At 45.4% G+C, this 57,671-nt stretch carries 51 protein-coding genes (2 of these 51 cut by a window edge); 37 read left to right on the top strand and 14 right to left on the bottom strand.

The genetic code is table 11. The annotated features are described in order from the left end of the window. From NFI80_RS03125 to NFI80_RS03110, 4 genes are all read left to right on the top strand, one after another. Positions 1-414: the 3' portion of an ATP-binding protein gene (locus tag NFI80_RS03125; protein ID WP_235164934.1), read on the top strand. It extends 324 nt beyond the left edge of the window; 414 of the gene's 738 nt are visible here — the last part of the coding sequence; its start codon lies beyond the left edge, outside the window; it ends in the stop codon at positions 412-414. 28 nt (positions 415-442) lie between these two features. After that, the gene (locus NFI80_RS03120) at positions 443-2,146 is read left to right on the top strand and encodes a GH39 family glycosyl hydrolase (protein ID WP_235164936.1); all 1,704 of its coding nucleotides are present in this window, start codon (positions 443-445) and stop codon (positions 2,144-2,146) included. Positions 2,147-2,251: 105 nt separating this feature from the next. Further along, positions 2,252-3,133 carry a sulfite exporter TauE/SafE family protein gene (locus NFI80_RS03115; protein WP_233797778.1) on the top strand — a complete coding sequence of 294 codons (882 nt, stop codon included), beginning with the start codon at positions 2,252-2,254 and terminating at the stop codon, positions 3,131-3,133. 96 nt (positions 3,134-3,229) lie between these two features. Continuing rightward, positions 3,230-3,700, top strand: a complete 471-nt coding sequence (locus NFI80_RS03110; protein ID WP_235164938.1) for an NADH-quinone oxidoreductase subunit A — start codon at positions 3,230-3,232, stop codon at positions 3,698-3,700. A gap of 307 nt (positions 3,701-4,007) precedes the next feature. On the opposite strand, the gene NFI80_RS03105 is transcribed toward NFI80_RS03110, so the two are convergent. Beyond that, positions 4,008-4,532 (bottom strand): hypothetical protein, encoded by a 525-nt coding sequence (locus tag NFI80_RS03105; RefSeq protein WP_235164940.1) that lies wholly within the window; start codon positions 4,530-4,532, stop codon positions 4,008-4,010. Positions 4,533-4,541: 9 nt separating this feature from the next. Next, positions 4,542-5,882, bottom strand: a complete 1,341-nt coding sequence (locus NFI80_RS03100; protein WP_235164942.1) for a C10 family peptidase — start codon at positions 5,880-5,882, stop codon at positions 4,542-4,544. 239 nt (positions 5,883-6,121) lie between these two features. Between NFI80_RS03100 and NFI80_RS03095 the strand changes: the two genes are divergently transcribed. Then, the gene (locus NFI80_RS03095; RefSeq protein WP_235164943.1) at positions 6,122-6,475 is read left to right on the top strand and encodes a helix-turn-helix domain-containing protein; all 354 of its coding nucleotides are present in this window, start codon (positions 6,122-6,124) and stop codon (positions 6,473-6,475) included. Here NFI80_RS03095 and NFI80_RS03090 read toward each other — a convergent pair. Beyond that, positions 6,469-7,221 (bottom strand): hypothetical protein, encoded by a 753-nt coding sequence (locus NFI80_RS03090; protein ID WP_235164944.1) that lies wholly within the window; start codon positions 7,219-7,221, stop codon positions 6,469-6,471. The two genes, NFI80_RS03095 and NFI80_RS03090, sit on opposite strands and share 7 nt — an antisense overlap. Before the next feature lie 134 nt (positions 7,222-7,355). On the opposite strand from NFI80_RS03090, the gene nuoB reads away from it, so the two are divergent. The 5 genes from nuoB (at position 7,356) to carB (ending at position 15,133) form a co-directional block, all read left to right on the top strand. Beyond that, positions 7,356-7,880, top strand: a complete 525-nt coding sequence (gene nuoB, locus NFI80_RS03085; RefSeq protein WP_026629955.1) for an NADH-quinone oxidoreductase subunit NuoB — start codon at positions 7,356-7,358, stop codon at positions 7,878-7,880. A 13-nt stretch (positions 7,881-7,893) separates the two neighbouring features. Continuing rightward, on the top strand, positions 7,894-8,436 hold the full coding sequence (locus tag NFI80_RS03080) for an NADH-quinone oxidoreductase subunit C (RefSeq protein ID WP_235164945.1): 543 nt from the start codon (positions 7,894-7,896) through the stop codon (positions 8,434-8,436). Positions 8,437-8,463: 27 nt separating this feature from the next. Beyond that, positions 8,464-10,146 (top strand): hypothetical protein, encoded by a 1,683-nt coding sequence (locus NFI80_RS03075; protein WP_235164946.1) that lies wholly within the window; start codon positions 8,464-8,466, stop codon positions 10,144-10,146. Positions 10,147-10,250: 104 nt separating this feature from the next. Then, entirely contained in the window at positions 10,251-12,092 is a 1,842-nt protein-coding gene (locus NFI80_RS03070; protein WP_235164947.1) for a BamA/TamA family outer membrane protein, read from the top strand. A 197-nt stretch (positions 12,093-12,289) separates the two neighbouring features. Then, the gene (gene carB, locus NFI80_RS03065) at positions 12,290-15,133 is read left to right on the top strand and encodes a carbamoyl-phosphate synthase large subunit (protein ID WP_233797768.1); all 2,844 of its coding nucleotides are present in this window, start codon (positions 12,290-12,292) and stop codon (positions 15,131-15,133) included. 156 nt (positions 15,134-15,289) lie between these two features. Here the strand turns inward: carB and NFI80_RS03060 are convergent, their stop codons facing one another. The 4 genes from NFI80_RS03060 to bshA all read right to left on the bottom strand — a co-directional run bounded on the left by NFI80_RS03060 (position 15,290) and on the right by bshA (position 19,537). Further along, positions 15,290-16,405: a phage tail-like protein gene (locus tag NFI80_RS03060; protein WP_235164948.1), complete on the bottom strand. Its 1,116-nt coding sequence runs from the start codon at positions 16,403-16,405 to the stop codon at positions 15,290-15,292. A gap of 239 nt (positions 16,406-16,644) precedes the next feature. After that, a complete protein-coding gene (locus tag NFI80_RS03055; protein WP_235160171.1) occupies positions 16,645-16,893 on the bottom strand; it encodes a DUF4834 family protein in 249 nt (82 codons plus the stop codon). 111 nt (positions 16,894-17,004) lie between these two features. Beyond that, positions 17,005-18,351, bottom strand: a complete 1,347-nt coding sequence (locus tag NFI80_RS03050) for an NAD(P)/FAD-dependent oxidoreductase (RefSeq protein WP_235164949.1) — start codon at positions 18,349-18,351, stop codon at positions 17,005-17,007. A 46-nt stretch (positions 18,352-18,397) separates the two neighbouring features. After that, positions 18,398-19,537 (bottom strand): N-acetyl-alpha-D-glucosaminyl L-malate synthase BshA, encoded by a 1,140-nt coding sequence (gene bshA / locus NFI80_RS03045; protein ID WP_235164950.1) that lies wholly within the window; start codon positions 19,535-19,537, stop codon positions 18,398-18,400. A gap of 182 nt (positions 19,538-19,719) precedes the next feature. Between bshA and NFI80_RS03040 the strand changes: the two genes are divergently transcribed. The 11 genes from NFI80_RS03040 (at position 19,720) to NFI80_RS02990 (ending at position 31,822) form a co-directional block, all read left to right on the top strand. Beyond that, positions 19,720-20,601 (top strand): geranylgeranylglycerol-phosphate geranylgeranyltransferase, encoded by an 882-nt coding sequence (locus NFI80_RS03040; protein WP_235160169.1) that lies wholly within the window; start codon positions 19,720-19,722, stop codon positions 20,599-20,601. Positions 20,602-20,702: 101 nt separating this feature from the next. Continuing rightward, positions 20,703-21,398 (top strand): TapB family protein, encoded by a 696-nt coding sequence (locus NFI80_RS03035; RefSeq protein ID WP_235164951.1) that lies wholly within the window; start codon positions 20,703-20,705, stop codon positions 21,396-21,398. 124 nt (positions 21,399-21,522) lie between these two features. Further along, positions 21,523-22,095 (top strand): phosphoribosylglycinamide formyltransferase, encoded by a 573-nt coding sequence (gene purN / locus NFI80_RS03030; RefSeq protein ID WP_235160167.1) that lies wholly within the window; start codon positions 21,523-21,525, stop codon positions 22,093-22,095. A gap of 9 nt (positions 22,096-22,104) precedes the next feature. Then, positions 22,105-23,034: a hypothetical protein gene (locus tag NFI80_RS03025; RefSeq protein WP_235164952.1), complete on the top strand. Its 930-nt coding sequence runs from the start codon at positions 22,105-22,107 to the stop codon at positions 23,032-23,034. 28 nt (positions 23,035-23,062) lie between these two features. Then, positions 23,063-24,136: a hypothetical protein gene (locus NFI80_RS03020; protein WP_235164953.1), complete on the top strand. Its 1,074-nt coding sequence runs from the start codon at positions 23,063-23,065 to the stop codon at positions 24,134-24,136. 190 nt (positions 24,137-24,326) lie between these two features. Continuing rightward, the gene (locus tag NFI80_RS03015) at positions 24,327-24,968 is read left to right on the top strand and encodes a porin family protein (protein WP_235160164.1); all 642 of its coding nucleotides are present in this window, start codon (positions 24,327-24,329) and stop codon (positions 24,966-24,968) included. A gap of 145 nt (positions 24,969-25,113) precedes the next feature. Continuing rightward, positions 25,114-26,442 carry a DEAD/DEAH box helicase gene (locus NFI80_RS03010; RefSeq protein WP_233797757.1) on the top strand — a complete coding sequence of 443 codons (1,329 nt, stop codon included), beginning with the start codon at positions 25,114-25,116 and terminating at the stop codon, positions 26,440-26,442. Between the two features lie 59 nt (positions 26,443-26,501). Then, positions 26,502-28,286 (top strand): ABC transporter ATP-binding protein, encoded by a 1,785-nt coding sequence (locus NFI80_RS03005; protein ID WP_235164954.1) that lies wholly within the window; start codon positions 26,502-26,504, stop codon positions 28,284-28,286. Positions 28,287-28,426: 140 nt separating this feature from the next. Then, entirely contained in the window at positions 28,427-30,007 is a 1,581-nt protein-coding gene (locus NFI80_RS03000) for a DUF4394 domain-containing protein (protein ID WP_235164955.1), read from the top strand. Positions 30,008-30,284: 277 nt separating this feature from the next. Then, positions 30,285-30,983, top strand: coding sequence for a ferritin-like domain-containing protein (locus NFI80_RS02995; RefSeq protein WP_233797754.1), 699 nt, complete (start codon positions 30,285-30,287; stop codon positions 30,981-30,983). A 20-nt stretch (positions 30,984-31,003) separates the two neighbouring features. Continuing rightward, entirely contained in the window at positions 31,004-31,822 is an 819-nt protein-coding gene (locus NFI80_RS02990; RefSeq protein WP_233797753.1) for a ferritin-like domain-containing protein, read from the top strand. Positions 31,823-31,922: 100 nt separating this feature from the next. Here NFI80_RS02990 and hemA read toward each other — a convergent pair whose 3' ends face one another. Beyond that, entirely contained in the window at positions 31,923-33,185 is a 1,263-nt protein-coding gene (gene hemA, locus NFI80_RS02985; RefSeq protein ID WP_026629936.1) for a glutamyl-tRNA reductase, read from the bottom strand. A 205-nt stretch (positions 33,186-33,390) separates the two neighbouring features. Here hemA and NFI80_RS02980 point away from each other — a divergent pair, with 205 nt between their 5' ends. Beyond that, the gene (locus NFI80_RS02980) at positions 33,391-34,668 is read left to right on the top strand and encodes a sensor histidine kinase (protein ID WP_233797752.1); all 1,278 of its coding nucleotides are present in this window, start codon (positions 33,391-33,393) and stop codon (positions 34,666-34,668) included. 9 nt (positions 34,669-34,677) lie between these two features. Here the strand turns inward: NFI80_RS02980 and NFI80_RS02975 are convergent, their stop codons facing one another. Both NFI80_RS02975 and NFI80_RS02970 read right to left on the bottom strand, forming a co-directional pair. Next, positions 34,678-35,205: a hypothetical protein gene (locus tag NFI80_RS02975; RefSeq protein WP_235160161.1), complete on the bottom strand. Its 528-nt coding sequence runs from the start codon at positions 35,203-35,205 to the stop codon at positions 34,678-34,680. A gap of 30 nt (positions 35,206-35,235) precedes the next feature. Continuing rightward, a complete protein-coding gene (locus NFI80_RS02970; RefSeq protein ID WP_233797750.1) occupies positions 35,236-35,760 on the bottom strand; it encodes a hypothetical protein in 525 nt (174 codons plus the stop codon). Between the two features lie 38 nt (positions 35,761-35,798). On the opposite strand from NFI80_RS02970, the gene NFI80_RS02965 reads away from it, so the two are divergent. The 5 genes from NFI80_RS02965 to gloA2 all read left to right on the top strand — a co-directional run bounded on the left by NFI80_RS02965 (position 35,799) and on the right by gloA2 (position 41,178). Continuing rightward, the gene (locus tag NFI80_RS02965) at positions 35,799-36,854 is read left to right on the top strand and encodes a phenylacetate--CoA ligase family protein (RefSeq protein ID WP_235164956.1); all 1,056 of its coding nucleotides are present in this window, start codon (positions 35,799-35,801) and stop codon (positions 36,852-36,854) included. 238 nt (positions 36,855-37,092) lie between these two features. Continuing rightward, the gene (locus NFI80_RS02960; protein ID WP_233797748.1) at positions 37,093-37,692 is read left to right on the top strand and encodes a gluconate 2-dehydrogenase subunit 3 family protein; all 600 of its coding nucleotides are present in this window, start codon (positions 37,093-37,095) and stop codon (positions 37,690-37,692) included. A 67-nt stretch (positions 37,693-37,759) separates the two neighbouring features. Next, positions 37,760-39,478 carry an FAD-dependent oxidoreductase gene (locus NFI80_RS02955; RefSeq protein WP_233797747.1) on the top strand — a complete coding sequence of 573 codons (1,719 nt, stop codon included), beginning with the start codon at positions 37,760-37,762 and terminating at the stop codon, positions 39,476-39,478. Between the two features lie 84 nt (positions 39,479-39,562). Next, positions 39,563-40,750, top strand: a complete 1,188-nt coding sequence (locus NFI80_RS02950; RefSeq protein ID WP_255703566.1) for an acyltransferase family protein — start codon at positions 39,563-39,565, stop codon at positions 40,748-40,750. A 38-nt stretch (positions 40,751-40,788) separates the two neighbouring features. Continuing rightward, entirely contained in the window at positions 40,789-41,178 is a 390-nt protein-coding gene (gene gloA2 / locus NFI80_RS02945) for an SMU1112c/YaeR family gloxylase I-like metalloprotein (RefSeq protein ID WP_235164957.1), read from the top strand. A gap of 10 nt (positions 41,179-41,188) precedes the next feature. Here the strand turns inward: gloA2 and NFI80_RS02940 are convergent, their stop codons facing one another. Then, complete coding sequence (locus NFI80_RS02940; protein WP_233797745.1) at positions 41,189-41,671, bottom strand: hypothetical protein; 483 nt, start codon at positions 41,669-41,671, stop codon at positions 41,189-41,191. 344 nt (positions 41,672-42,015) lie between these two features. Between NFI80_RS02940 and NFI80_RS02935 the strand changes: the two genes are divergently transcribed. The 4 genes from NFI80_RS02935 (at position 42,016) to NFI80_RS02920 (ending at position 48,388) form a co-directional block, all read left to right on the top strand. After that, the gene (locus NFI80_RS02935; protein ID WP_235164958.1) at positions 42,016-44,313 is read left to right on the top strand and encodes a peptidylprolyl isomerase; all 2,298 of its coding nucleotides are present in this window, start codon (positions 42,016-42,018) and stop codon (positions 44,311-44,313) included. A gap of 80 nt (positions 44,314-44,393) precedes the next feature. Further along, on the top strand, positions 44,394-45,767 hold the full coding sequence (locus tag NFI80_RS02930; protein WP_233797743.1) for a peptidylprolyl isomerase: 1,374 nt from the start codon (positions 44,394-44,396) through the stop codon (positions 45,765-45,767). 51 nt (positions 45,768-45,818) lie between these two features. Next, the gene (locus NFI80_RS02925) at positions 45,819-46,781 is read left to right on the top strand and encodes an AAA family ATPase (RefSeq protein ID WP_026629924.1); all 963 of its coding nucleotides are present in this window, start codon (positions 45,819-45,821) and stop codon (positions 46,779-46,781) included. 14 nt (positions 46,782-46,795) lie between these two features. Beyond that, a complete protein-coding gene (locus NFI80_RS02920; protein ID WP_235164959.1) occupies positions 46,796-48,388 on the top strand; it encodes an aldehyde dehydrogenase (NADP(+)) in 1,593 nt (530 codons plus the stop codon). Here the strand turns inward: NFI80_RS02920 and truA are convergent. Further along, positions 48,381-49,118: a tRNA pseudouridine(38-40) synthase TruA gene (gene truA / locus NFI80_RS02915; RefSeq protein WP_235160156.1), complete on the bottom strand. Its 738-nt coding sequence runs from the start codon at positions 49,116-49,118 to the stop codon at positions 48,381-48,383. The genes NFI80_RS02920 and truA overlap by 8 nt on opposite strands. Positions 49,119-49,226: 108 nt before the next feature. Here truA and NFI80_RS02910 point away from each other — a divergent pair, with 108 nt between their 5' ends. The 3 genes from NFI80_RS02910 to NFI80_RS02900 all read left to right on the top strand — a co-directional run bounded on the left by NFI80_RS02910 (position 49,227) and on the right by NFI80_RS02900 (position 52,021). Continuing rightward, positions 49,227-50,897: a glutamine--tRNA ligase/YqeY domain fusion protein gene (locus tag NFI80_RS02910; RefSeq protein WP_235164960.1), complete on the top strand. Its 1,671-nt coding sequence runs from the start codon at positions 49,227-49,229 to the stop codon at positions 50,895-50,897. Positions 50,898-51,129: 232 nt separating this feature from the next. Beyond that, the gene (locus NFI80_RS02905) at positions 51,130-51,387 is read left to right on the top strand and encodes a hypothetical protein (protein WP_235160153.1); all 258 of its coding nucleotides are present in this window, start codon (positions 51,130-51,132) and stop codon (positions 51,385-51,387) included. A 109-nt stretch (positions 51,388-51,496) separates the two neighbouring features. Continuing rightward, positions 51,497-52,021, top strand: coding sequence for a ferritin (locus NFI80_RS02900; protein ID WP_233797736.1), 525 nt, complete (start codon positions 51,497-51,499; stop codon positions 52,019-52,021). A gap of 58 nt (positions 52,022-52,079) precedes the next feature. Here the strand turns inward: NFI80_RS02900 and NFI80_RS02895 are convergent, their stop codons facing one another. Then, positions 52,080-52,652: a GNAT family N-acetyltransferase gene (locus NFI80_RS02895; RefSeq protein ID WP_235160152.1), complete on the bottom strand. Its 573-nt coding sequence runs from the start codon at positions 52,650-52,652 to the stop codon at positions 52,080-52,082. Positions 52,653-52,837: 185 nt separating this feature from the next. On the opposite strand from NFI80_RS02895, the gene NFI80_RS02890 reads away from it, so the two are divergent. The 3 genes from NFI80_RS02890 (at position 52,838) to NFI80_RS02880 (ending at position 57,115) form a co-directional block, all read left to right on the top strand. After that, positions 52,838-55,075 (top strand): FUSC family protein, encoded by a 2,238-nt coding sequence (locus NFI80_RS02890; protein ID WP_235164961.1) that lies wholly within the window; start codon positions 52,838-52,840, stop codon positions 55,073-55,075. Positions 55,076-55,085: 10 nt separating this feature from the next. Then, a complete protein-coding gene (locus tag NFI80_RS02885) occupies positions 55,086-56,159 on the top strand; it encodes an NADH:flavin oxidoreductase/NADH oxidase (RefSeq protein ID WP_235164962.1) in 1,074 nt (357 codons plus the stop codon). A gap of 80 nt (positions 56,160-56,239) precedes the next feature. Further along, complete coding sequence (locus NFI80_RS02880; RefSeq protein ID WP_235164963.1) at positions 56,240-57,115, top strand: DMT family transporter; 876 nt, start codon at positions 56,240-56,242, stop codon at positions 57,113-57,115. Here the strand turns inward: NFI80_RS02880 and NFI80_RS02875 are convergent, their stop codons facing one another. Next, positions 57,116-57,671 carry the final stretch of a PAS domain-containing sensor histidine kinase gene (locus tag NFI80_RS02875; protein WP_235164964.1) on the bottom strand. It continues 1,439 nt past the right edge of the window, so only the last 556 of its 1,995 coding nucleotides appear in the window; its start codon lies beyond the right edge, outside the window; it ends in the stop codon at positions 57,116-57,118.

Here is a 57,671-nt window from a genome sequence, read left to right as displayed (position 1 = left end):
GTGTTCATCATTTTCCGCATTGGCGGTTACAGCAAAAACCTCAGAAAGGAAGTTACAAAATCTTCCAAGTGGTATTTTTTTGACAATGGGATCAGGAACGGACTCATCAATAATTTTGCCCCTATATCACAACGCCAGGATATAGGCGCGCTTTGGGAAAATTATCTGGCGTCTGAACGCGTAAAATACAACACTTACACGCGCACTTTTCCTTACACTTATTTCTGGCGGACCTATGACCAGCAGGAACTCGATTGGCTCGAACTTAAAAATGAACAGCTTAGTGCATACGAATTTAAATGGAATGACAGTAAAGTAAAGTTTCCCAAGGCTTTCGTTGAAGCGTACCCGGATGCCAAAACCAACTGGATTAACCGGGACAATTACACTGATTTCCTAACCGGCGTCATTTAACAACAAATCCACCTTTATCAAGACTTTCATGATCATCAAAAATATGCTGCGGTGGATTTTGTCAGGCTTTGCTCTTCTTGTTTTCAGCAAACATTGCTCTGCCCAAAAAACCAAACAAAAACCCGTCGCCATCGAAATCAACCTCGCTGTCGAAAAAGGCCTGGCGAAGCCGATTTGGGCTTGGTTTGGGTATGATGAGCCGAATTATACTTATATGAAGGATGGGAAGAAATTGCTAACGGAGATTTCGCAGCTGAGCAAGGTGCCGGTTTATGTTCGGGCGCATAGTATGTTTGTAACGGGTGATGGCGTGGCGGCGTTGAAGTGGGGCTCGACGAATGTTTATACTGAGGATAAAAAGGGAAATCCGGTTTATGATTGGGCCATTGTTGACAAAATCTTTGATACATATATAGAAAGAGGCATGAAACCGATCGCGCAGATTGGCTTCATGCCCGAAGCATTATCGTCCAAACCACAACCTTACCGCCATCATTGGAAGCCGGGCGATGATTATAACGACATTTACACAGGCTGGGCTTATCCGCCCAACAGTTATGAAAAATTTGCGGAGCTGGTGTTCCAATGGGTGAAACATTCGGTGAAGCGATATGGCCAGGCCGAGGTTGAATCCTGGTATTGGGAGCTTTGGAACGAGCCCAACATCAGTTACTGGAAAGGTACGACGGAAGAATACATTAAACTTTACGATTATTCCGCCGACGCGGTGAAGCGTGCATTACCAACTGCGAAAATAGGCGGACCGGAAGTTACGGGCCCAAACTGGGATGTTTCTGCCAAGTTTTTCAGGACTTTTCTGGATCATGTCGTGAGCGGCAAAAATTATGTGACAGGCAAAACAGGCTCGCCGCTCGACGTCATCACCTTTCACGCAAAAGGCAATCCCAAGGTTGTAGACGGCATTGTGCGCATGGATATGGGCACGCAGCTGCGCGACATTAACAAAGGTTTCGAGATCGTGGCCTCCTACCCCAGCCTGAAAAATCTGCCGATTATCATAGGTGAATCCGATCCCGAAGGCTGTGCGGCTTGCTCGGAAGATCTGCATCCCCAAAACGCTTACCGGAACGGCACCATGTATTCGAGTTACACGGCTGCCTCATTTCCCAGAAAGCATGAACTGGCTGATGCGCATGGCGTGAATCTGCTGGGTGCGGTGACGTGGGCCTTTGAATTTGAAGACCAGCCCTGGTTCCGCGGTTTCCGCGATCTGGCGACGAATGGTGTCGATAAGCCTGTTTTGAATGTGTTTAGAATGTTTGGGATGATGGACGGAAACCGTGTGGAGGTGAAGCAAAATTTGGCTTATAATTTTGAAAAACTAAGAAAGGAAAGCGTTCGAGGTGAGCGGGATATCAATGCTTTCGCAACAAAAAATGACCGTGAAGCTGCTGTTATGGTCTGGAATTATCATGACGACAACAAGATTGTCGAAGCTTCTCCGGTAAGTGTGCAGCTCAATGGTGTGAAGGCGAAACGCGTTCAGGTGCAGCATTACCGCATTGATCAGGAGCACAGCAATGCGTATGAAGTCTGGAAAAAAATGGGATCACCGCAAAAGCCGACGGCGGAGCAGATCGCCACATTGGAACACGCCGGTCAGTTACAAACATTGACTTCGCCACAATGGGTTAATGTTGAGAAAGAGCAGATTAAGCTTGATTTCGATTTACCCGCCCAAGGCGTTTCACTTTTAAAAATTATCTGGTAAACCAAAAAACGGATCAAATTTTAATAATCTATTAATTACGTAGATTAAATAGTTTTACTACTTTTGTAACTTCCTGTTTATCGGCGATTCCAAAATCCAACAGTAATGCTTACAAAAGTGCTCTCACTTAAACTGCCCACAATATCCAACTGGTACATTGTTCCCGCGGGCATCGTGGTCATATTATCTGCGCTATTTATTTTCAACGGCTCATTTTCAATCAGCGAAGAGAATGTTAGTGCGTTTATTGGAAGCGATTTTGCATTGTATCTATTGGTAGGTCTGGCCGCACAGCTTGTGGATGGCGCTTTGGGCATGGCTTATGGGGTTACATCCACATCGTTTTTGCTAAGCCTGGGCGTGCCGCCGGCGATCAGCAGCACGAGCGTGCACGTGGCAGAAATGTTTACGACCGGCGCTTCCGCTATCTCGCATTTTCGTTACAAAAATATTAATAAGAAACTCTTCAAAAGTCTGCTGATCCCCGGTGTGCTGGGCGCGGTTACAGGTGCTTATCTGCTCTCAGACGTGATTGATGGCGATTTAGTAAAACCTTACATTGCGGCTTACATGCTTATTTTGGGCCTGATCATCATCAGGAAAGCATTGCAAAAGAATCTGGTTAAAAACAAAACCAAGAAAATAGGCATCCTGGCAGCAGCAGGCGGTTTCCTGGATTCCATCGGCGGCGGCGGCTGGGGACCGATCGTTACTTCAACATTGCTTGGCCAGGGCCGCGATCCACGCTACACCATTGGTTCTGTGAATGCCGCTGAATTCGTAATTGCATTTGCCAGCGGTGTTACATTTCTCATTTTCACGGGAGTTAGCAGCTGGCAAGTTGTTTCGGGTCTTATTATTGGCGGCGTTATTGCGGCTCCCTTTGGTGCAATGCTTGTTGGAAAAATAAAGCGCAAACCTTTGATGCTGATTATCGGAGCGTTGGTAATCGGGCTGAGCGTAAGAACAATCTGGCTAAGTCTTTAAGCTACAAGCCTCTTCTTTGCCACTTCAAACGTTTTAAAGCCTGAATTAACGTCAAAAGCCTAAATTCAGTAGCTTTGTAAAAACGAGTCCCGGACTATGATCTCTGATTTTGGCTACATCCTACTCTTCATCATTGCAGCAATCGCCTTGCTGGGCTTAATGCTTACCATTGCCAAATTCCTGCGACCGCACCGGCCAAATGAGGAAAAGCTGACCACCTATGAGTCAGGCGAAGATCCATTGGGAAATGCCAACATTCAGTTCAATGTGCGTTTTTATGTGATCGCATTAATCTTTGTCTTATTTGAAGTTGAGCTGCTTTTCCTGTTTCCCTGGGCGATAGTTTTCGGAAATGAAGACCTCATCACCCAAACCAACGGACAATGGGGCTGGTTCGCCCTCGCCGAAATGACCGTCTTCATCGGAATCCTCATCCTAGGCCTCGCCTACGCCTGGGGCAAAGGCTACCTCGACTGGGTAAGGCCAAAACCACAAGTTCCTGTGATTGACTCGCCTGTTCCTGCGGATTTGTATGCTAATGTTAATGAAAGGTATAGCAAAAAGTAGGCTTAGTGATCTTAAATTAATACGCCTTCCCTCTCAGACAGAATTTCAAGAGCCTACCAAATCTATATCATTAAAGAAGCATTGCATTGGTATAGAAAACCCTGACCGTATTAGCAGCACCTCGTATTTCAGGCATAAAATCAGAGCGTCAAGCTTGTCCTGCTTTCCACTTTGCTTCATTATTTTATAGAACCTTTTTAGCCCACCACTATAACAAAATGACTCCAAATTTTGTCAGATGTTTCATGAGGAAAGTTAGTGTTGATAAGAACAGGTTCGCAAATCAATGACAAAATGACGCTCAACTTCATTCAAATTTAGCTGTCGGCTCATAGGTATATCCCAATGTATCCAGTTCGGGTTTGTATACGGTGCTTTTCATTAAATTACTCAACTTAATCTTGGTAGTCAGTCCCGCAGTTACATCCTGATCAATGACTGCCAAGAATCCGTTCGTTTCATCCATTCTGTAATAGAATGCACTCTGCTTCGTCTTCTTGTTGTACCAGTAATCGTATAAAATGCCCAAATAGCGGGACGTGCTATCCATATTTACGTCGTAAAATGAGAATATCCGATAGCCTGTCCCTTGCTTGTAAAAAGGAGTTTTAAGACTATCGGTTTGCATAAAACCAATCTGCGTTTTTAGAAATGACATTTGCGAGACATTATCCAAAGGCATATCTCTTCCTTTAACTTCATATTTTGTCATTTTCCAGTATCCCGTAATGCCATCGCCGCCATTACCGATAACATCCCCTCGAGGCCCTAAATTTTTAGGATGGCACCCAATCATCAGATTGATACACAATATCAGTATGAAAGTTCGCATACAAGTATATTAAGGTTTAATTATGTAAGCTCGCATATTTGAACTGTTATATAGGGTACCCGCTCCTACGATGCCTGTATAAGAAAACCACGTATTGTTCTCGGAAATATCCCCCCAGCCCCAATTCATTTGATAATAGATGGAGTGATTTTCATAACAGTAGCCATTGGCGTCATTAAAAACTGCATACAAATCCTTTATGCCGTCCATGACCCAAATGTGCTGATTTGCGGCACAAGCAGCGCAGTTTGAGCCGAAAACTATAACTGGTCTGCTTGCCCGCAATTCCTCACTAACAGTTGCAGCATTACCAAAGAAATCTTTATCAAAAGAAGTAAAACCTCGATTTGCAAAAAAATTATCAATATGTCCGGGTATACTCCAGGTCTGGCACCCTGAGCCGGACATAGGGATGCCCAATGCAGGAACAATAGTATTATAAACTGCATCCATATCTTTCCCGGCATCGCGTATCAGCTGTGCCAAGTTGATGTGATTTGCATTGCTGGGCTGGCATTGAGGAGGTGCATTTTTAGGCATAGCATTGAACATTGCCGATGAATAGGCATGCCCATTGGCTGTTACAGGTTTGTGGTGAAACTTCAAAACCTGCGCAACTGCAACCGGGCCACAACCAGTTGGGGCCTTTGAGCATTGATAATCTCCTTTGCAATTTTTTACAGCAACGCCTGCCGGGCAATAAGCATTATAACCAATCCCTTGTTTCCATGTTGACAAATTGGTAGTCAAATGGGCCACCGTCGAATTTCCAGGCAACGGATGCGTCACGAACCATTCGCAACTAAGCTCCGGCGTGTTGATTGCCTCGTCTAAAATGCGACCGCCTCGCAGATTTTGTTCGAGTTGCGCCCAATGGTTAATAACATCAATGTGAGCCTCAGATTGCCTTTGCGCGCCATTGAAATTCTCTTTAATAATATCAAACCAAAGCTGAATTCCAGGATTGTCGGTTTTCTCGCCGAAGGATCCGTCTTCTGAAAATGCCAAAATTGGTTTCAACCTCTTATCAGCCGACAAGATTACAAACCCTTCTCTATCCTCGTAATTTATAATGTAGAAGACTGTTTTGCCTTTTTCATTCTTAAAGCTCTTTACTTCCTCAATTCTTCTTTCCCGACTTTCGGTTGTTCGGGCATTTTGTTCAATAGAATGCACACCAGAAAGCAATTTCACAGCCGCCCGCTCATCGACAAAAAACTTGCTCATGCTGAGCTCTGGTTTGTTCAAAGAAGAATCTGACAGATCTCCACTTGAACAACGAATCATCAGGAAGATTATCAGAATTCCAAATAGCGCAGTCCCAGCTGCTTGATAGTGTGTCTTTATCATATCAAAGCATGTGTTAAATCCCGTCCTCCCGCCGCACTATTTCGAACGACTTTGGATGGTTTGCAAAATTGCTTTGTAATGATACTTCAATCCAACAAGCTGTGCTTATAAGTCAATAGCTAATGCTTATAAAATATAACCGGTGCTTATAATTGAATTTTTGGCTTGGTTGAAATGGAAAAAATATTGATTTTGCGCACCGAATAGCTTGCGTGATTAAATACTTTCAACACACTATTATGAACATATTTGCGAATAACCTACTCACCAAACGTGAGGAAAAACGGCTTACACAAGCGTATATGGCGTTTCTCAGCGGGATGTCACAACCCAATTACTCGGACATTGAAAGAGGTAAAACACGCCCGTCGATCGACCAGCTCAAAAAGTTTTCTGAGATTTTAGAAGTGTCTGTCGATGAGCTGATTTCAGATGTAAAAGCCAAGAAAAACCCCTGGGATGCCGACGTTACGGAGAATCCCAAGGGAAGACAATCTGCCCTGATCCGGGCCATTGAGGAAAAAGACAGCTATATTAAAATTCTGGAAAGGCAGCTGGATGACCTACGCAAAAAAGATATGGGATGTCAGTGATGTTTTCCCATTCCATTCCACATTTTCGCATCCTTTTTTGGAAAAAACACCAGACCCAATTGCAAGTAAACCTGGTTAAGTTTCAAGGACGACAAGTCGCTGATCGTTACGTCCTCTCCTTTCCATTTTCTACGTCCCAGCAAGGGTAAATGATACGATGCTTTTCCGCTCAGATATACCTGATCATGCCATTTGGGTAGCACATTCATTTTATAATCAGCCCCGATACCGGCGTGGAAGTTGATATTCCCTGTCCGGAGCCTTACAGGTTGATAAGATTGCGGATTTTGCGTTACCTGGCCAATGGTTGCGGTCTGGTTGCTTTTGATTTTCAGTTGGTACAACATCAGGTCAAAACCGATGGGAACCAGCACATTCCAGCGACGGTTGTTGACCAATTTCGGGCCTCCGTCTGTTCCGATACCGATGCCGTTGAGATATGCTTTTCTTTGGTCCTTATCCGTTGTATAATTGGTGCTGTTCATGATAATGATCCGGCCTTCTGTAAACCAGCGCTGGGATTCGGTCCGTTTGGCGAGGACGATTGAGCCCATGAAGGAAGTGAAAGGCTTAATCTGCAATCTGTCAAGCTGTTCGCGCATGGTTTTGTTATTGGGAAGCAATCCGAATTCGGCATAAATGGCCATGCCGCTCTTGAACATCCGGACGGTGCTGTCGGTTTGGGCCTGTACATTAGTGAAAATAGACATAGCCAGAATGGCGCTGAAAAGTAATTTGTTTTTCATAGAGTTGTGTTGTTGAATGGCTTCCAGATGAAAGCTTGAAACAGATTTTTGCTAAATATGGTTACTTTTGTATACATTGATGTAGCTTAACAAGCAATATCTGTACCACTGGATTTTTAGGAGCACAATATAGGATGAGTGATAAAATAAAAACGGGAGACGGAGGCATTATTCTTACAAATGCAGAGGATCTGATGAATTGGGCGAGGCTGTCTTCTCTCTGGCCGATGGGGTTCGGGATTGCTTGCTGCGCGATTGAAATGATGGCTGCATATGCTTCAAACTATGATCTGGAACGTTTTGGTATTCTACCCCGCCCTTCCCCGCGCCAGTCTGATGTGATGATCGTGGCGGGAACTGTGACATTCAAAATGGCAGACCGGATCAGGAGATTGTATGAACAAATGCCCGAACCGCGCTACGTTATTTCGATGGGCAGCTGTTCAAATTGTGGCGGGCCGTATTGGGAACATGGTTATCACGTTGTAAAAGGTGTTGACAGAATAATACCGGTGGATGTATACGTTCCCGGCTGTCCGCCGAGACCCGAGGCCCTGATCGGTGGTTTTATGAAGTTGCAGGAGAAAATCAGAGGCGAACACCCGCTCGCTCCGGAGCTCTTTCTGGAAATGGAAGCAACTGAAACCGCAACTGTCTAATTAATTGATTACAATGACTTTTCAGGAAATTTCGGAGCTGGTAATTACTACTTTTTCGGATAAAAATTTCGAAACGGACACAAAAGGGCCTCAGCCTGTTTTGATTGTTCCCGTGACGGATATCTACAAGATCTGTGATTTTTTATATCGGGACAGCCGCTTGTATTTTGACTTTCTGGCTTGTGTTACCGCGATAGACAATGGCTTGGCTGCTGGCACGATGGAACTGATCTACAACCTCACATCCATTCCATACGGGCATGATCTGATGCTGAAAACAGTTTTTGCAAGAAGCGCGGAGGGCGCTCCCCTGCCCGTTGTCTCTTCCGTAGCAAGCATCTGGCGTACAGCTGATTGGCACGAAAGAGAAGCATTTGATCTGATGGGCATTCATTTTGAAGGACACCCCGATCTGCGCAGGATCCTGTTGCCTGAGGATTGGAATGGTCACCCTTTGAGAAAAGATTATAAGGTCCAGGATCGTTACCATGGCATTTATGTGCGGTACGAAGATGGCGTTTCTGAGCAACTGCCCGAGAATGAGGACAGGGCTTAATGTTTTAAATTGATAAATTCCTAATGTATGGGCATGCGCTTCATCGGTCTGGCGATTATTTTTTCAGGCTTTTTTACATTCTCTTCTGCTTCAACTGATTCCCTGATCGTTAAGGGGCGCATATTAAACCTGAATGGCAGACTATACCGCCAAGCTCCTGTCATCACGTTTTCAAGAAACAACATTTTACAACCACAGTCCGAGCTTAGCAAGCAGACGCCACTCGAAGCGGACGGAAGTTTCAGGGTGTCGCTCCCTATTCTGTTTCCGCAAGAAGAATTTTATCTGGATTACGGTGGAAAAGCTTTTACAACATTTCTGGGCTCACCGGGCACTGTGGAGATCACGTTTGACGGCGATTCGATTGCAAAGGCTTCAAAGCTATTTTATTTTGCAGGCGTAAATGCAGATGCGAACAACCAGTATGCTCAGTATCTGGCTGCTGAAAACAAGCTTCTGGCAGCGAACAGTTACTTAGGCGCCAATTTTTTCAAAAATTTCTGGCAAAACAGTGCTTCCGGCGCCCGCGAGATCGCACAGCAACGCGCTGCCCTGCGACTTTCCGCCGTGAAACAAGCCGCAGCCAACACGGTGCCTTCTCCTACATTGTCTCAATGGGCTAAGTCGATCACGGACGAGGAACAGTTGCAGATCTTGTACGAACACGCATTGAGCAACCAAACCGATGTGAGTAAGCTGCTGCTCGACAGCCTCAAACGCCTTTCGGAGCCGCCGCTGACTGCGCAGCGCGTGATCTGGGCTAATCGCTTTGGTAACTATGCCGACCTGAAAGTGGAGGAACGGAAATACACAAATCCAAGCAAAACAAATTCACTGCCCGTTCGCCTTATGGCTACATTGATAAAAGACAATGCGGCGAACCTAACTCCCACGGAAAGGCAGCGCCTGAATGACATTAATGCAAATGGCCTCGCTGAGAAAACTGACCTGGATTTTCTGAATAAACTCTTTGCAAAAAATGAAACGGTGCTGAACATTCTTTTCAACTACGAGCGCGAGAGCCGTATTTACGCGGATCTGTTTGACAGCACAGCGACTGAATTTCTCAAAATCCGGTATCTGGCTAAAAACCTTTTCAAATTTACCTACCCACAACAACTACAACTGAACAGGCACATTCAGTCAAGGAGCGGCCTGCCTGTATTCCGTGAATCGCTGGATGAAATCGTACGTCTGGAAGTAAAAGATAGCGCTGATATCCGCAAAATTGTAGAATATAAGAATGTAAAAACCGATCCGACCGAAGCATTACCGGGCTATTTTCTGGCAGCTTCCAATGACCGCGGCACAAGCTGGTTTAATCGCGTTCTTGATCAATACAAAGGCAAAACGGTGTATCTCGTAAAATGGAATATGGACGACGCTAAAAGCCGCGAAGAACTCGACTATATTCCTGCATTACAGGCGAATGTGCCGGAAGATGTCGTTTTCCTTTTCCTGCATTTATCAGGTGATGAAGTCGTTCCTGCCGATGCATTGCTGAGACAATACATTGTGCGGCACAAGCTCAAAGGCACACATTTATTCATGGACACTAACCAAATGATGGACCTGCTTTTCCGCCTCAACCCATTGGACCCTGGCACTTTTTCACTAATCCGGCCCAATGGTAAGTTTGCATCCAGGAACGCCTCGGCACCCAGCGCCACCGACAAGACGATCAAAGCCATATTGGATGCCGGGAAGTAGCGGCCTCTTTTTTCATATCAATTTTGAAACCGGTTTACAACGCCATATATATCTATCATTCGTACCTTATCGTTTAGTCTGTTGATTTGGAATTGAAAGTACACATGTTTAGATATGTCCTGTTTTTTTTGCTGTTATCCACCTATGCGTCGGCGCAAAAAAACCCCGATAGCCTGGAAGTGTACAGCAGAGACAGCCTTCGATATACCAACCTGAAAGTACGGATGTCGAAAACCAAGTTTTCGCGTGCGGTTTACAGGCTTTTGTTCAGGGATGTGTATAACCAGGGGCAGGTGACGGAGGTGAAGGAAATTGAAACCAACCCGTTTACGCCTTACGAAGGGATGGTGATCCGGAAAATCTACATCCGGCAGCTCGACATCCTCGGTGAATCGGTTTATGACACCACGCGGGAAGGGAAAAGGCTCGAAAAATTTCTCAGTAAAAATCTGCATACGAATACGCGGGAAGGCATCATAAGGCGTTCTTTTCTGCTGTTTTCCGAGGGAGACGACATTAAAGCTCAGATCCTGAAAGATAATGAGCGCCTGCTGCGGACTAATAAAACAATTACCGATGCACGTATCATTGTTGTGCCCAGGAAGGACGTAACCTGGATGGCAGACGTGGTCGTGCTGATTCAGGATTCCTGGTCGCTCAATTTCAGGGGCGGTTTCAGCTCTTTTAATAAATTCAATGTTGGCGTCGAGGATATCAATGTCCGGGGAACGACGCATTCACAGCTCACTCGGGTGCGATGGGACGGAAATGATGACCTGGGCAAAAAATTTCAGTTCCGCACGATTTATACGGTTCCTTACATTAGTAAAACCTTCATAACCGGGCAAGCGAGCTTCATTTATGAGAGGGACCTTGAAGAAAGATCGATCCGGTTTTTTCGTAGGTTTTTGACTAACGAAACGAAATACGCGGGCGCGGTGGAAGCCGGTCAAATGATGGTCAGGCAGATAAAGAGAAATCCAAGCGATACCGAAGAACCTATCATATTTCCCACCAGATTCAATTATTACGACATCTGGTTGGGTCGTTCATTCAAGTTTCCGTTTCCAGCGAGCCGGTTGGCCGAGAATTCCAGGATCGTAATTGCTGCCAGGCACAATAAATATCATTATACAGAGCGTCCGGAGGTTTCACCCTACATCAATAAAGTATATTGGAACAAAAGCGCAACATTGCTCAGCTTGGGTTATTCCAACCGTAATTACAAGCGAGACGTCCTGATCTACGGTTTCGGACGGACGGAGGACGTTCCGGTAGGTAACCTGTTTGCGCTCACCGCGGGCCGGGAGGACACCGAATTTGGCGCCAGAGGGTATGCGGGCCTGCAATATGCACGCGGGAAATATCTGCCGCACAACCTCGGTTACATGTATGGATTGATCAACATTGGTTCCTACATTAAAGAAGCCAAAGCGCAGCAAGGCGTCATCAGCGCGCAGCTCAACTACATCAGTAACCTTATCCCGTTCAGATACAGCTTCTTCCGGCAATTTTTAACCGGCCGTTACACCCGCGGTGTGAACCGCGATCCGCTTGATTATCTGAACATTAGCGGGGACCAGGGCATCAGGGGCATTAACAGTGAACAATTAATCGGTACGACGCGGCTGACGCTGGGTACGGAAACCGTGTTCTTTTCAGATAAAAGTTTACTGGGCTTTCGTATTGCCTACTTTGTTTTCGCAGATATCGGCTTGGTCAATGGCGCTGAGTCGATCTGGAAAAGTCCGCTTTATCAGGGATATGGGCTTGGTTTGCGGCTAAGAAATGAAAACCTGACGTTTAATACCGTCCAGTTCCGGATCGGTTACTATCCGAATATTCCGGGAAATACTTCGGTGTTCCGTTTAGGCGCTAATGGCAATGTTCCGCTGAGATTGAGGGATTTTGACATCTCTGCGCCTTCAATTGCACCACTCCAATAATTGCATTTAACTGATAATTAGTTTGTTAAATGTCGCCTGGTAAAAAATAACAGTAATTTCCGCTAACCTTCCCTTCTTTTTCGGATATGTGAATTAACTTTGTGGAATTTTTGGACGTACCCCTGCTGAGATTAACAGGAAATGTTGCCAAAAGTTGCTAAAAAAGTTTTCCTCATTTCTACAAATTACCAATTACTGTGCCCAAAAATACGAATATCAATTCCGTTCTAATTATCGGTTCAGGTCCAATTATCATCGGTCAGGCATGCGAGTTTGACTACGCCGGCTCTCAGGCCGCCCGTTCACTTCGCGAAGAAGGGATAGAAGTTGTATTAATCAACTCTAACCCTGCGACGATTATGACTGACCCGATTAGCGCAGATCATGTTTATCTGCTTCCATTGGAAAAGAAGTATATCGTTGAAATTCTTGAAAAACACAAAGCGATGGGTAAACCTATCGATGCAGTGCTCCCTACTATGGGCGGGCAAACTGCATTGAACCTGGCCATCGACTGTGATAAAGCAGGTGTTTGGAAAAAATATGATGTTGAAATCATTGGGGTTGACATCAAGGCCATTGAAACGACGGAGGATAGAGAAAAATTCAGGCTGAAAATGCTTGAACTTAATGTGAATGTCTGCAAAGGACGCACAGCAAGGTCGTTTTTGGAAGGAAAAGAAATTGCGCAGGAAATCGGTTTCCCGCTGGTTATCCGGCCTTCATATACATTAGGAGGCACAGGAGGCGGATTTGTGAACTCGGAAGCTGAGTTTGACAAAGCATTAAACAACGGCTTGCACGCATCGCCGGTTCATGAAGTTTTGGTAGAACAAAGCGCAATGGGCTGGAAAGAATACGAGCTGGAACTGCTTCGCGACAGCAAAGGAAACTTCATCATCATCTGCTCAATCGAGAACTTCGACCCGATGGGGGTTCATACAGGCGACAGCATTACGGTTGCGCCGGCCATGACGCTTCCGGATACATTGTATCAGCAAATGCGTGACCTGGCTATCAAGATGATGGACGGGATCGGTAAGTTTGCAGGCGGATGTAATGTTCAGTTTTCTGTGAATCCTGCGGATGACCAGATTATTGCCATTGAAATCAACCCGCGTGTTTCGCGCTCTTCCGCACTGGCATCGAAAGCGACCGGCTACCCTATCGCTAAAATCGCTGCTAAAATGGCGATCGGTTATAACCTGGATGAACTGATCAACCCGATCACAGGAAGCACATCTGCATTCTTCGAACCATCTATTGACTACGTGATCGTGAAAGTGCCGCGTTGGAATTTTGATAAATTCGTTGGCGCTGACCGCTCACTGGGATTACAAATGAAGTCCGTTGGAGAGGCCATGGGAATTGGCCGCAACTTCCAGGAAGCATTGCAGAAAGCTTGTCAGTCACTGGAAATCAGAAGAAACGGACTTGGAGCAGATGGTCGCGAGCTGCGTGATCAGGAAGCGATCAAGCACAGCCTGGCGCACCCGAGCTGGGACCGTCTTTTCCATATTTATGATGCTTTCAAGATCGGTTTGTCATTCAAAACGATTCAGAACCTTACTAAGATCGATTCCTGGTTCCTGCGTCAGATCGAAGAATTGATCGAACTGGAACATGAGATAGAAAAATTTGATCTCAATGACCTTCCAAAGGAGCTTTTGCTTACGGCCAAACAAAAAGGCTACGCTGACCGCCAGATCGCTCATTTGATCGGAACCAAGGAAAGCAAAGTTTACGATCGTCGGAAAGAGCTCGGAATCAAGCGTGTATACAAGTGCGTTGATACTTGTGCGGCTGAATTCGAAGCCAAAACGCCTTACTACTACTCTACTTTCAATACATCTCAGGAATATCCAGACAACGAATCGGTGGTAAGCGACCGCAAGAAAGTGGTTGTTTTGGGTTCAGGCCCGAACCGGATCGGACAGGGAATTGAATTCGATTATTCCTGCGTGCACGGAGTTCTTGCTGCGAAAGAGGAAGGTTACGAGACCATTATGATCAACTGTAACCCGGAAACGGTTTCGACAGATCCGGATATCGCTGATAAACTTTATTTTGAGCCCGTATTCTGGGAACACGTTTTCGACATTATCGAACATGAAAAACCGGAAGGTGTCATTGTTCAGCTGGGCGGACAAACTGCCCTTAAAATGGCAGAAAAGCTTGAAAAATATGGTATTAAGATCATCGGAACCAGTTATCAGTCACTCGACTGGGCCGAAGATCGCGGACGTTTTTCACCGCTTCTGGAAGAGCTAGGGATTCCTTTTCCAAAATTCGGAACCGTAAGAACTTCTGATGCTGCGGTAGAATTGTCACGCACGCTCGGTTTCCCGCTGCTGGTTCGTCCAAGCTACGTTTTGGGTGGACAGAGCATGAAAATTGTGATCAACGAAAAAGAACTGGAACAGCATGTGGTGAAGATCCTGCACGACATTCCGGATAACAATATTTTGCTTGACCACTTCCTGGAAGGCGCGTTGGAAGCAGAAGCAGATGCGATCTGTGACGGCGAAGATGCCTACATTATCGGGGTTATGGAGCACATTGAGCCTGCTGGTATCCACTCTGGCGACTCACACGCTGCACTTCCACCATTTGACCTAACAGAAGATGAGATTCGTCAGATTGAGGAGCATACGCGCAAAATTGCGCTGGCGATGAATGTGATCGGATTGATCAACGTGCAGTTTGCAGTGAAAAACGGCATTGTTTACGTGATTGAAGCGAATCCAAGAGCATCACGTACAGTTCCGTTCATTTGCAAGGCTTACAAAGAGCCTTATGTGAATTATGCAACTAAGCTGATGCTTGGCACGAAGAAATTGAAGGACTTCACATTCAATCCGGTGAAAAAAGGCTGGGCGATCAAAATCCCTGTGTTCTCTTTCAACAAATTCCCGAATGTGAATAAAGAACTCGGCCCGGAAATGAAATCAACCGGCGAAGCAATCTATTTCATTGATGATTTACAGGATGATTTCTTCCAGAAAATTTACAGCGAGCGGAATCTGTATCTGAGCCGATAGTTTCAACGAGAGTAACGAAAAAAAACAGTGCTGGTAAAAGTTGAAACCTTTTATCAGCACTGTTTTTTTTCGTTACTGTATTGCAATAATTGAATGTCACAAGGATTTTTCCAAGCGACATGTCTATTGAAAGTCTTTTGACCGAATTCTTAACGCCTACTGCTGTACAATCAAACGCCCACTAAAATTCGCATCCATCATCACTAAGGTTGTTCCATCTGAATTGTGTATATTTTGAGCTTGGGCGTGAACCATATCACCTTCCTCTAGCGCGACATCAGTAGAAATTGCATTATATCCCCAGGCAGGATTGAAATTAACATCTTTTTCTATCACCGCAGTACTTCCATTTCTGGTTACTATTAAGTCCAAAGAAGTTTTAAATGAACAACCAGTAGGACACTCCCAACCCACTCGCAAATCAAAATGATATATACCCTGTTTTGGTGCTTTAAAAGTGCTATGTGGCAATTGTGATGAATTATTATAGTTCACGCCAAAGTCGTAAACCTCAATGGCAAAAGGTACTTTTATACTATTTTGTACCGGCACGTTCTGATTACCGTTACCTAATATTCCGATGGCCTTGAAGGACACGTTTCGCGCCGTATTGCTCCATGTGGCATTTCCATTTTCGTCAGAAGTAAGTACCTTACCAACTCCTGGAGACTGCCCGGGGCCAGCAATCTTTACAGGCCCGCTCACTTCTAAAGCCGTTCCATTAGTGTTTGAGGAAGCAGCAAACACTCCAACACCTGATGTAAGTGCTTGCCCGTACAGAGCCCTACCAGATTGACTTATTCCTCGTAGGCCAATTGCGCTTACGCTGTACGCAGTTATAGCAGATGAAGTTGGTGATTGATTAGTATTTTCAATTCCAAATAAAGCACCAGTGTGAGAAGCAGTCTTGTCATACGGCAAATTTAAATCTGCACCTATCGGTGACCATGTAGGGGCTGCAGATGTACCTGCATTAAAATAAAACCCAGTTTTTCCAATTCCTGCATTTGTATTATATAAAAGTAATGCTGTCGCTGGATCTGGGATAGTTGTATTATCTGATAGTGATTGCAGAGCCACTCGGGGAATCAATAGCCCCTTATTTTGACTAACAATATCCAGAGCAGCACTTGGGTCAGGCTGGACTGTGTTGATACCTACACCTTGCGAAAATACTTCCGTAGTAGAGAGCAAAAGCCCAATGTTAACGAGGCTTGCAAGTGTTAATAAGTAGGACTTTTTTGTAGATGATCTTAGAACGGATAGTTGCATATGAATGACTGGTTTAAATAATGTCACTCAATATCAGAGAGTCTTATGATTTGAATTGCAATACTTGAATTACCGGTTGCAATGAGTTATTTGGAGGTAAATACTAAAACTCTTAAACCATAGTTACTTCCAATTCTATTGACTCTTCGATGAAGGCATCTCCACTTTCACTTACTGTTTTACAAAATCAAAAGCCGGCACAAATGTGCCGGCTTTTGATTTTGTATATGATAAAAAATTTACTTTACTTCTTCATAGTCTACATATTCACCACCGCGGAAACGGGATGATGGATTTGCGTCGGGGGGCGTGTTATCCACTTTCACACCCGCATTCGCACGCTGGCGCTGCTGCTGGGCCTTGTATTGCCTTTCCTGTTCTTTAATAAGCTGGCGGCCTACAAGCAAGTGGAAAACAAACCTTCTGAAAAACGGGACAAAAGCAATCAGAAGTAAGAATATGAGGATTATATTGAATAGCAGTTTCATTTTTCAAATTTTGTTACATTAATATATAACGTAAAGCTGGCATAAATAGCACACGAATATAACGAAAACCTAATGAATGATCCAATCCCTCATGGGAAAGGCCATATGAAATTATGAGTGGCTATGCTGTGCTTCCTGTTTAACTGCTTCTTCGTTCTTCTCGTTTTTGTTTGATATCTGCTCAATGGTCTTGGGTTTCAGGATAAGACGCAATGACTGGTCATAAGTTGCATAATTCCAAACCCAGTTGATTAATATCAGCAAACGGTTTTTCACACCGACAATGGAAATCAAATGCACGAACATCCAGGTCAGCCAGGCAAGGAACCCCTGGAATTTGATAAAAGGCAGATCTACAACTGCCCTGTTACGCCCGACTGTGGCCATCGAGCCCAGATCTTTGTATTTGAAAGGAACCGCTTTTTTCCCGTCCATCACACGCCACACATTTTTGGCAAGCGCCTTACCCTGCTGAATCGCCGGCTGTGCCAACTGCGGATGCCCGTTTTCCCATTCACCTTCCTGCATAGCAGCGACGTCACCCAAAGCAAACACATTGTCATAACCTTCAACGCGGTTGTACTGATCCACTTTAATGCGGCCACCGCGAACGATTACTTCCGGATTCAAGCCATTCAACGGATTCGCCTTGATCCCTGCCGCCCAAACGAGATTATCGGCCCGGATGCGCATTCCTTGTTTGGTAGTCACATATTTTCCATCAAAGCCCGTTACAACCTGCTCAGTATGAATGTGAACGCCCATTTTTTCAAGATACTCGCGTGACCTCTGAGACGATTCGTCCGACATGGCGCCCAGCAGTTCTTTCGAACCTTCGAGCAGGTGGATTTCCATGGACTTAAAATCCATTTCAGGATAATCTTTTGGCAGAATAAAATGCTTCATTTCAGCCAGCGTTCCCGACAATTCCACGCCGGTGGGCCCTCCTCCTACTACAACCACGCTCATGAGCCCCGCGCGCTGGTCGTCTGAATCCACTGACAATGCGTCTTCAAAGTTTTGTAAGATCCTGTTTCTTAATGCCAAAGCCTCGGAAACCGTTTTCATAGGAATCGCGCGCTCCTCGATTTCTTTCATTCCAAAATAATTGGTGATAGCACCCGTCGCTATGACCAGATAATCATAGGTAATCTCACCTAACCCCGTCATGATGGACTTTCGGTCGGTGTTTACACTCTGCACCTCGGTGATGCGGATATGTACGTTTTTTTTGGATTGAAAGATTTTCCGGAGCGGAAAAGAAATGGAGCTGGGTTCAAGGCCCGCCATAGCCACCTGGTAAAAGAGCGGCTGAAACTGGTGATAATTATTGCGGTCGATCAGCACGACTTGGAGGTCTTCGCGCTTAGCGATTTCTCTTGCCAATGCAAGCCCGCCAAAGCCTGCGCCTACGATTACTACCCGCTTGTATTGTGTATATGGAATGTTTGGTAACATGGTCTGGTCGTTTGTGAATTTCGACCAGACCATAAAAATACCATACCTATATCGCTACTGCTTTGCTATTTTCGACAACTTTCTCATAATAAGCTTCATAATGAGGAAGTATCTTGGTAATGTCAAAATCTTTTGCCCGCGCCAATGCGTTCGCTTTGAATGTGGGCAGATTCGCGTCATCCAGGATGTAAGCCGCATGCTTCACCATGTCATCCACATCGCCGACATCACTCAAAAATCCGGTAATGCCATGCAGATTCAGTTCAGGAAGTCCTCCTGCATTCGACGTTATCAAGGGAACTTCGCAAGCCAGTGCTTCCAATGCTGCCAGGCCAAAACTTTCTGATTCAGAAGGCATTAAAAATAGATCCGCCACAGAAAGTACTTCTTCAATGGCGTCGAGCTTGCCTAAAAACCGGACATCCGAAAGCATATCCAGGTCTTTGCACATGCGTTCGATGCGTTGTCTGTCGGGACCATCGCCTACTAATAAAAGTTTGCTTGGCAATAACTTGCGCAGCTTTTCAAAAATCATGATCACGTCATCAATCCGCTTCACTTTCCTGAAATTGGATGTATGTACGATCAGTTTTTCGTTATTCGGGCAGATGGCCAGTTTAAAATGCTCTTTTTTCTGACGGTTGAAACGATCCAGGTCAATAAAGTTAGGGATCACTTCAATGTCCTTTGTAATCGCAAAATGCGCGTAAGTATCTTTTTTCAACGATTCCGAAACAGCTGTTATGCCGTCCGACTGGTTAATACTGAATGTTACAACCGGCTCGTAGGATTCGTCTTTCCCTACCAATGTAATATCCGTTCCGTGCAATGTCGTGATCACCGGAATGTGAATGCCCTGCTGCGCTAAAATCTGTTTGGCCAGATACGCAGACGACGCATGCGGGATGGCATAATGCACGTGCAGCAGATCCAGGTTAGCACTTGCGGCTACATGCACCATTTCACTGGATAATGCGGACTCGTAAGGCGGGTATTGAAACAGCGGGTAAGCCGGGATATTTACTTCGTGATAGTAAAGATTTTCATTGAAGAAGTCGAGTCTTTGAGGCTGCGAATATGTAATAAAATGAACCTGATGTCCCACTTTCGCAAGTGCTTTGCCAAGTTCGGTAGCTACCACTCCGCTTCCACCGAAGGTAGGATAGCATACAATACCAATTTTCATAATGCTATTTAAAAAGTTGAAAGTCGCACTCGGGCGAACTGCTGTAATAACAGATCTTTTAGCCTAACAACAAATGATCCATTTTTTATCCCCAAAATGGATAAAGATGTTGAGATTTGTCGTTAATGGGATAAAATGAATAATTTTATTCCCTAAACCTTCTGTTTCCAGAGTTAGCCTCCATGAATGTGTCTGCCAGACCAAAAATTACTTTATGGGATTACATTACCGGAAGTGCCCGTCTGGTCCGTATGACCAATCTGGTGATTGTGGTCGTAACGCAGTATTTTACACGCATTCTCCTCATAGGCCCCCGCGACGAATGGCGCAGCATCATCGCGAATGCGGATATGTTCTTCCTATCGCTTTCCACAGTCTGCATCGCCGCAGCGGGCTACATTATCAATGATTATTTTGACATAAAAATCGACATTGTAAACAAACCCGAACGTGTTGTCGTGGGGCGCTATCTGAAACGGCGCTGGGCAATGGGCGCACATCAGATCCTTAATGTTTTAGGCGCAGTGTTGGGGCTTGTGGTCAGTCCTTACATATTTGTGATCAATGTTTTCTCAATTACACTACTCTGGTTTTATTCCGAGCGTTATAAGCGACTTCCTTTTATAGGCAACTTTATCGTTTCGCTGCTTACCGGTTTCTCTCTGCTGATCCTTACAGTCCATTTTCCGGCAAATCGCCATTTGGTGTTCATTTATGCGGTTTTCTCTTTCTTTATTTCCCTCGTCCGTGAAATTGTGAAGGACATGGAAGACATCAAGGGCGACGAAGCGCATGGCTGCCGCACATTGCCTATCATATGGGGCATCCGCCAGACCAAAAACTTCCTGTATGTGATTCTTTTAATGTTCGTTACCACTTTATTTGTGATGGCGCGGGCGCTGGACAATAATGTGCTGATCATCTTGTTCTTCCTCCTTTTGATCCCCATTGCCCTGCTTACGGCAAGCCTGGCTCGGGCGGATACACGTCGTGATTTCAAGCGTATCAGCAGCCTGTGCAAGATCATTATGCTGCTTGGCCTCATTACGATGGTTTGGGCATAGCGCCTTACCGTAAAATCAATATTCCAAACAAAAAGTGGATTTCTGGCAGCGGGGACTATCTTTGTTTACCGCAAACTAAATCACGTATCCACGTTACATTCATGAAAAAACTGCTGTTGTGGAGCCTGCTGCTGCTCTTTTTTATCCAAACAAAATCCATTGCCCAGGACTGCGGCGGTCTTGTATTAAAGCAAGGCAGCGGATTTGAGATGATGAACTACGATGGGAAGGGAAAGGAAACTGGAAAGATCATTTACAAGATCCTGGACGTTTCGACAGAGGGCGCTTTTACGGTTTTCAACATTGAAATGGAAGCAATGAATCCTAAGGGCAAGTCGGAGCTGAAAAACGTTTATAAAATGAAATGCGACGGAAATGTGATCAGCATGGACGCCAAATCGCTCATCAGCCAGGAGCAACTCAAATCATTCCAGAATATGGAAATGAAATTTACCTACGAAAACATTGAATATCCGACCAAATACAATGTCGGGGATAAATTAAAAGATGCGTCTGTGAAAGGAAATGGTCAGTCGGGGCCTATGGCAGTGAATTTTGATATGATGATAAAAAACCGAAATGTTACCGGCCAGGAAAAACTTACTCTGCCAGCCGGAACATTTGATGCCTACAAGATCAAATCAGATCTGAGTTTTGAAATGAGAATGGGCTTTCCTGTAAAAATGGAAATGGAAAGTATTTCCTACCGCGCACCCGGCGTTGCCTGGGATTTGAAAACGGAAACTTACCGTAAAGGCAAGCTGATCGGGCGCAGCGAACTCACGAAAATTTATTGAGACTCAAACATTTAACTTATTATTCTTTGGGTACGGCTTCCGGTCATCTGCCGTGAGCCGTTCTTTTTATAAATTTGCCAAAGAATTTTGACACTACATTACGAATAATTAATTCTTGACGACAATGAAACGACTTGCCATCTTCGCCTCCGGATCCGGATCAAATGCGGAAAAAATCGCTGAATATTTTGCTGAGCGGCAAGATGTAGAAGTGTCACTGATTTTCACCAACAATCCTCAGGCCGGTGTAATCAAGAGGGCTTGTAAGTTGCAGATCCCTGTTGTGTTTTTCGATAAAAAGACATTCTACGACACACGCAAAGTGCTTCAAATTCTGCAAAATGAAAGAATTGACCTGGTCGTGCTTGCAGGTTTCATGCTATTGGTTCCTGCCTTGCTGGTGGAAGCTTTCCCTAACAAAATCATCAACATTCATCCCGCTTTACTCCCTAAATATGGTGGAAAGGGCATGTACGGGCAGTTTGTCCACGAAGCGGTTGTGAATGCAAAAGAGTCCGAATCCGGCATTACGATCCATTATGTGAACGAAAATTATGACGAAGGAAACGTAATTTTCCAAGCCACCTGCCCCGTTGCTCCTACCGACACTTCGGACGATGTGGCAAATAAGATCCATGCATTGGAACACGAAAATTACCCGCGCGTGATTGACGAGGTTCTTTATCAAAAGCGCTAGAAACTGCTCATGCTTTATTTCCTGCTGTCGGTCCTCTTCACCGTTGCCCTTTACCTGATTATGCGCGCGTTTCCGCGCTATAAAGTGCATTCTTTCCATGCAGTTGTGTTCAATTACTATGCATGCGTGCTTACCGGGCTGGTGCTCACGCCGGACTTGGGCCTGTTCAGGAATGCGGTCTGGAATTCGGAAGGAACGCTGGTAACCCTGGCGTTGGGCGGAATGTTTGTGGTCACATTTATGCTGATAGGGCTTACTGCGCAAAAGGTGAGCGTCACCGCTACGTCGCTGGCTGGCAATATGTCGCTCGTTATCCCTGTGCTTTTTGGTCTGTTTGTATTTCAAAACAACAATAAGGAATTCACTGTCGTCAACTATGCCGGGCTTGTTATTGCACTTGCAGCACTAGCATTAGGCGCAATTCAGCAAAATAATAAAGACGCTGCCTCCGCTACAACCACCTCGTCTGCAAATTCGGTTTCAAGGGCGAGATTGTTGCTGATCCTTCCCCTGCTCACTTTTCTTGCCGCCGGAACCAACAACACATTGATCAATTACTTGTCGGTAAAGTATTATGCAGCCGGCGAAACCACGCTGTTTATGATTATTGCCTGTTCGGGGGCTATCCTTATCGGGTCAGTCATTTTGCTTTTCCGGGTTTTGGTTAGTGGTGAGAAATTACATTGGCGGAGCATTTTGGGAGGATTCATTCTGGGAGTTCCTAATTTTCTTTCCCTTTATTTCCTGCTGCTCGCGCTTGCATCATTCAGCAACAGCGCCGCTTTCGTGTTCCCGATCTACAACATTCTGACCATGCTGGTATCTGCGGGTGCCGCCTGGCTGATTTACCGCGAAAGACTGAACCAACTTAACAAATTTGGACTTCTATTGGCAGTCATTGCGATCATCATGATTTCCTATCAGGAGTTAGGCTTTTGATCGCAAATTTTTCCATAAAATTACCTACATGCCCGAAACTGCTATCTTACATATTAATGAGCGGAAAAATGTCTTGAACAAAAGACAGAAAGAGTTTAACCAGCTGTCCGAAAAAATAGAAGAACTGGATCGCCTGATCCCCGAGCTGGAAAGCGCTTATGACCAGATGATCCAGCGAATTCCCACGGATCTCGACCCATTGGTCAGAGAATATCAGGAATTCCGCGCGGAGATTGTTCACATTATGGACCGAACATATTCCGCCGATCTTTTCAGGAAAATTTACCAGGATAAACTCGCTTACCTGATCACTGAAAGTGCTTATGACCTCATCGCACATTACGGGTTCGATGATTTGAAACCGGTTTTCAATAAATACAGTGCGGTTGACGTTGAAGTCCTGCTTGCAGCGGAAAGGGCAAAATCCGAAAAAATTACAGACCCGGCATTTTTAATAGAAAGTGAGTCTGCGCAGGAGCCCGTCGAGTACGAAAACTTCCATGACCTTCCCGAGGAAGAACGACAGCGCATTAAAGCCGAGCAACGCGAAGAACGGCTTAACAAGCGCATACTGGAAGCAAAACAAAACGCAGAACAGCAGAAAACGACGAAGTCGGTGCGGACCGTCTATATGGACCTGGTAAAGGCTTTTCACCCGGACCTGGAAAAGGACGAAGCGGAAAAATTGCGCAGAACGGACATTATGCAACAGGTGACGCAGGCATATCAGGAAAATAACTTGCTGAAACTTCTGAAATTACAGATCGCGCTGGATAGGATTGATCAGGATCAACTGGAAAATTTGAGTAAAAACCAGCTCAACTACTATAATAAGGTGCTTAAACAGCAAGTAGAGGAACTGGAACTTGTCAAAGAAGGCATTCAGAAGAAGATCTCAGCCGTTTGCGGATTGCCATTCCAGCATGTCAATTCTCTTACGACCGTAATCGTCAAGTTCAACACCAATGTGAATGAGATGAAAGCGGAGATAAAAAACATCCGTAATGTGATCAAAAACTGGAAGGTGCCTTCACAGCTTAAAGCCTATCTGAAAACCTATCAGATACCAGGCCAGTCTTTCCTTGATGAAGAAGAAGACTAATAAGTGAATCAGCCGATTTTTGAGGGTAACGTATACAGTTGTAGAGGTAATTCCCCGGTTCAGAGTTTAGTCTAAATATAAATATACGAACATTGCGCTTGCAATGAGCACATTGACTGGCGGGCGTTTTTTCATTCCTGTTGGTACATGTTTTGTTGTTTTGCAGCAAATGTATATTTAACCTACTCAGATGAAAAATTGTATTATTCTATTACTTGCGGTTACATTGTTTGTAACGCAGGCACAAGCACAAGAGAATGTTTCCATTGGACCTATTGTTGGGGTTTCCATCGCTAATTTCAGGGGAGACGTGGCTAATACGGACTGGAAACCAGGCATAACGGTCGGTGGTTTCTACAATTACAGTTCAGAATCCGGCTTTGGATTTAGCGGACAACTCTTGTTTACGCAGATGGGCGCTCAGAACAACAACAAGACAAATGAGCTTAACCTGAACTACATTCAGGCTCCGTTGTTGGCAACATTTTTCTTCGGACAGTATGGTGACAAAGTTCGCCCGAAAATTTTCCTGGGACCAAGCCTTAACTTTCTAGTAGGCGCACGGGACAAAGACGGAAACAACCTGAATGGCGATTCCAACAACCGCGTTTATTCTCCATTTGACCTTGGGTTGACTTTCGGAGCAGGGATTAACATTCGTCTGCAGGAAAAAATCTGGCTGAACCTGGACGCACGTTATGGATTAGGCCTTATTGATGTAACCAAAGATGGCAACACCAATGTGAAGAACCAAAATTTCGGAATCAATGCTGGTCTTAGCTTCCCGCTTGGAACTTACAACAGCAACACCGGCAGATTGAGGACGCGTTAATTAGCCAAGCTACTTAGCCATATTTAAAAGAACCAGATGGGATCATCCATCTGGTTCTTTTTTTGGTGTTGCCCTTTATACCAGCAAATGATGCCGCGCTAACCGCAGATTAGGCGTAACTTTGTGCTTTATTATAATCATTGCTATGACTTTTGAAGAATTAAATCTCACCAAACCTCTATTACAGGCCCTCGCTGATCTGAATTACGAAACGCCGACAACGATCCAGCATAAGGTTTTTTCAGTAATGATGTCTGGGAAAGATGTATGCGGGATTGCGCAAACCGGAACTGGAAAAACTTTCGCATATCTGCTCCCTACCCTCCGGCAAATCGAGTTTTCCAAAGATCGCCTCCCACAATTGCTGATTCTGGTGCCTACGCGCGAGCTTGTGGTGCAAGTGGTGGAAGAGGTGAAAAAACTGAGCGCATACCTGACCTTGCAGGTGGTTGGAGCATATGGCGGTGGCAATATTAAAGTACAAATGGCTGAGCTGAAAAACGGGGCAGACGTTGTTGTCGCTACACCCGGCCGGCTTTTCGACCTGGCATTGAATGGCTCGCTCAAAACCAAAGCAATTAAGAAACTGGTGATTGATGAAGTGGACGAAATGCTCAACCTGGGCTTTCGTACGCAGCTAAAAAATATTCTTGACCTCCTGCCGCAAAAACGCCAGAACCTGCTTTTCTCGGCAACATTAACGCCGGAGGTTGAAGCATTAATGCAGACTTACTTTAATAACCCGGTAAGAATTGAGGCAGCACCGGTGGGCACACCATTGGAAAACATTGAACAGAAAGCGTATTACGTTCCGAACTTTTATACCAAAGTAAACCTGCTGGATCTGCTGCTGGAAGAAAATCCGGATATGACCAAGGTGCTGGTGTTTGTCGCTACTAAAAAGCTGGCCGACCAGCTCTTCGGACAACTGGAAATGGGTTACCTGAACAAGATAGGCGTCATCCACTCTAACAAGGAACAAAATCACAGATTTAACACTGTTAAGCAATTTCACGAAGGCAATTATCGCGTTCTGATCGCCACAGACATCATTGCGCGCGGATTGGACGTTGCAGAAGTTTCCCACGTTTTCAATTTTGACATTCCGGAAATCCCTGAAAATTACATTCATCGCATCGGCCGGACTGGTCGCGCGGATAAAAAAGGCGTAGCCATTTCCTTTATTACAGAAGGTGAAAAAGAACGCCAGGAGCAGATCGAGGAGTTGATGAATTACCAGATCCCGATCGCAGATCTTCCCGAAAACCTTAAAATATCAGAAATCCTTACGCCGGATGAAGAGCCGCAGATCTACATGAAGAGCATTGATGTGAAGCTGCCCAAAAGAGAAGCAGGCGGCGGTGCATTTCACGAAAAGATAGATAAGAATAAGAAGGTAAACGTCAGAAGAAATCACGCGCAGGAAAAAATGCAGAAATACGGACGCCCTATCAAGCGCTCCGGCAAAAAGTAGGGCATAGTTATTGGGATAACTCCTGAAATGAATCTAATTAGCTTCCCCGAACATTCACTATGAGTATCTGGCAAATATTCCAGCGCCTGCAGCCTTACGTAAAGCCGTATAACAAACAAATCGTTTTCGCGCTCTTCCTTACACTGCTTGGCGCGGTGACTGCCCAGGTTAACCCCTGGGTTTTGCGTTATACAGTGGATTCCGTGCAGGCAATGCTCGACAGAAACTGGGGCATCATTCAAGGTAAGGATTTGCTGATCAAGATTTCCCTCATTCTTTTTGTAAAGGAAATTGTTAACTCGCTCATCGTTTTTGGCCAGCGTTATTTTGGTGAAAAAATCAGGATTAAGGTGTCCAGCGATCTCGCTCAGGAAGCCATCAGCAGAATCCTCACCTATAACCTCGCCTTTTACAGCGACAATGACAATCAGAAAGGTAAGCTGCAAACCCGCATAGACCGTGGTGTGGAAAGCCTTACCAAACTGATTCAGAACTTTTTTATTGACATTCTCCCGCTTTTTGCCAATTCCATCGTTGCGCTTGCGATCATGTTCTCTGCCAATTTTTATGTCGGAGCGATTGCCCTTGCGATCTTACCGGTTTACTTCTGGATCAGTTACAAGCAGGCGGGCGAATTGCAGGGCGTAAGGCGCAAACTGAAAAGGCAACGAGAGAATAAAAGCAGTGGATTGATCAACCTGATCGAGTCTATCATTGTCATCAAATCATTTGTAAGGGAAATATTTGAGGGGCAAAAGCAGTATCAGACACAGATGGAGCTGATGGAGACGCAACTCAAAACGCGCCGCACCAACTTTGCCTACGATGGCATTAAGAGCTTTATCGAGCAAATCGGCGTCGTGCTGATCATCATTCTTACGGCCTATCTTGTGCTGGATCAGCAGATGTCCATCGGCGCGATTATGTTCCATATCCTGCTTTTCAATAATGTGTCCGCCCCTATCCGCCAGCTGCACCGGATCTACGATGAGATGAACGACGCATTGACCTATTCCGAAGGCTTTTTTGAAATACTGGACGCCGATAATGCAGTTGAACAAAGTGGAAAGGTTATTCCCGAGACGATCCGCGGCGATTATGCCTTGAACGATGTTTCCTTTACTTATCCGAATGGCACCAAAGCATTGTTTAATATCAATGTCAACATTAAATCCGGGCAAACGACTGCGCTGGTTGGGTTGTCGGGAGCTGGAAAAAGCACATTGATCAACTTACTCATTGGTTTTTATGCGCCGGATTCCGGCACGCTTACGCTGGACGGGCGTCCTCTGGAAGATTATGATCTGCCCGCATTGCGTAACTCCATCGGAATGGTTTTACAGAAAAACCACATTTTTAAAGGGTCTATTGCGGAAAATATCCGTTACGGGCAAATGAATGCAACCCAGGAAGAGTTGATCGCCGCAGCTCGAAAAGCATATCTGCACGATCAGATTATGGAGTTGCCTGCGCAATACGAAACCGACGCACAAATGCTTTCAGGAGGTCAGCAGCAACGCATTGCCATTGCACGACTTTTTCTGAAAAATCCACCCGTCATTTTCCTCGACGAACCCACAGCCAGCCTTGACGCCATTGCAACCGAGCAGATTAAAAACAGTCTGGATGCCATTAAAGAAGGCAGGACTGTTGTTATCATTTCTCATAGCCTATCTCAAATCCTGGATTCGGATCAGATTTATGTCATGAAAAAAGGAAGCATCGCAGAGTTCGGGACGCACACCGAACTGTATGAGAAAGAGGGCGTTTACAGGGAAATATTTGACGCTTCGGCCAGGAGCCTCAACCTGGATAAGATGATCGGCATGATGTCCAAAGAATAACAACTCTGATCCATCTCCATTAAAAAACCATTAAATTGGACCCCATACGCATTAAAAATTAATTAAATGCGATTGATCTAAATCGGGTTGATGGTCGTATGTGGTGTGTCAAATTACTTGTCACACTCAACCCAAATGGTATGAACATCTCTAAAATTTTGCGTTCCGTCTCGGGCAGTTCGCTGCTTCTCGCTGGTCTGGTCTTCGTCAATCAGGCATGTACAGAACAAACCCAACTTGACAGCCAGCCGGTGCCGCTGGTGAGCGCTCCTAACCAGATTTTTTACGCATTAACAAGCGACAACAAGATTTATGAATTAAATGTACAAAACCCAGGTACGCCCATCCGCACACTTACGATCTCCGCAGGATTAGAGCCGGATGAAAAATTATTGAGTATTGATTTCCGCCCTGCCACAGGTCAGCTTTATGCAGTTGGAAACAAAAATCACATCTACACCGTTAATCTCCGCTCCGACATTAACCCGGGAAGAGTTACAGTTATTAGCCCTGTTCCATTTAATCCTGGCATTTCGGGCCCGGAAGTGGTTGGTTTTGACTTCAACCCAACTGTTGACCGCATCAGACTGGTTACAAACACAGCGCAAAATTTACGTTTACACCCTGAAACCAACGCATTAGCTGCGCTTGATGGTTATCTGAAAGGTTATAATGATGTGAAAGTGGCTGCTGCTGCTTATACAAACAATGTTGCCGGTGCAACAACTACACAGCTTTACGACATTGATCCGGACGTTGACAAGCTTTTCCTGCAAATGCCTCCTAATGATGGTGTTTTGAAAGAAGTTGGCCCGTTAGGAACTGACATTCAGGATGTAGGCGGATTTGATATTTCTTCGGTTAACAACTACGCGATTGCATCCGTTAAGGTTAACAACATTTGGGAACTTGCCGAAATTAATCTTTCGACAGGTGCGCTTTCGAAAATCGGAAACCTGCCTGCTGGTAAGATCATTGGCGTTGCCATTCCTACCAGCCCGGTTGCTTATGCGGTTGATGCTTCCAACAAGCTGCTGATCTTCAACCCGATGAATGCCGGAACACGCATCGAAAAAGCGATTACAGGCTTGCCAATGGGCGTTAATATCGAAGGAATCGACTTCCGTCCTGCGGATGGCCGCTTGCACGCACTGGGTTCTGATGGAAAACTGTACGGACTTGATCTGGCATCAGCTGCTGCAAAAGCGCTTCCTCCCTTGCATTATCTTGGTGATCCTAACTTTAAAGTAATGGGCACAAGCTTCGGCTTCGACTTCAACCCTGTTGCTGACAGGCTGCGCATCGTGAGCAACACAGGACAAAATCTGCGAATCAATGTTACCAGCGGCATTACACTGCTTGACGGACCATTGAAATTGGTGCCGGGACCTGGCACGCCATTCGTGAATGCTGCGGCCTATACAAACAGCTTTGCGGGCACAACCAGCACGGTGCTATATGATATCGACAGCGAGTCGAATTCATTATTCAAACAAAATCCACCAAATGACGGCGGTCTCGAAAAAATCGGTGCGTTGGGCATTGATATCGATGCAGCCAGCGGATTTGATATCGGCGGCACTACGGGCATGGCTTACGCTTTGCTTACGGTAGGCGGAAACACCGGACTATACTCCATTAACCTGACCACCGGAAGCGCAACGAAAGTTTCTGATTTCGCAGGATCTGTAAAAGGTTTTGCACTGGGCTTTGGGTTGTAATCCAGCATGGTAAAAAAGGGCGCTATTTAGTCATAGCGCCCTTTTTTTTATTTATTTTAAAGAATTTCAAAAATATTTTTAAGTAAATAATACAATGTTTATACCAAATATCCTTCGTTTAAATTGGATTAATACAAAATCAAAAAATAGTATTCCTAAAAGTTGCAAGATAATTCCCTGATACTTAATCCATAAAGATTTATACAGCGTAAGTCTGCCAGGACCAGGATGGAAATTCTGAAATGGTTCACAATAAACTTCAAACACTTTCCTGATTATGAAACAAACATTAACTCAAATTTCTGAACCTTCTGAGGGCGCAATGCTATCAAAAGTGGGCAGACGTTACTTCCTGAGATCTGCGGGCGTTGCCGCTGCCACGGGAGCATTCATCCTTGGTGCCTGCACAGAGCAGGATCTGGCATCCGACGATACTGTAAACCTAGGAACAGGTGATCTTGGTATCCTTAATTATGCGTATGCATTGGAACAGCTTGAAGCTGCATTCTACACGCAAGTAATGATGACTCCTTATCTGAACATGACAGATATGGAAAAATGGATCCTTACCGACATTCGTGATCACGAAATCATCCACAGAGAATTTTTCAAAACAGCACTAGGCAGCAACGCTATCAAAGGCCTTACTCCTAATTTTTCTGCTATTGACTTTGCTGACCGCAAGAGTGTACTTGGAGCGGCAAAATTGTTTGAAGATACTGGCGTAGCTGCTTACAACGGCGCTGGCAAGCTGATTAAGGACGTTAATTATCTGCTTGTTGCTGGTAAGATCGTATCTGTTGAAGCAAGACACGCTTCTGCAATCGCCGATTTGATCAACCCGAATGCATTGGAATTCGCAGGTGGACAGATCAACAATATGGGCTTGGAAAATGCTTATTCTCCGTCCGTAATTTTGAGCGGTGTTGCACCATTTATTATGGATAAAATCAGTGGAAAAGATCTGCCACGCTAACTTTTAAAAAACTTACTGACATGAATATTTTTAGAATACTAGACAGCATTCAACAAGTTGACGGTGATGCAGCAGGGCGTCTTGCGCACTCTACCCGTCGCATGTTTATGAATCGTGTAGGCAGCACACTCGCTTCGGCAGCTGTCCCAACTGTTTTCGCTTCCATTGTAAATAAGGCATATGCCGCTACGCCATCTGTAACAGATATACTTAATTTCGCTCTGACGCTGGAATATCTTGAAGAGACATTCTACTTCCAGGCAAACAGAATGACCAATTTCATTCCTGCGGAATACACATTGGTTTTCTCACAAATCGAAAGACACGAAACGCAACACGTTGAATTCCTCAAATCTGCTTTGGGAAGTGCTGCTGTTGACCGTCCTCAGTTTGACTTCACATATGGTGGAGCTTTCCCAGATGCATGGACTAACTTCATGACATTCATCACGATCTCATCTGCTTTGGAAGATACAGGTGTACGTGCTTACAAAGGACAGGCAGGAAACCTAATCGGTTCTCCTCAGATCCTTGAATATGCATTGCAGGTTCACTCAGTAGAAGCACGTCACGCTTCACTGGTAAGAAGAATCATCGGTCACCTGAAAAAGGATCCAATGATGAAAGGCTGGATTACACAAGATAAAGGTTTCCCGGAAGCAGTTTATAAAGGCGCAACGCCTGAGTCTAACACAGTTCACGCTGGTTTGGACGCTGCTACGCTACCAGGTGTTGTGGGCATCAGCAGAGACGCTGTAACAGAATCATTTGACGAACCTTTGACTATGGAAGAGGTTTTGGCAATAGCAGGACCATTTATCAAGAAAATGGGAATGTAATAAGAAACAATTAATTATTGTGGAGGGTAAGGTAATACATAAGAAAGGATGGCAAATGCCATCCTTTCTTTTTGATATACATAAAAATATAAAATCTTGATTAATGCTTTTCCGCTTGTTTTTCCAGATTGAAGAGGTCATTCAACACGTCGATGAGCGTTTCTGCTTCTCCTCTCTTGCAGGCTGCTTTCAATTGAAGCACAGGAAGTTTCAGGATTTTCTGCATCATGCTGGTTGTGATGCGTTCCACTTTTTCAAGTTCTGAATCCGTCAGGTTTTTCGTAAAACGCGTCAGTTCTTCTTTTCTGATCTGTTCCAAAGCCCCTTTCAGTTTCTGAATGGTTGGTGACACCACCATTTCTTTGGACCAATCATTGAATTCAATAACGGCTTCATCAATAATCTCACGCACGTGCGGCACGGCTTCCAGGCGGCGGTGCAATGCCTGATCCGCTTTGGAACGGATGGAATCAATTGTATAAAGCATTACGCCAGGAATTTCTTCTACTTCCGGGGAAACGCTGCGTGGTACGGAAAGATCAATGAAATATTTGAAAGACATTCCGCGCAAGCGAACCATCATTTCCTTGGTAAAGAAAGGATCATCGCGAACAATGGAAGAAACAATGATATCCGCTCTGGAAATCTCGCCTTCAATGTCAGAAAAGTCTGCCACGCGGAAACCGAGTTCCTCAGCCAGCTTATCCGACTTATCCCTTGACCGGTTTACGATGGTAACCTCGGCAGTTCCTTTTTTCTGGGCCAGGTTACGGCAAACATCCGCTCCTATCTCGCCCAATCCCACGATTAGCACTTTCGGATTTGGCATTAATCCTTCCAGCAATTCTACGGCTGCATAAGAAATAGAAGCAGCTCCATCCCGGAAGAAAGTCTCCTGCGCTACGCGCTTATTGGCAAAGAAAATGGTATGTAAAAGTCTGTGTAAGAACGGCCCGGCCATATTAAGGTCTGCCGACCACTGATATGCATGTTTGATCTGATTTGGAATCTGCATATCCCCCACAACCTGCGATTGCAAGCCCGTAGCAACCTGAAATAAATGCTGCACTGCACTCTCTCCCGCTGAAAAGCGCTCAAAATAGGATTTGAACGACTCAATGTCAGCAACGCCTTTTTGGATCAGGAGCATTTTGATGATCTCCTCATTCAGGTCCGTCGCGGCGGAATAGTATATTTCGGTGCGGTTGCAGGTGGAGACAACAAGGACATCGGAAACATCAAAGAAATCTTTCAGCCTGAGCATCATGCTTTTCGCCTCCGCCTCATTCAATGCAAGCTGTTCTCTGATTGCCAGAGTCGCATTCCGATGTGATAAACTTATTGATTTGAACTGATTATACATCACTGGTTCTTATTCGGTACACAAAAGTACGGCACAAAACTTACAATAGGAACGTGTGTAAAGCACCGGAAGTTTATTTAGAAATCTTACAAATAACAATCGCCTGCAAACACCGATTTCTTTCGTTACAGGCCACTAAGCACGAATATTTTACGTTATTTACAGGATATAACATTAACTGCGGGAAATGCGTGCCCGCCCATGAATGATTAGCGAAACTCCAAAACAAAAGCCTCGTTTTCGACTGCATCCCGTTGCCATTCTGAACAGCCAGCGCCTGCGCCGCTCTCTGATGGACACGTATGATCAGAAAAGCTTTTATAAATACATCATTGGCATTATCCTGCTTTTGCTCAGCATCGGATCATTATTTTATACTGATAAATTGGTGGAAGAGCTTGAACAACGGGAAGAACGCGAAGTGCAGCTTTATGCGGAGGGAATGCGATATGTGTTCAACAGCCCTTTTGACGAGAACTTCAATGTGGTGTTCCAGGTGATCCAGGATGCGGTGAATTTTTACCAGATCCCGGTCATTTATGTCAACGAAAATAATCTCCCTAATCCCAACAAGAACATTGAATTCCCGAAAAATGCCGGCCCGGCCGAGCGCGAGCGCATTATTCAGGATAAGCTGGCTGAAATGAAACTGGAACATCCACCGATCCCGGTTGATTTGGGCAAGGGTCGGACTGGGAATATCTATTATAGTAATTCATTCCTGCTTACACAGCTACGTTACTACCCGTTTTTGCAGCTTTCGGTCATGCTTTTGATCGGTTATCTGGCTTATCTGGCGTTCAGTTCGGCTCGAAAAGCGGAGCAAAACCGTGTTTGGGTTGGTTTGGCCAAAGAAACGGCGCATCAGTTAGGAACGCCACTTTCGTCATTAATGGCGTGGGTGGAATATTTCCGGAGCGACCCGAGCATTGATCCGTCCATCGCAGAAGAGATAGAAAAGGATGTGATCCGGCTCGAAATGATCACTACACGCTTTTCAAACATTGGCTCGGTGCCCACTTTGAAGGAAGAACCTGTTACCGAGATTGTAACAAATTTTATCAGTTACCTGGAAAAACGTGTTTCTTCCAAAGTGAAATTTTCGGTCTTCAACCAGCTCGCGGATGAGCAGACGGCATTAATAAATAAAAACCTGTTTGAATGGGTCATTGAGAATGTCTGCAAAAATGCTGTGGATGCGATGGGTGGGATTGGCGAGATTAATGTTACACTTCAGGCACCTCCTAACACCAAAGAAATCTGGATTGATATTGCCGATACGGGAAAAGGAATGAGCAAGGCAAATATGAATAAGATTTTCAATCCGGGATTCAGCACGAAAAAACGTGGCTGGGGATTGGGATTGACATTAGCCAAAAGGATTATTGAAAACTACCATTCGGGCAAGCTCTTTGTCAAAAGCTCCGAAATCGGTCGGGGAACAACTTTCCGTATCCTGTTGAATGCAAATATTATTGAGTAGCGAGAGCTTTTATCTATAACCGGGAACAGTGACAATGTCCGTTTCGACCTGGTTGCTGTAATGCAATGCCCTGTCGCGTATCCGTACTTTGTATTTTTGCTCAATATCAATCGACGAATTCCCATAAGGTCTTTTCAGCTCATAATCGAGCTTACCTTTTATAGGGCCCGTCCTACCGTCGGGTTTAAGGATAGGCATCCACATAACAGAATCACTGGACAAAATACGCTCATCCCAGGAGCCATCGGTATTTTTGGTAAGCGTTACAAGTTCATAATTACCACGCTTGCCATATACGGAATTGAAGTTTTCGTCAGAACGTTCATCCGCCGTCGCTCCCAGATCTCCGTCCTTATCTTCAAAAGTGACTGTGATCACGACATTCTCCCGCAGCTTTTTGCCTGTCACAGGATCTGTCTCCGTGGATTGATCAATGGATGCATATTCGATTCTGGGGACGGAATCGAAATCCGGCGCAGGCACGCAAGCGGTGAATGAGGCTGATATACAGAGAAATAATGCGCTGGAAACTTTCATAATCAATCTGTTGAAGGGTGTGAACAATGCTTAACGGTAACCTGGGACCTGAATGCTGTCTGTCTGGATCTGGTCGCTGACATTCAATGCCCGGTCACGGATACGCACTTTAAATCTCACGTAAACGGGAACCGTGCTGTTACCATATAGAAAACTTGTATTCAAGTCTAGCTTTCCCTTGATAGGACCTGGCTTGCCGTCAGGTTTCAAGATAGGCATCCATTTGTATTGATCCTCGGCAAGAATAGACTCTGTCCATTTGCCGTCCGATCCTTTTCTTGCCGTGACAAGCTCATAGTTACCCCATTTTCCGTAAGGCCTTACAAAGGAAGAATCCGAACGTTCATCCGCGGAAGCGCCCAGGTCACCGTCACCGTCTTCAAAATCGATGGTAATGATTACATTTTCGCGAACTTTCTTGTCGGCAGAATCAGTTTCTGTAAACTGATCGATACCATTATAATATATTTTGGGTGTGTTATCAAAGTCCGGGATATCCACGCAGCCTAATGCTCCTGCTGCCAAAATGATGAATAGGGAAACTTTCAATTGCATATTAGCTTTGTATTTATATTTCTACGAAAGTAACAGTATTGGAACTTCAAAACAACAAATCTCAAACCGAAAAAAGGCAGGCACTGCGCGAGCAAATCCTAACTTTACAACCTGCTAATTTCGAGCGCCTTACACTGGAAATTTTCCGCTATCAGGCAGCATATAACCCGGTTTACAATCAGTATATAAAAAATCTGAACATTATACCGGAGCATATAACCCACCTGACCCAGATTCCGTTTTTGCCCGTTCAGTTTTTTAAAAACCACATTATCCAAAGCGGCGACCTGCCAGCGCCTTCCGCTATTTTTCAAAGCAGCGGAACAACCGGCCAACAAACAAGCCAGCACCATTTGTTCGACGGGACATTGTATAAGGACGTCTCCGCTCGCATTTTTCGGGACAATTTTGGTGACCTGAAACAGTTCCATATTCTGGCGCTGCTTCCATCATATCTTGAACGAAACAACTCTTCGCTGGTGTATATGATGCAACATTTTATTGAGGAAAGCGGGTCAGATTTGTCCGGTTTTTACCTTAAAAATGTGGATGAACTGCTTCAAACGCTCACTTGTCTTGCAAACAACCCCGATGGAAAGAAGGTCCTCATGCTGGGTGTAACATTTGCCCTGCTGGACCTGGCCGAGAGCGACCACGATCTCTCGTTTTTAGCCAAGATCAAAGAACTTACGGTAATGGATACTGGCGGCATGAAAGGACGCCGGCAGGAGCTTTTAAGAGAAGAAGTGCATGACACTCTTACGGGCAGACTTGGGGTTGACAAAATCCATTCTGAATACGGCATGACCGAAATGCTTTCGCAAGGCTATTCACACGGCGCGGGGCTGCTCATGCCAGGATTTTCAATGCGCATTTTGCTGCGTGATATCAATGATCCTTTTGCGATTTACGATCACAATATAAACAGTTCCAAAACCGGCGGCATTAACATTATCGACCTGGCCAACCTGGATAGCTGCTCATTCATAGAAACCCAGGACCTCGGCAGATTCGGTGAAAAGGAAGGCTCGTTTTATGTCATGGGCCGCTTTGATAATTCTGACATCCGGGGTTGCAATTTAATGGTAATGTAAGTCGTTCATTGTTGCGGCAACCAAAATTAGCCATGCTAAGAAAGTACACATTAATGCGTTTTTAATATCGCCGTACGCATTGACAGTGAGTTACATAACATTTGTTTACATTATATAGAATTGTTCTAAGAACCCGTAAACAGAGAATATTTCATAAATTAGCAGGCTTTTTAAAATTGCATTAATCAAATGTATTATTACATTTTGGATTGTTAACCTATCATATAAAGTATATCAAATGAAAAGACGTGATGCCCTTGGTCGTGTGGCACTTTTAATGGGTGGTGCTCTCTCAGCCCCCACCATGCTGGCTTTTCTGGAAAGCTGCAAAAAAGCTTCTGATACTGCTACCGGGATTACTTTTCCGTTTACCCCGGAAAGACAGGCGCTGGTTGCGGAGGTTAGTGAGATGATTATCCCAAAAACAGACACCCCGGGAGCAAAGGATGCGAAAGTCGGTGAGTTTATCGAAAAAATGATGAAGGATTGCTATTCCGAGCCTGAGCAGAAAAGCTTTAACAAAGGATTGGAAGAGCTCGAAAAGAAAGATTTCATGAAGGCAACGCCACAAGACAGAACGGCGATCCTGACCGAAATGGAAAAAGCGTCGAAAGCAGATCAGGCCAAGGCCGACACGGAAAAGAAAAAGTATACAGAAGCCGGAAAAGAATATACGGATGCACCGGTTCCATTCTTCCGTTTGTTGAAGGAGCTAACCTTACTAGGTTATTTCACATCCGAACAAGGTGCAACGCAAGCACTTGAATATGTGGCAGTTCCGGGTCGCTACGATGGATGCATCGATTACAAGCCGGGACAAAAAGCGTGGGCCTTGTAAGCACCACATTTCCAGAATTTATCAGGCCGGCATCTGGCCAAGTCATTAATATCGAAAAACATTCATCATGAATTTAAACATAAAGGCAGCGAAACAAACCACTTACGACGCAATCGTGGTTGGATCGGGAATCAGCGGCGGCTGGGCAGCTAAGGAATTGACAGAAAAGGGCTTGAAAGTGGTCATGCTCGAAAGAGGCCGCGACATCAAGCACATTACCGACTACAAAACAGCAACGCTTGCCCCCTGGGAATTTGAACACAGAGGCCGCGTTACCACCATTGCCAAAGAGCAATATTGGGCTGGGATCAGGACAGGTTATACAGCCAACGAAGAATGGGCATATCTGTTTGAAAACGATAAAGAAAACCAATACGAAGAAACCCGCAAATTCGACTGGATCCGTGCCTATCACGTAGGCGGACGCTCGCTGCTGTGGGGGCGTCAAAGCTATCGCCTCAATCCAATGGATTTCGAAGCGAATGCCAAAGACGGCATCGCGGTAGACTGGCCGATCCGTTACAAAGACATTGCTCCGTGGTATGATTACGTGGAGAAATTCGCGGGGATCAGCGGCGCAAAGGACGGACTGGATGTGTTGCCGGATGGCAATTACCTGCCTCCTATGCAAATGAACTGCGTTGAAAAACATGTAAAAGGAGAAGTAGAGAAGAAATTTGCAGGCCGCCACATCATTATGGGCCGCGCTGCGCACCTTACCCAGCCACAAGCTTTCCATACAGAACTGGGACGTGCTGCTTGTCAGTTCCGTAACATGTGTATGCGCGGTTGCCCTTACGGTGCCTATTTCAGCACACAATCGGCCACGCTTCCAGCTGCGCAGAGAACAGGTAACCTTACATTAGTGCCTGATTCTATTGTTTCAGAAGTGATTTACGATGACAAGCTAGGCAAAGTAACAGGTGTTCGTGTGATCAACCAGAACACATTGGAAACCAAGGAATATTATGCGAAGATCATTTTCATGAACGCTTCTGCTATTGCTTCGGCTTCTATATTAATGAACTCGAAGTCGAAACGTTTTCCGAATGGTCTGGGAAATGAAAGTGACCAGCTTGGACGTAACATTATGGACCATCACCTGGCAGTTGGCGCGAGAGCGGATGTGGATGGTTTTGAAGACAAATATTATTTCGGAAGACGTGCAAACGGAATCTATATCCCACGTTACCGCAACTGGGGCGATGACAAGCGCGATTACATTCGTGGCTTCGGTTACCAGGGAGGCGCAAGCCGCGAAAGCTGGGGACGCGGCGTCGGAACGGACGGTTTCGGTGCTGATTTCAAGAAGTCGCTCTCAGAGCCAGGCGGATGGAATATGAACATTCAGGGTTTTGGTGAGATGATCGCGGATGAAAAAAACCGCTTCACGTTGCACCCGACCAAGAAAGATAAATGGGGACTTCCGCTTGTGGTTTTTGATGCAGCTTACGGTGAAAACGAGCGGAAAATGCGCGTTGACATGATGAATGATGCAGCGGAAATGCTGGAAGCAGCAGGTCTGAAAAACGTTACACCATACATTGACGACTCCAAACACCCTGGCATTGGTATCCACGAAATGGGCACAGCCCGGATGGGTAATGATCCGAAAACCTCTGTTTTAAATAAGAACAATCAGGTTTGGGGCGCAGAGAATGTGTACGTAACGGATGGCGCATTCATGACTTCCGCATCTTGCGTGAACCCGTCGCTTACCTACATGGCTATGACCGCACGTGCGGCCGACCATGCCGTGAAAGAGCTTAAAAAGATGAATGTTTAGTTAAGCACATTTCAATTGAAAAAACCTCGCTGGGTATATCCGGCGGGGTTTTTTCTTTTATGCTCTGACTAAACCCATCAAAATTTGAAAGAGTATATACCCGCGCCGAAACGTGTTTCCTCCATCGATGCCTATCGGGGATTTGTAATGTTCCTGATGATGGCCGAAGTGTTGCGGCTGGGAAAAGTCGCGGAAGCCTTTCCGGGCAGTGCATTTTGGGCATTTCTGGATTATCATCAAAGTCATGTGGAATGGGTAGGCTGCTCCTTGCACGACATGATTCAGCCTTCTTTCTCGTTTTTGGTCGGGGTGGCACTTCCCTACTCTATCGCCAGCCGTGCAAGCCGGGAACAAAGTACGACTGTAATGTGGCTGCATACATTCAGGAGGTCGCTGACGTTGATTTTGCTTGGCATTTTCCTGCGTTCCATGCACAGTGAGCAAACCAATTTTACATTCGAAGACACATTAACCCAGATCGGCTTAGGCTATCCGATCCTGTTTGCGCTCGGCTTTACGGGCGAACGCACGCAATGGGGCGCGCTAGGCGGGATATTACTTGCATACGGACTCGCATTCGCCTTATACAGCCTGCCCGGGCCATATTTCGACTGGTCGGAAACGGGCAATGTTGCCAACTGGGAGCACAACCTTAAAGGCTTTGCCGCACATTGGAACAAGAATACAAACATTGCGTGGGCGTTTGATCGCTGGTTCCTGAATTTATTTCCACGCCCCGAAACATTTAAATTCAACGGAGGCGGATATAGCACATTGAGTTTCATTCCCACATTAGGAACCATGATCCTCGGCCTTATTGCAGGGAAATGGCTTAAATCCGCCACATCTTCCGCCTGGTTGCTCAAACGCCTCGCTATAACAGCAGCACTCCTGCTGGCGCTGGCATTGATCCTTAATTTCGCGGGCATTAACCCCATCGTGAAACGCATATGGACGCCCGCATGGACGCTTTTCAGCGGAGGAATTTGTATGTTTTTCCTGGCTGGATTTTACTTTATTGTTGATGTAAAACAAAAGCAGCGGTTCTTCTTCCCGCTTATCGTCATAGGCACCAATTCAATTGTGGCCTACGTTATGGCTGAAACCATTGTCAGCTTTATAGACAGTTCATTCCGCATCAATGTCAGCCAAAACTATGACCTGCTCCTCGGGCAAAATTATCAGCCGTTGGTTCGCGGTGCAATTATCCTGCTGGTGGAATGGGCGATCCTGTATTGGCTATACGTGCGAAAGATATTTATCAGGATTTAAAATATGCGGTCTATATTTGAGCCCTATATTCCTGTATCATGAAACTACTCAAAGCCGTACACCACATTGCCATCATTTGCTCGGATTACGACAAATCCAAGCACTTTTATACTGATATCCTGGGTTTTGAGATTGAAAGAGAGGTATACAGATCAGAAAGGGATTCTTATAAGCTTGATCTTTCCCTCAACGGGCAATACATTATCGAGCTATTTTCCTTCCCGAGCCCGCCTAAGCGCCCGTCGCGGCCCGAGTCGACCGGCTTGCGGCACATTGCCTTTCAGGTGGATGATATTGAACCGGCGATTGCGCAGTTGCGAAAAAAGGGGATTGTTACTGAGGCTGTGAGAGTGGATGAATTTACCGGCAAAAAATTTACATTCTTTGCCGATCCTGACGACCTGCCTATTGAATTATATGAGATCTGATTTTTGCGGATCAGGCAGCAGCGGTATAACCTACCCTGCTTCTGGTTCCAACTTCCAGCTTGCATAAAGATTCGTAAAACTCAGAGATACGCACCAAGTGTTCGTCCAGCATTTGTCTCGCTTCGGAATCCTTATCAACGTAAGTACGCAGCTTTTTGTAGAGCTGCAATGTAGCTGCTTCTACCTTTTTTAGACAAGTTGCGATTTCTTCTTTTTCTTCCACGTCTTCCAGCAGTTTTAATGCTGTCCGGGCTGTGATATGATTGGTTTCGCCCAACTCTTTGTCCGTCAGAAAACACTTAAAATAATCATAAATCCATTTGATCTCCTTCTGGAATAATAAAGCACTTACATGGCCCTGGCTGAGAATGCGCCTGCAAGGGCCCATATTATCCTTCTTCAATGCTTCTAAATAAAGGAGTTCTCTGGTTTTCTGCTCGATCCACAATGCTCTGATTGCCTGAACGAAATCATTTTTTCTACTCTCTTCCATAACCAACCTTTTTTAAGAACTACTTTTGCCCGCGTCCGCTAAAAAAATTGTGCCTGAAACGCCAAAAAAGGGCATTTATAATAATTAAACCAAAGATTCATGCAGGAGTACAAATAGATGGACTTCTACACCGGCTTACTAAGAATGGCCATGTTGCAAACGTTTGCAGTGGGGCGATCACGCCATACTGAAAATCATAGCTACTGTGGACAACAGAGAACAAATCGCCTGGCCGTACGTTATATTTTTGATCTGTTCGGAAAGCGTCTAACTTTGCCGGCTTTACCAGCGTCGTAAGGCAGCCGTATATTGCCGGAAGCCCCTTTAAAATTCGATTTGTAGATATGCCTAAAATACAATACAACATTGCCCTGCTTGCGGTTTTAGCCGTAAGCTCCTGTAAAACAACCGCACCTCCTCAACAAGCAGCAGTAGTAACCGAAACGCCCGCCTTACTGGAAATTGGGAACGAGAAATTTTCGATTGAGGATTACCAGGATTCATATAATAAAAACAAAAATGCTTCTGATTCAACGCGTGAGTTAACTCCGGAAGAATATTTTAATTTATACAAAGACCTTAAAATAAAGGTCCTGCATGCCAAGCAAGAAGGAAAAGACACCACTCAGGACTATAAAGAAGAAATCACCTCCTACCGCGAACAGCTCGCAAAAAACCACCTGGTTGACAAATCACTTGTCGAAAAACTCTCGAATGAAGCTTATAACCGCCTGAAGCAGGAAGTGAGAGCTTCCCATATACTGATCGGTGTTTCGGAAGATGCTTCTCCGGCCGATACTTTGGAAGCCTACCGCGCGGCCATCGCATTGAGGGGAAGATTGGAGGACGGCAATGACTTCGGCGACCTGGCCGCAAAATTCTCGAAAGATCCCGTTGCATCAAAAACCAAAGGCGATCTGGGTTATTTTACCGCTTTTCAGACCTTATATCCCATAGAAACGGCAGCTTATACGTTGCCCGTCGGAAAAGTTTCGCAGCCCGTGCGTACGAAGGGAGGCTATCATCTGGTGAAAGTAACGGATCGCCGTTCGAACCGGGGGATGGTTCGGATTGCGCATATCATGGTTCAGCAGGATACGGCAGGAACTGCGGCGCAGAAAGAGTCTGCAAAAGCGCGGATCGATGAAGCCTATGCACTGTTACAAAGCGGTGAAGATTGGGAAGCAGTCGTGGAAAGTTTTTCAGACGATAAACAATCCAGGAAAAACAGCGGGTTACTCCCCATGTTTGGCATCGGGCAAATGGTGCCTGAAATTGAAGAAGCGGCCTTTGCATTGACCAAGGTGAACGCCTATTCCAAACCTGTGCTGACCATGTATGGATGGCACATTGTGCGACTGGCCGAAAAGCGCAGCCTGGAACCATATGCAACCATGGCGCCATCGCTGCGGAAAAAAGTGGTGACGGATTCGAGAGGAAAAGTGCTGGAACAAGCCAATGCGAAACGGCTCAGGGAAAAATACAAAGTCCAGGAATTTGCGGAACAGTGGAAAACGGTTGCGGCGTTGGGAGACAGCAGCATTACCAGTGGAAATTGGGATTATTTAAGTGCAGTATCAACAGATTGGGCTTCGGTTGCGTTATTTAAGATTGAAGAGCAATCGTACGATGCACTGGGCTTTTTGAATTATGTAAAAAGAAAGCAACAGGTTAAACCGAAAGATGCATCGCCTGCGGTTGTGTTTCGGAAATATTATAATGACTATTTGACGGAAAGCCTGGCTGATTTTGAAAAGGAACATTTGGAAGAGACCAATGCTGAGTTCCGGAACCTGATCAGCGAGATTAAAGAAGGGGTGCTGCTTTCACAAGTAATGGAGGAGAATGTATGGGGACGTTCATTGACGGATTCGACGGGTCAAAAGGCGTTCTATGACCAGCATAAGGAGCGCTATCAGTTCCCGGAACGTGTGCTGGCGACCATTGTGTCGGCCAAGGACACGCAAACGGTGAATGCGATCAAAAGAACATTGGCACAGAGCCCTTACAAGCTGGAACGGAGATCGAAGGAAATATTGTTCGCAGCCAATGCCAGCGAAATTGATAATGAGCAACTTGATGCGCTGACCGACGTTTATATTGTAATGGAAAAGAATCCTGATTACATTGTAGAAATTGCAGGTTACAGGTCAGCGGACGAAAGTGAGATCACATCTGCCAACCGCATCAGGAATGTTGTAAAGTATTTGAATGGCCGGAATATCCCGATTTTACGGATCATTGAAAAAGACTATGGCTCGTTCAGGCAAACGGCCGAAGCCGACCGCAACCGACGTGTAGGCTTCCAGTTTTACAGCCAGTCGAAAGGTGACGTGGAGAAGGTCTATAATGCAGACGCTCCCGACGCCGTTATGATCCGGGATGGATATTTTACAAAGGACAACCCTTTATTTGCCCGATTCAAATGGCAGACAGGTGAACAAACTGTGACGGACAACAACATGGTTTTCTGGACTTCCGTACAAAAAATAGAGCCGTCACGCGGGAAGACATTTGCAGAAGCGCGTGGAAGCGTGATCAACGATTACCAGAAAGAGTTGGAAAAACAGTTGGTAAACCGGCTGGAAGCGAAATTCCCTATTAAAGTGAATGCGCAAGAATTAGAAAAAATTAAGCGTTAAGCGTATTTTAGCATTTCGTAAACCGTTTTGTAATCAAAACCATAGTAACCCGAACAGATTAAGGAGAATCAAATAACCATATGAAAATAAATAAAGTAATTGCGCCCGGTCTGATAGCAGTATTCTCACTGTTTTTCAGTCTCATCAGTTTCGGACAGGGGCAGCAGGGGATCAGCATTGATAAAATCATTGCCCGGGTTGACAATCACTACATTCTGAACTCCGAATTGGAGGAAATGTATAATCAATACAAAGCAGAAGGACGCGCCGCGCCCGAAAAATGCCAGCTTCTGGAATCACTTATTATCAACAAAATGCTTCTTGCCAAAGCCGAAATTGACTCGGTTGTGGTGGAAGACAAAGAAGTCGACGGCGAGCTTGATGCCAAAATGGGCTATATGGTGCAGCGTTTCGGATCCGAAAAGAATATTGTAGAAGCCTACGGTAAAAGCATTGAAAACCTGAAAAGCGAGCTTCGCACGCAGGTGAAGGAGCAAAAGATCGTAGAAAAAATGCAGCGGACCATTTCTGGCAATGTAAAAATTACGCCGAATGAAGTGCGCAAGTTTTTTAATTCCATTCCGAAAGACAGCCTTCCTTACATTCCTTCCGAAGTCGAAATCGGCCACATTGTGAAGCTGGGAACAGTTACCCGCGAGCAGAAGGACAAGCTAAAACAACAATTGCTTGAATTGAAGCAACGCGCTGAAAAAGGTGAAGACTTCGCTACATTGGCGCAGATCTATTCAGAAGACCTTGGTTCAGCAAAAAATGGCGGTGACCTGAACTTCGCCAAACGTGGTGCAATGGTTCCCGAGTTTGAAGGAGCTGCATTATCATTGAAACCAGGTGAAATGTCGGATATCGTTGAGTCGCAATTTGGTTTTCACTTGATCAAGCTCATCGAAACGCGCGGCGCTGAATATCACGCCAGACACATCCTGCTTCGTCCTGATTATAACAAAGGAACAGATATGACTTCTGCGGTCCGCGCCCTGGATAGTCTTAGAAATCTGATTGAAATCGATACATTGAAATTCGCGAAAGCGGCTTTGGACAACTCGGAAGATAAAGAAACAGCCGAATCGGGTGGTTTGATCATGGATAGAAATACAGGTTTAGCTCGTCTTACACTGGATGCTTCTATGGACCCGGCACTATATTTTGCTATCGACACCATGAAAGTGGGCGAATTGAGCAAACCGGTTGCCTATCGTACCGAAGATGGAAGAAGCGCCATGCGTATCATCTGGTACAAGAGCAAATCGGAGCCGCATACGGCCAATCTTCGTGATGATTACGAGAAACTGGCTCAGATCGTGTTGAGTAACAAACGAAACAATGCATTGGAAGAATGGTTTAAAAAAGCGCAGGGCGACGTTTTCATCAGCATCGAGCCTGAATATAAAGATTGTAAAGTGCTCGGATTAGAGGCTTTGGCAAACGATATTTAGCTTTCAGGACAGGATTGCGGTTAAGGAATTGAAAATTTAATCTGACACATTGTGAAGTATTCATCGGACGTTGAAGCTGCCGAAGCTATGAAAGTAGCTTATGATAAAATCCGGAGTGAGATTGGAAATGTAATAATCGGGCAAGATGAGGTTGTTAAAGGACTACTGACCGCGATTTTCTGCCAGGGCCATTGCCTTTTGGTGGGTGTGCCCGGACTAGCCAAAACGCTTCTCATCCAGACGATTGCTTCTTCGCTAGACCTCAATTTCAACCGGATCCAGTTTACGCCTGACTTAATGCCGTCAGACATTCTGGGGTCTGAAACATTGGATCAGAACCGCAATTTCAAGTTTATCAAGGGGCCTGTTTTTGCCAACATTATCCTGGCCGATGAGATCAACAGGACGCCACCCAAAACGCAATCTGCGCTGCTGGAAGCGATGCAGGAATATTCTGTTACAATCGCGGGAGCAAAGCATGCGCTGGAACGTCCTTTCTTCGTACTCGCTACTCAAAACCCCATTGAGCAGGAAGGAACTTATCCCCTGCCAGAAGCCCAGCTCGACCGCTTTATGTTCATGATCCAGCTGGATTATCCTTCCTATGCAGAGGAAGTAAACATTGTTAAAAACACCACCAACGACGTTCGTTACCAGGTTAAAAAAGTCGTGACTTCCGAGGAGATCATGGATTTCCAGCATTTGGTAAGACGCGTTCCGGTAACCGATCACGTCATTGAATATGCGGTGAAACTGGTCCACAAAACCAGGCCCGCTGCCGGCCTTGCCGTAAAAGACACCAACGATTACCTCGACTGGGGCGCAGGTCCCCGTGCCTCACAGGCGCTGATCCTGGCAGCCAAATGCAACGCATTGCTTTCAGGTAAATATTCTCCCGACATTGAGGACGTAAAAGCAGTTGCATTACCCGTGTTACGGCACAGAATCATCCGGAATTTCAAAGCCGAAGCCGAAGGAATTTCAGTAGATGACATCATTGCACGTCTCGTCTGACACAATCTTAACTTATGGAAATCAAAGGTAAAAACTACATTGGCTATTCACTTTCTAGCCAGGGCGACCGCACATTTCAATCCTATGTGCCAGCCAAAGATTCATTTCTCCCTGAAAATTTCCATACGGCGACGATTGAAGAAGTCGAAAATACTATGGCGCTTGCCAAAAAGGCTTTCAGCGAATATGCAAAAATTCCTGCCGCGAAAAGAGCTGATTTTCTGATTGCCATTACCGAAGAGATCCTGGCGATTGGCGACGTCTTACTTGAAAGAGCAAATCTGGAAACAGGCCTGCCCATGGCCCGCCTGCAAGGTGAACGCGCGCGCACGATCAATCAGCTGACTCAATTTGCGGAATTGCTTCGCGAGGGCTCATGGGTGGATGCATCCATCGACACCGCCCTACCCGACCGCACGCCCGTTCCCAAGCCCGACATCCGGAAAATGCTCGTTCCGATTGGTCCGGTTATCGTTTTCGGTTCCAGTAACTTCCCTTTCGCGTATTCCGTAGCCGGTGTGGACACAGGCCCGGCTTTGGCGGCCGGAAACCCGGTCATTGTAAAAGCCCACGCAGCACATCCCGGCGTAAGCGATCTGACGGCGCAGGCCATTGTAAAAGCTGCGCAAAGGACAGGAATGCCTGATGGCGTTTTTTCCATGCTATATGACGATGGTTTTGAAGTGGGGACAGCATTGGTTAAGCATCCTGCCAGTAAGGCTGTTGGTTTTACAGGTTCTATGAAAGGTGGAATGGCGCTGTTTAAAATGGCGCAGGAGCGCGAGGAACCCATTGCCGTCTTTGCTGAAATGGGCAGCGTTAACCCCATCGTTGTTCTTCCTGACTATCTGGAACACAATGCATTGGAATTTGGGAAAACGCTTGCAGGTTCGGTAAGCCTGGGCGCCGGACAATTCTGTACCAATCCCGGACTTGTGTTTGTTACTAAAACGCAGGGCCTGATTGCATTTGCGGACTCTTATAAAAATGAAATCCTGAAAACCACATCTGCCACAATGCTTACGGCGGGCATTTGTAAAAATTATTACAAGCTCCGCGATCATGCGTTTGAACAGGAAGATGTTTCCAGACTCGCCGTTTCAGAGCAAATGTCTGAGGGAGAAAATCAGGCGCAGGCATCCATAGCAACAGTTTCCGGGCAAAGCTTTATTGCCAATCCAAAATTACATGAAGAAGTTTTCGGACCATTTTCGCTGCTTGTCATTTGTGAGGATACGGGTGAAATGCTTGAAGCGATTTCACATTTAAAAGGACAGCTTACCTGCTCGCTGATGGCAGAAGAGCATGAGGTCCACGCGCACCAGGCTATTGTAGACAAGCTCGCACAAATATCCGGCCGATTTATCCTGAATGGCGTTCCTACCGGCGTGGAGGTTTGCCCTTCTATGCATCATGGAGGGCCTTTTCCGGCAACTGCGGATGCAAAATTCACTTCTGTTGGCAGACATTCGATCCTACGTTTTGTCCGTCCGCAATCATTTCAGGGCTGGCCCGACGCACTGCTGCCGGATGAGTTGAAGAACAGCAATCCGCTGGGCATTTTCAGGCTGGTTAACAATCAGTTCAGCCAGGAGGCCATTAAATAAAATCATAGCCCACTTCAACCAGAAAAAGACCTTCCGCAGGTGCCTGGGCGCCTGCTGCTTTTCTGTTTTTTGCCAGGATAACCTGTTCGAATTCAGCAACGCTCCGCTTACCTTTTCCTACTTCCAGCAGCGTCCCTACCAGCGCCCTAACCATTCCGCGCAGGAAACGGTTTGCACGGATATGAAAAACGAGCATATCTCCCGCTTCAATCCAAATTGCCTCCTTAATCGTGCATCTGAAATTATTCACTTGTGTGTGGATCTTGCTAAAACTCTCGAAATCATTGTATTGCAACAGCAGCGCTGCCGCTTCGTTCATTTGCTCAATGTCAAGATCCGCTTTTAATTGAAAAGCCAGATCAGTTAGAAAAGGATTTTTGCGTTTCGTGATGCGGTATTCATATTTGCGGTGCGTGGCTGCAAAACGGGAGTTAATGTCATTCCCAACCGGAATGATGCGCTTTACAGCAATGTCCCTGGGAATAAGCCCATTAAGCTTGTAAATCAGCAGCTCAAAATCGGCTATCTCATTTTCTAAATCAAAATGCGCAAATTGTTGTTCTGCATGTACGCCGGTGTCTGTCCTGCTGCTGCCTGTGATTTCAATGGGTAACCTCAGGACTTTCGCGAGTGCTTCTTCCAGCACCTGCTGGACGCCTAATGCATTGTTTTGTTTTTGCCAGCCATTATAGGCCGTTCCTTTATAGCTGAATTCGAGAAAATAGCGCATTTTGCAAAAGTAACGGAAACAGCCCGGATTTGCGATTTGCAGCGGTTCCTTGCTGAAAATGTTCGGAAGAAGGTTAACTTTGAAAATCGAAAAATATTTCCAGTTAGTATGATTACGGAAGAGAAAAAAGAAGAGAAAAGCCTGAATTTTATTGAGGAAATTGTGGAGGCGGATTTGCAGGCAGGAAAATACACCCAGATCATCACCCGATTTCCACCCGAACCAAACGGCTATTTACATATCGGCCATGCATCCAGCATTTGCCTGAATTTTGGTTTGACCAAAAAATTCCCTGGCTATACAAACCTTCGTTTCGACGACACCAACCCGGTTACCGAAGATACGGAATATGTGGAAAGCATTAAAAACGATATCCGGTGGATGGGTTTTGAATGGGAAAACGAACTTTACGCTTCCGATTATTTCGATACATTATATGAATATGCCGTTGAGCTGATCAACAAAGGGCTGGCCTATGTGGACGATTCAACTTCCGAGGAAATAGCGCTGCTTAAAGGCACTCCGACGGAACCCGGGAAAGACAGCATTTACAGGAGCCGTTCGGTTGAAGAAAACCTTGCGCTTTTTGAACAAATGAAAAATGGTGGTTTTCCTGACGGAAGCCGCACATTACGCGCCAAAATTGACATGGCGCACATCAATATGCTCATGCGTGACCCGATCCTTTACCGGATCAAACACGCCCATCACCATCGCACAGGCAACAAATGGTGCATTTACCCCATGTACGACTTTGCGCATGGCCAAAGCGATTCGATTGAAACGGTTACACATTCTATATGCACATTAGAATTTGTGCCGCATCGGGAATTGTATGACTGGATCATTGAAAAGCTAGGCATATATCCATCGCATCAATACGAATTCGCACGCCGCAACCTGAATTACACTGTGACCAGCAAACGGAAGTTGCTGCAACTGGTTCAGGAAAAGCATGTAAACGGCTGGGATGATCCTAGAATGCCGACCATCAGCGGCTTGCGCAGGAGAGGTTACACGCCGGAAAGCATCAGAGATTTCTGTGAGCGGATCGGTGTAGCGCGACGCGAAAACATGATCGATGTAGGTTTGCTTGAATTTTGCGTTCGCGAAGATTTGAACAAAAAAGCGCTCCGCCGAATGGTGGTTTTGGATCCTTTGAAAGTGATCATTACCAACTTCCCGGAAGGTGTTACGGAGATGTGCCACAGTGAAAACAATCCGGAGGACGTAGCAACAGGGAACCGCGAAGTTCCTTTTTCAAGGGAGATTTATATTGAGAAAGAGGACTTTATGGAAACGCCATCCAAGAAATATTTCCGTTTGGCGCCTGGAAAAATGGTCCGACTGAAAAGTGCATACATCATTCAATGTGATGATTTTGTAAAAGACGAAAATGGCGAAATCAAAGAAGTGCATTGCTCATACATCGAAAACAGCAAGAGCGGGCATGATACGACCGGCATCAATGTAAAAGGGACATTGCACTGGGTCTCCGTTCCACACGCGCAGGAAGTCGAAGTTCGCCTTTACGACCGTCTTTTCTCCGTTGAAGATCCATCTTCGGAAGAGGGTGATTTCAAAGATTACATCAATCCCAATTCACTGGAAATCATCACAGGTTATGCCGAACCGGCACTTAATGAAGCCAAAGAAGGCGAATCATTCCAATTCCTAAGAAAAGGTTACTTCGCCAAAGACCCAGACAGCACCGCCGAAAAACTCGTTTTCAACAGAACAGTAACATTAAGAGACAACTGGGCCAAGGCTGGGAATTAGCATTGCAGACATTAAAAGCAATCTGGTTATATGGAAAGTTCTTCTTCCATGTAATTAGATTGCTTACAAATAAACTTGCTTGACATTTAGTTTGCGGTTATATTTGTGCAACAATTTCCACGATTCAAATAGATTGCTGTCAGTGAATACCCCAAATGAATTGTTTAGTACTGCGAAAGGATCTAGCTTACAGTGCGATTTAACTTCTAAGATCATTCTTCATTTTGGTGAAATGCAGGCTTCGTTCAGGATTCAGGACTTTTTGAGTTTCCGCCGCTTCATTAACAATATTGACATTCACAGCAAGATTTTTGACCTGTCAGATGAGTCTGACTATGAGTTTGTTGAAGCGCCTCAGCTTAACATTTACCAAAAGCTTACCCTTTGCGAGCTGATCCAGTTGAGAGAACTGGTAAACGGCACCCACTTCGCAATCGAACTCAATTCCCTTCTGCACCAACTTCTGTTTAGCGAGCCGGAATTAGTCTAAATAGCTCATTTCGATCATATTAGACCAATTCCAAATTTCGGGTTTCGTTTGCAATGCTGAACTTTCGCATGATATTTGTACTTGTTAATACAAATAAAAGAAAGTAACCATGAGAGATTTATTAAGACAACGGACATCCCTGAAAGAGGAAATAGAAATACTTTTGAACAATCAGGTAAAGATGGAAGCGGAAGCTTCTGCAAAATATCTGGCCATGGCTTCATGGTGTGACCGTAACGGATTCAAAAACAGCGCAAAATATTTCCTTAAGCAGTCTGACGAAGAGCGCGGACATATGCTTAAAATATTCAATTACATCATGACTGTGGGCGGAACTGCCGTTTCACCGGAAGTAGCAGCAGTAAAACAAGAGTTTGCAACATTCAGAAGCGTGTTCGAAGCAGCATTGCAAAGCGAGATTGCAGTAACGCAATCTATCAACCGCATTGTTACGCAGAGCCGCAGAGAAGAAGATTATGGCACGGAAAGCTTCCTGCAATGGTTTGTAAATGAGCAAATTGAGGAAGAAGACAACGCACGCCGCGCTATTGAACTATTTGACGTGATCGGCGAAGAAGGAACTGGTCAGTACTTCATTGACAAGGCAATCTTGAAAATCGGCTCTGAGAACTAAGCCAAGTTAAGGTATTTATATAAAGTAAAATAGCTGTCCCGCAAGGTGCAGCTATTTTTTATGCCGTTTTGTTAAGGAGCGAGTAAATCTCAGTATCGAGGAATTTACCATTCTCATAAAAGCTTTCCTTAAAATAAGCCTCTCTCTCAAAACCGTGTTTCAGCAAAATCTTTCTTGAAGCTTGATTATCAGGGCTTATTTTAGCTTCAATGCTGTGAAACTGCATGTTTTTAAAACCGTAGTCAATAATCCGCCTGACAGCCTCGCTCATTAGGCCTTTTAACCAATGTTCCGGATGGATCATATAACCGATCTCAGCGCGGTGATTATAAAGATCCATTTTGTGAAAGCCTATGGTGCCTATCAGGCCAGTGTTTTCTTGCAGGCCTTCCACACGCTTCATTGAAATGCCCCAGGTAATGCCAATCTTATCCCGCAGATTTCTGGAATAAGCATCAATCAGATCCTTTGCATCGCTTTCCGATTGCATCAAGGGCTTTCCAATGTACTGCATAGCAAGCGGATTGCTTCGCAATCTGAACATATCCGCCACATGCTTTTCTGACATTGCGTGCAGAAGCAAACGGTCTGTCTGCAATGTCGGAAAGGTGTCAAAGTTTACAAATAGCATTGTGTTCTGATTCCGTTAAAAAGCTGTTTCCGGAAGCAATCCGGTTCGGGATTTACCAAAAATACAAAAACAACGCAATATCCGTGACGGCTATCCCGACACAAATAATCCTGATATTTGGAACGCGTTTTGTTGCTTGTGGATTATTAATAAGTAGTATTGCACAGCTACCGATTGCCGTTTTCATGAATTACCTCGACGAATTCAAAAAATTTATTTCAAGTCATTACCTTTCCACGGGCGTAAGATTAACCTTGGGTGCGGTTGTCCCGAGCCTTATTTTTCAACATTTCGGCATATTGGGCGAGATGATCGCATTCCCGCTGGGCACATTGCTGATTGGATCAACGGACAATCCCGGCCCGCACACCAGAAGGCGCAACTCACTGCTCATTGCCATTGCGACGTGTTTTTTGGTTGCATGCATTACCGGCTTTCTCCGGCACATTCACTTTATCATATTTCTCGAAATCGTTGTTTTCGGGATGTTCTTTTCACTGGTCGGTGTTTATGGAAACCGGGTGAATAGTATCGGCCTTATTGCCTTGCTTGTTTTTGTTTTCAACATTGATGATCATTTGAGCGGCGATATGGTTCTGCGCACCGCCGCCATATTTGCGGCTGGCGGGATCTGGTATTTTGTCCTGTTTATGATCTTGCAGAAATTACTTCCTTATAAGCTGATCCAGCAGCTTTTGGGAGAAAATTTCGTGGAATTAGGCAAGCTGCTCTGGATCAAAGCAGGGTATTATTTTGCAAATCCCGACTATGACGACCTCTTTAACCGGATGATCCACCAGCAGGTTACGCTCCGTGAAAACCACGAAAACCTGCGCGAGATACTTTTTAAAACAAGGGAAATTGTTACAGAATCGACGAATAAAAGCCGGATCCTGATGCTGATGTTCCTGGATAGCATCGACTTATTCGAAAGAATCCTGAACTCGCAGCAAAATTACGCGAACCTCCATCGGGCATTTGATCACACCCAGGTTTTAAGGCTTTTCGGCACCTATATTACCTGGTTATCAGCTGAGATCCAACAAATTGGCCTCGCAATCCAGAGTGGATCACCCTCCCACCCGAAGCGCGACCTGGACGAAGCATTTAATAAATGTCAGCGGGCTTTTGAAAATATGCGTGAGCATAAAATGACGCACGATAACATGGAGGATTTCATGATGCTGCGCCAGATTCTCAATAGTTTGCAGGACGTTACAGAACGTGTGAAAAAGCTGCACCGGGCGACCACGTATGATGCAGAGGTGGGTAAAGGTTATAAATTAAATGTTGAAGCCGAGAATTTTATTCCGAAGCAAGAATACCATCCCCGCATCCTGCTGGACAATCTTTCGTTGAAATCCAGCCATTTCAGACATGCATTAAGGATTACGCTAGGGCTTCTGATCGGCTACATCATCTCTCTTTTTCTGACGGTAGGTCATGGTTACTGGATTCTCCTGACGATTGTTGTGATCCTTAAACCGGCTTTCAGCATTACCAAACAGCGGAACGTACACCGGATCGGGGGAACGCTTGTGGGCGTTTTCACAGGCTTCATGCTGTTGTATCTGATCCAGGACGGGACTGCATTGTTCATCATTATGATGCTGGCAATGATCATGGCATACAGCTTTTTGAAGATCAACTACTTCATTGCTTCCACAACCATTACATTATATGTCATCCTTTCTTTCAATTTCCTGAACCCGCAGCAGATTACGGCGGTTTTACATGACAGGGTCATTGATACGATCATCGGATCCATTATCGCTTATCTGATTTCGTCTTACGTGCTGCCGGTTTGGGAGCATACGCAGATCAACCAGTATATCTGCGATGCACTGGATGCAAACCGTAAGTATTTTGACGTTGTAGCAGCGAAATTCACGGGGAAAGACCTGGATATCAACGAATTAAAAGTGCTCCGGAAGGATGCGATCATTGCGATGGCGAATTTGTCGGATAACTTTCAAAAAATGCTCTCAGAGCCGAAACGCCAGCAGTTGAACATGGAAGAATATCACCAGTTCGTTGCCACTAGCCATATGTTGACGTCCTACATTGCATCGCTCTCGACCTACGCGCAAACGCTGGAGTATTCCGAATTTTCGGTTGAATTTGAAGTCATGATCAGGCAGATCGACCGGCAGATTAAAGCTGCTACGGACATTATTGAAGGAAAGCTTGAAAACACTTTTGAGATAGCCCGCGAATCATTGCCCCAAAACCAAAAGCTCGTAGCGCTTCTGGCGAAAAGAAAGAAGGAAATCAAAGAAATGGGAATTGAAAAGGCAGACCAGTCGCCAGCACGGAAAATGCTGTCGGATCTGAAAACGATCAACGGGCTGTTTGAGCTGATCAGTACGATTACCATTGATGAGATTAAAATCCTTCAAAAAATTAAAACATTAAAAACCTAACATTCAACGTATGTCATCCCTATTATTCACTCCGCTTACCATTAAAAGTGTCACATTAAAAAACCGGATCGTTGTTTCTCCCATGTGCCAATATTCGTCTGTGGACGGATTCGCCAATGACTGGCATCTGGTGCACCTGGGAAGCCGCGCCGTGGGCGGAGCATCCTTACTGATTGCCGAGGCTACATCCGTTTCTCCGGAAGGCAGGATTTCACCCGAAGATCTGGGTATCTGGAAAGATGAACACATTGAGAAGCTAAAACAAATCACCACTTTCATCGAAGGGCAGGGAGCAGTTCCGGGCGTGCAGCTTGCCCATGCTGGCCGGAAAGCCAGCACCTATCCGGCTTGGAAAGGTCGTGGCCAGGTGCCCGAAAATGAAGGGGGCTGGCAACCATTGAGCGCGTCGGACATTCCTTTTCATCATTCGGAAAAGGCGCCGCTTGCCTTGGATGCGGATGGTATTCAAAAGGTGATTTTAGATTTTGGTAAAGCGGCCAAACGGGCTTTGGACGCAGGTTTCAAGGTTATAGAGCTTCATGCCGCGCACGGTTATCTGATTCACCAATTTTTCTCACCGCTCAGCAATGTACGTACAGATGCGTATGGTGGCAGTTTTGAAAACCGCGTACGCATTCTGATCGAGATCATTGACGAAGTTCAGAAAGTCTGGCCGGCAGAGCTGCCTTTATTTGTGCGCATTTCGGCCACGGACTGGGCTGAGAATGGTTGGGACGAAGACCAATCGGTTCAATTGGTGAAAATCTTGCAAACAAAAGGTGTTGATCTGATCGACGTGTCGAGCGGCGGACTGGCTTCTCACCAGAAAATCACAGTTGGCCCATCTTATCAGGTGCCTTTCTCCGCAAAAATCAGGAAAGAAACCGGTGCCCTGACAGGTGCAGTCGGATTGATTACCGAGGCAAAACAGTCGGAAGAAATTTTACAAAATGGCGAAGCCGACCTGATCATTATGGCAAGGGAGTTGCTGCGTGATCCTTATTTTCCATTGCACGCGGCACACGAACTTGGCGAAGACATTTCCTGGCCTATTCAATACGACCGGGCAAAGCCAACTCTTTAATCAGGAAAACTTCGACAATGTCCTTGAAGTGATGCGGGTGAGTTGAATGCTTATCTTTGCAAGAATTTATTTTATTAGTAATGAATCCGCGCGTCAGCCTTCTTATCGGACTTGTAAGCATTAGTATTTTTCCTGTTTTGGTCAAATGGGCACCGGTTTCAGGGATTACTTCTGCTTTTTACAGGATGTTGTTCGGGTTCTTGTTTTTGCTGCCCGGCATGCTGTATACGCGAAAATTCAATTGGCCCGCAAAGAATTTATGGATTCCAATTGTGCTCTGCGGGATCATTTTTGCGACTGATATAGCCGTTTGGAACCTTTCTATTCACTATTCCAATGCGACGCAGGCAACGCTACTGACGAATCTGGCTCCTGCCTGGGTGGGAGTCGGATCGTTCTTTTTCCTTAATAATAAGCCAAAGGCAAGTTTCTGGATCGGGACGCTTATTGCGGTTGCGGGAATGGTGGTGCTTATCGGTCCGGCGGCTTTTTTTGAAATGCGTCTGGACAAAGGTTTCGCGCTGGCCCTGCTCTCCGGCATGCTGTACGCTTCTTACATGCTGATCAGCAAACCGATCCTTAACCGATTGAATATCGGCAGTTTCATGACCATTAGCATGGCGGTTTCTTCTGTCTTCCTGCTAATTGTCTGCTTAATCTTTGGAGAGCCGCTTTGGAATTTCACGCCTGCTATTTGGGCTGTTTTCGCTGTTCAGGGCCTGATATGCCAATTGATCGGCTGGCTGGCTATCAGTTATGCAGTTCAGAAAATGGACGCGCAGCGCGTTTCCCTGAGCCTGTTGAGCCAGGCGGTTGTTACCGGATTGCTTGCCTGGGTTTTTATTGATGAAAAAATAACCTGGCAAATGATCCTGGGAGGCGTTATCATTCTCACCGGCATTGCCATTACATTTCAGAAATCCCGCAACCGTGCCGACAGCGAATCAAGTTTGTAATCAGAGCGGCAGATAAATAATGAAAGTTGAGCCTATTCCTGGCTTGCCAATGGCATCGATCAAGCCTTGATGATTTTCTACAATTTTTTTACAAATAGCCAATCCGATGCCCGTTCCTTCATAAGCGCTTCGGTTGTGCAGCCGCTGGAATACCTGGAAAATGCGGTCCTTAAACTGGGGATCAAAGCCAATCCCATTGTCAGAAAATGACAGATATTGATAAGTCTGGTTCGCCTCAGCACCATTGACCGGGATAAGCTCGCCCGAAATGCGGCCCGACCGGATGACGATAACAGGACTAGTATCAGTTTTTGTAAACTTAATGGCATTGGCAATCAAATTTGTAAAGAGCTGCTCGAATTGATATTCAATAATGTTCCAAACGGGCAGTGTATCGCTAATGACTTCTGCATTTGCCTGATGGATCAGATCCCCGAGCTGCTCTTTTACGCTCTGCAAGACCAAATTTAAATCGATTTCTTCATAGTGCTTTTCAACCGCATTCGCACGCGAGAATGCCAGCAAATCTACAATCAGCTGCTGCATCCGGGTAGAC

It is taken from the genome of Dyadobacter chenhuakuii (assembly GCF_023821985.2).
GTDB classification, from domain to species: Bacteria; Bacteroidota; Bacteroidia; order Cytophagales; family Spirosomataceae; genus Dyadobacter; species Dyadobacter chenhuakuii.
Note: the sequence above shows the minus strand (reverse complement) of the source record. Positions and strands in the feature narration are given on the sequence as shown.

Excerpts from the sequence above, each read along its gene's own strand:
- NFI80_RS03120 (WP_235164936.1), top strand. The coding sequence starts at position 443 with ATGATCATCAAAAATATGCTGCGGTGGATTTTGTCAGGCTTTGCTCTT.
- NFI80_RS03115 (WP_233797778.1), top strand. The coding sequence starts at position 2,252 with ATGCTTACAAAAGTGCTCTCACTTAAACTGCCCACAATATCCAACTGG.
- NFI80_RS03110 (WP_235164938.1), top strand. The coding sequence starts at position 3,230 with ATGATCTCTGATTTTGGCTACATCCTACTCTTCATCATTGCAGCAATC.
- NFI80_RS03105 (WP_235164940.1), bottom strand. The coding sequence starts at position 4,532 with ATGCGAACTTTCATACTGATATTGTGTATCAATCTGATGATTGGGTGC.
- NFI80_RS03100 (WP_235164942.1), bottom strand. The coding sequence starts at position 5,882 with ATGATAAAGACACACTATCAAGCAGCTGGGACTGCGCTATTTGGAATT.
- NFI80_RS03095 (WP_235164943.1), top strand. The coding sequence starts at position 6,122 with ATGAACATATTTGCGAATAACCTACTCACCAAACGTGAGGAAAAACGG.
- NFI80_RS03090 (WP_235164944.1), bottom strand. The coding sequence starts at position 7,221 with ATGAAAAACAAATTACTTTTCAGCGCCATTCTGGCTATGTCTATTTTC.
- nuoB (WP_026629955.1), top strand. The coding sequence starts at position 7,356 with ATGAGTGATAAAATAAAAACGGGAGACGGAGGCATTATTCTTACAAAT.
- NFI80_RS03080 (WP_235164945.1), top strand. The coding sequence starts at position 7,894 with ATGACTTTTCAGGAAATTTCGGAGCTGGTAATTACTACTTTTTCGGAT.
- NFI80_RS03075 (WP_235164946.1), top strand. The coding sequence starts at position 8,464 with ATGGGCATGCGCTTCATCGGTCTGGCGATTATTTTTTCAGGCTTTTTT.
- NFI80_RS03070 (WP_235164947.1), top strand. The coding sequence starts at position 10,251 with ATGTTTAGATATGTCCTGTTTTTTTTGCTGTTATCCACCTATGCGTCG.
- NFI80_RS03060 (WP_235164948.1), bottom strand. The coding sequence starts at position 16,405 with ATGCAACTATCCGTTCTAAGATCATCTACAAAAAAGTCCTACTTATTA.
- NFI80_RS03055 (WP_235160171.1), bottom strand. The coding sequence starts at position 16,893 with ATGAAACTGCTATTCAATATAATCCTCATATTCTTACTTCTGATTGCT.
- NFI80_RS03050 (WP_235164949.1), bottom strand. The coding sequence starts at position 18,351 with ATGTTACCAAACATTCCATATACACAATACAAGCGGGTAGTAATCGTA.
- bshA (WP_235164950.1), bottom strand. The coding sequence starts at position 19,537 with ATGAAAATTGGTATTGTATGCTATCCTACCTTCGGTGGAAGCGGAGTG.
- NFI80_RS03040 (WP_235160169.1), top strand. The coding sequence starts at position 19,720 with ATGAATGTGTCTGCCAGACCAAAAATTACTTTATGGGATTACATTACC.
- NFI80_RS03035 (WP_235164951.1), top strand. The coding sequence starts at position 20,703 with ATGAAAAAACTGCTGTTGTGGAGCCTGCTGCTGCTCTTTTTTATCCAA.
- purN (WP_235160167.1), top strand. The coding sequence starts at position 21,523 with ATGAAACGACTTGCCATCTTCGCCTCCGGATCCGGATCAAATGCGGAA.
- NFI80_RS03025 (WP_235164952.1), top strand. The coding sequence starts at position 22,105 with ATGCTTTATTTCCTGCTGTCGGTCCTCTTCACCGTTGCCCTTTACCTG.
- NFI80_RS03020 (WP_235164953.1), top strand. The coding sequence starts at position 23,063 with ATGCCCGAAACTGCTATCTTACATATTAATGAGCGGAAAAATGTCTTG.
- NFI80_RS03015 (WP_235160164.1), top strand. The coding sequence starts at position 24,327 with ATGAAAAATTGTATTATTCTATTACTTGCGGTTACATTGTTTGTAACG.
- NFI80_RS03010 (WP_233797757.1), top strand. The coding sequence starts at position 25,114 with ATGACTTTTGAAGAATTAAATCTCACCAAACCTCTATTACAGGCCCTC.
- NFI80_RS03005 (WP_235164954.1), top strand. The coding sequence starts at position 26,502 with ATGAGTATCTGGCAAATATTCCAGCGCCTGCAGCCTTACGTAAAGCCG.
- NFI80_RS03000 (WP_235164955.1), top strand. The coding sequence starts at position 28,427 with ATGAACATCTCTAAAATTTTGCGTTCCGTCTCGGGCAGTTCGCTGCTT.
- NFI80_RS02995 (WP_233797754.1), top strand. The coding sequence starts at position 30,285 with ATGAAACAAACATTAACTCAAATTTCTGAACCTTCTGAGGGCGCAATG.
- NFI80_RS02990 (WP_233797753.1), top strand. The coding sequence starts at position 31,004 with ATGAATATTTTTAGAATACTAGACAGCATTCAACAAGTTGACGGTGAT.
- hemA (WP_026629936.1), bottom strand. The coding sequence starts at position 33,185 with ATGTATAATCAGTTCAAATCAATAAGTTTATCACATCGGAATGCGACT.
- NFI80_RS02980 (WP_233797752.1), top strand. The coding sequence starts at position 33,391 with ATGATTAGCGAAACTCCAAAACAAAAGCCTCGTTTTCGACTGCATCCC.
- NFI80_RS02975 (WP_235160161.1), bottom strand. The coding sequence starts at position 35,205 with ATGAAAGTTTCCAGCGCATTATTTCTCTGTATATCAGCCTCATTCACC.
- NFI80_RS02970 (WP_233797750.1), bottom strand. The coding sequence starts at position 35,760 with ATGCAATTGAAAGTTTCCCTATTCATCATTTTGGCAGCAGGAGCATTA.
- NFI80_RS02960 (WP_233797748.1), top strand. The coding sequence starts at position 37,093 with ATGAAAAGACGTGATGCCCTTGGTCGTGTGGCACTTTTAATGGGTGGT.
- NFI80_RS02955 (WP_233797747.1), top strand. The coding sequence starts at position 37,760 with ATGAATTTAAACATAAAGGCAGCGAAACAAACCACTTACGACGCAATC.
- gloA2 (WP_235164957.1), top strand. The coding sequence starts at position 40,789 with ATGAAACTACTCAAAGCCGTACACCACATTGCCATCATTTGCTCGGAT.
- NFI80_RS02940 (WP_233797745.1), bottom strand. The coding sequence starts at position 41,671 with ATGGAAGAGAGTAGAAAAAATGATTTCGTTCAGGCAATCAGAGCATTG.
- NFI80_RS02935 (WP_235164958.1), top strand. The coding sequence starts at position 42,016 with ATGCCTAAAATACAATACAACATTGCCCTGCTTGCGGTTTTAGCCGTA.
- NFI80_RS02930 (WP_233797743.1), top strand. The coding sequence starts at position 44,394 with ATGAAAATAAATAAAGTAATTGCGCCCGGTCTGATAGCAGTATTCTCA.
- NFI80_RS02920 (WP_235164959.1), top strand. The coding sequence starts at position 46,796 with ATGGAAATCAAAGGTAAAAACTACATTGGCTATTCACTTTCTAGCCAG.
- truA (WP_235160156.1), bottom strand. The coding sequence starts at position 49,118 with ATGCGCTATTTTCTCGAATTCAGCTATAAAGGAACGGCCTATAATGGC.
- NFI80_RS02910 (WP_235164960.1), top strand. The coding sequence starts at position 49,227 with ATGATTACGGAAGAGAAAAAAGAAGAGAAAAGCCTGAATTTTATTGAG.
- NFI80_RS02905 (WP_235160153.1), top strand. The coding sequence starts at position 51,130 with ATGCAGGCTTCGTTCAGGATTCAGGACTTTTTGAGTTTCCGCCGCTTC.
- NFI80_RS02900 (WP_233797736.1), top strand. The coding sequence starts at position 51,497 with ATGAGAGATTTATTAAGACAACGGACATCCCTGAAAGAGGAAATAGAA.
- NFI80_RS02895 (WP_235160152.1), bottom strand. The coding sequence starts at position 52,652 with ATGCTATTTGTAAACTTTGACACCTTTCCGACATTGCAGACAGACCGT.
- NFI80_RS02890 (WP_235164961.1), top strand. The coding sequence starts at position 52,838 with ATGAATTACCTCGACGAATTCAAAAAATTTATTTCAAGTCATTACCTT.
- NFI80_RS02885 (WP_235164962.1), top strand. The coding sequence starts at position 55,086 with ATGTCATCCCTATTATTCACTCCGCTTACCATTAAAAGTGTCACATTA.
- NFI80_RS02880 (WP_235164963.1), top strand. The coding sequence starts at position 56,240 with ATGAATCCGCGCGTCAGCCTTCTTATCGGACTTGTAAGCATTAGTATT.